General features: G+C 40.5%; 48 protein-coding genes. 41 read left to right on the forward strand and 7 right to left on the reverse strand.

Going from position 1 to position 48,821, the window contains the following annotated elements:
* Nucleotides 1-162: 162 nt before the first annotated feature.
* The gene (gene birA, locus QM460_RS08405) at nt 163-1,098 is read right to left on the reverse strand and encodes a bifunctional biotin--[acetyl-CoA-carboxylase] ligase/biotin operon repressor BirA (RefSeq protein WP_414289810.1); all 936 of its coding nucleotides are present in this window, start codon (nt 1,096-1,098) and stop codon (nt 163-165) included.
* Nucleotides 1,099-1,308: 210 nt separating this feature from the next.
* Here birA and QM460_RS08410 point away from each other — a divergent pair, with 210 nt between their 5' ends.
* On the forward strand, nt 1,309-2,499 hold the full coding sequence (locus QM460_RS08410; protein ID WP_414289811.1) for an O-antigen ligase family protein: 1,191 nt from the start codon (nt 1,309-1,311) through the stop codon (nt 2,497-2,499).
* A 49-nt stretch (nt 2,500-2,548) separates the two neighbouring features.
* On the opposite strand, the gene QM460_RS08415 is transcribed toward QM460_RS08410, so the two are convergent.
* Nucleotides 2,549-3,097 carry an NAD(P)H-dependent oxidoreductase gene (locus QM460_RS08415; RefSeq protein WP_414289812.1) on the reverse strand — a complete coding sequence of 183 codons (549 nt, stop codon included), beginning with the start codon at nt 3,095-3,097 and terminating at the stop codon, nt 2,549-2,551.
* 261 nt (nt 3,098-3,358) lie between these two features.
* On the opposite strand from QM460_RS08415, the gene QM460_RS08420 reads away from it, so the two are divergent.
* From QM460_RS08420 to QM460_RS08440, 5 genes are all read left to right on the forward strand, one after another.
* Nucleotides 3,359-3,847: a DUF5590 domain-containing protein gene (locus tag QM460_RS08420; RefSeq protein WP_414289813.1), complete on the forward strand. Its 489-nt coding sequence runs from the start codon at nt 3,359-3,361 to the stop codon at nt 3,845-3,847.
* On the forward strand, nt 3,844-5,022 hold the full coding sequence (locus QM460_RS08425) for a pyridoxal phosphate-dependent aminotransferase (protein ID WP_414289814.1): 1,179 nt from the start codon (nt 3,844-3,846) through the stop codon (nt 5,020-5,022). Before QM460_RS08420 ends, QM460_RS08425 begins: the two co-directional genes overlap by 4 nt.
* Nucleotides 5,023-5,172: 150 nt before the next feature.
* The gene (gene asnS, locus QM460_RS08430; RefSeq protein WP_414289842.1) at nt 5,173-6,516 is read left to right on the forward strand and encodes an asparagine--tRNA ligase; all 1,344 of its coding nucleotides are present in this window, start codon (nt 5,173-5,175) and stop codon (nt 6,514-6,516) included.
* 224 nt (nt 6,517-6,740) lie between these two features.
* On the forward strand, nt 6,741-7,940 hold the full coding sequence (locus QM460_RS08435) for an MFS transporter (protein WP_414289815.1): 1,200 nt from the start codon (nt 6,741-6,743) through the stop codon (nt 7,938-7,940).
* Nucleotides 7,941-8,007: 67 nt separating this feature from the next.
* Nucleotides 8,008-8,775: an epoxyqueuosine reductase QueH gene (locus tag QM460_RS08440; RefSeq protein ID WP_000567559.1), complete on the forward strand. Its 768-nt coding sequence runs from the start codon at nt 8,008-8,010 to the stop codon at nt 8,773-8,775.
* A 268-nt stretch (nt 8,776-9,043) separates the two neighbouring features.
* On the opposite strand, the gene QM460_RS08445 is transcribed toward QM460_RS08440, so the two are convergent.
* The 3 genes from QM460_RS08445 to QM460_RS08455 all read right to left on the reverse strand — a co-directional run bounded on the left by QM460_RS08445 (nt 9,044) and on the right by QM460_RS08455 (nt 11,225).
* On the reverse strand, nt 9,044-9,577 hold the full coding sequence (locus tag QM460_RS08445; protein WP_000775325.1) for a DUF402 domain-containing protein: 534 nt from the start codon (nt 9,575-9,577) through the stop codon (nt 9,044-9,046).
* 88 nt (nt 9,578-9,665) lie between these two features.
* The gene (gene recX / locus QM460_RS08450; protein WP_414289816.1) at nt 9,666-10,442 is read right to left on the reverse strand and encodes a recombination regulator RecX; all 777 of its coding nucleotides are present in this window, start codon (nt 10,440-10,442) and stop codon (nt 9,666-9,668) included.
* Between the two features lie 9 nt (nt 10,443-10,451).
* On the reverse strand, nt 10,452-11,225 hold the full coding sequence (locus QM460_RS08455) for an aminoglycoside 3'-phosphotransferase (protein WP_414289817.1): 774 nt from the start codon (nt 11,223-11,225) through the stop codon (nt 10,452-10,454).
* A gap of 55 nt (nt 11,226-11,280) precedes the next feature.
* On the opposite strand from QM460_RS08455, the gene rlmD reads away from it, so the two are divergent.
* The 12 genes from rlmD to whiA all read left to right on the forward strand — a co-directional run bounded on the left by rlmD (nt 11,281) and on the right by whiA (nt 23,722).
* Complete coding sequence (gene rlmD / locus QM460_RS08460; RefSeq protein ID WP_414289818.1) at nt 11,281-12,648, forward strand: 23S rRNA (uracil(1939)-C(5))-methyltransferase RlmD; 1,368 nt, start codon at nt 11,281-11,283, stop codon at nt 12,646-12,648.
* Between the two features lie 117 nt (nt 12,649-12,765).
* Complete coding sequence (gene tpiA / locus QM460_RS08465; protein ID WP_414289819.1) at nt 12,766-13,524, forward strand: triose-phosphate isomerase; 759 nt, start codon at nt 12,766-12,768, stop codon at nt 13,522-13,524.
* 124 nt (nt 13,525-13,648) lie between these two features.
* Entirely contained in the window at nt 13,649-15,385 is a 1,737-nt protein-coding gene (locus QM460_RS08470; protein ID WP_414289820.1) for an ABC transporter ATP-binding protein, read from the forward strand.
* Nucleotides 15,386-15,395: 10 nt separating this feature from the next.
* Nucleotides 15,396-17,177: an ABC transporter ATP-binding protein gene (locus QM460_RS08475; RefSeq protein ID WP_414289821.1), complete on the forward strand. Its 1,782-nt coding sequence runs from the start codon at nt 15,396-15,398 to the stop codon at nt 17,175-17,177.
* A gap of 148 nt (nt 17,178-17,325) precedes the next feature.
* Nucleotides 17,326-17,844: a Dps family protein gene (locus QM460_RS08480; protein WP_214262271.1), complete on the forward strand. Its 519-nt coding sequence runs from the start codon at nt 17,326-17,328 to the stop codon at nt 17,842-17,844.
* Nucleotides 17,845-17,971: 127 nt separating this feature from the next.
* Nucleotides 17,972-18,478, forward strand: coding sequence for a dihydrofolate reductase (locus QM460_RS08485; RefSeq protein ID WP_414289822.1), 507 nt, complete (start codon nt 17,972-17,974; stop codon nt 18,476-18,478).
* A 201-nt stretch (nt 18,479-18,679) separates the two neighbouring features.
* Nucleotides 18,680-19,912 (forward strand): ATP-dependent Clp protease ATP-binding subunit ClpX, encoded by a 1,233-nt coding sequence (clpX, locus tag QM460_RS08490; RefSeq protein WP_223333495.1) that lies wholly within the window; start codon nt 18,680-18,682, stop codon nt 19,910-19,912.
* Between the two features lie 8 nt (nt 19,913-19,920).
* Nucleotides 19,921-20,508, forward strand: a complete 588-nt coding sequence (gene yihA / locus QM460_RS08495; RefSeq protein WP_049494688.1) for a ribosome biogenesis GTP-binding protein YihA/YsxC — start codon at nt 19,921-19,923, stop codon at nt 20,506-20,508.
* A gap of 9 nt (nt 20,509-20,517) precedes the next feature.
* Nucleotides 20,518-20,898 carry a RidA family protein gene (locus tag QM460_RS08500; protein ID WP_001140424.1) on the forward strand — a complete coding sequence of 127 codons (381 nt, stop codon included), beginning with the start codon at nt 20,518-20,520 and terminating at the stop codon, nt 20,896-20,898.
* 51 nt (nt 20,899-20,949) lie between these two features.
* Nucleotides 20,950-21,840 carry an RNase adapter RapZ gene (gene rapZ, locus QM460_RS08505; protein WP_049527541.1) on the forward strand — a complete coding sequence of 297 codons (891 nt, stop codon included), beginning with the start codon at nt 20,950-20,952 and terminating at the stop codon, nt 21,838-21,840.
* On the forward strand, nt 21,837-22,814 hold the full coding sequence (locus tag QM460_RS08510) for a YvcK family protein (protein WP_049527543.1): 978 nt from the start codon (nt 21,837-21,839) through the stop codon (nt 22,812-22,814). Before rapZ ends, QM460_RS08510 begins: the two co-directional genes overlap by 4 nt.
* On the forward strand, nt 22,811-23,722 hold the full coding sequence (gene whiA / locus QM460_RS08515) for a DNA-binding protein WhiA (protein WP_414289823.1): 912 nt from the start codon (nt 22,811-22,813) through the stop codon (nt 23,720-23,722). Before QM460_RS08510 ends, whiA begins: the two co-directional genes overlap by 4 nt.
* Nucleotides 23,723-23,755: 33 nt before the next feature.
* Here whiA and QM460_RS08520 read toward each other — a convergent pair whose 3' ends face one another.
* Entirely contained in the window at nt 23,756-24,724 is a 969-nt protein-coding gene (locus tag QM460_RS08520; RefSeq protein ID WP_045763532.1) for an NAD(P)/FAD-dependent oxidoreductase, read from the reverse strand.
* A 134-nt stretch (nt 24,725-24,858) separates the two neighbouring features.
* On the opposite strand from QM460_RS08520, the gene cdaA reads away from it, so the two are divergent.
* The 12 genes from cdaA to QM460_RS08580 all read left to right on the forward strand — a co-directional run bounded on the left by cdaA (nt 24,859) and on the right by QM460_RS08580 (nt 36,330).
* The gene (cdaA, locus tag QM460_RS08525) at nt 24,859-25,716 is read left to right on the forward strand and encodes a diadenylate cyclase CdaA (protein ID WP_414257924.1); all 858 of its coding nucleotides are present in this window, start codon (nt 24,859-24,861) and stop codon (nt 25,714-25,716) included.
* On the forward strand, nt 25,703-26,494 hold the full coding sequence (locus QM460_RS08530; protein ID WP_414289824.1) for a YbbR-like domain-containing protein: 792 nt from the start codon (nt 25,703-25,705) through the stop codon (nt 26,492-26,494). The genes cdaA and QM460_RS08530 overlap by 14 nt, the downstream gene beginning before the upstream one ends.
* A 25-nt stretch (nt 26,495-26,519) precedes the next feature.
* On the forward strand, nt 26,520-27,869 hold the full coding sequence (gene glmM, locus QM460_RS08535; RefSeq protein ID WP_414289825.1) for a phosphoglucosamine mutase: 1,350 nt from the start codon (nt 26,520-26,522) through the stop codon (nt 27,867-27,869).
* Nucleotides 27,870-27,934: 65 nt separating this feature from the next.
* Entirely contained in the window at nt 27,935-28,309 is a 375-nt protein-coding gene (locus QM460_RS08540; RefSeq protein ID WP_153224934.1) for a DUF1149 family protein, read from the forward strand.
* 3 nt (nt 28,310-28,312) lie between these two features.
* A complete protein-coding gene (locus tag QM460_RS08545) occupies nt 28,313-29,161 on the forward strand; it encodes a DegV family protein (protein ID WP_414289826.1) in 849 nt (282 codons plus the stop codon).
* A gap of 281 nt (nt 29,162-29,442) precedes the next feature.
* Nucleotides 29,443-30,210: a 4-hydroxy-tetrahydrodipicolinate reductase gene (dapB, locus tag QM460_RS08550; RefSeq protein ID WP_414282625.1), complete on the forward strand. Its 768-nt coding sequence runs from the start codon at nt 29,443-29,445 to the stop codon at nt 30,208-30,210.
* Complete coding sequence (locus tag QM460_RS08555; protein ID WP_414289827.1) at nt 30,207-31,406, forward strand: CCA tRNA nucleotidyltransferase; 1,200 nt, start codon at nt 30,207-30,209, stop codon at nt 31,404-31,406. The genes dapB and QM460_RS08555 overlap by 4 nt, the downstream gene beginning before the upstream one ends.
* On the forward strand, nt 31,403-33,271 hold the full coding sequence (locus tag QM460_RS08560; protein ID WP_414289828.1) for an ABC-F family ATP-binding cassette domain-containing protein: 1,869 nt from the start codon (nt 31,403-31,405) through the stop codon (nt 33,269-33,271). Before QM460_RS08555 ends, QM460_RS08560 begins: the two co-directional genes overlap by 4 nt.
* Nucleotides 33,258-33,875, forward strand: a complete 618-nt coding sequence (locus QM460_RS08565) for a hypothetical protein (protein WP_414289829.1) — start codon at nt 33,258-33,260, stop codon at nt 33,873-33,875. Before QM460_RS08560 ends, QM460_RS08565 begins: the two co-directional genes overlap by 14 nt.
* 122 nt (nt 33,876-33,997) lie before the next feature.
* Nucleotides 33,998-34,510 (forward strand): adenine phosphoribosyltransferase, encoded by a 513-nt coding sequence (locus QM460_RS08570; protein ID WP_006145170.1) that lies wholly within the window; start codon nt 33,998-34,000, stop codon nt 34,508-34,510.
* Nucleotides 34,511-34,702: 192 nt separating this feature from the next.
* Entirely contained in the window at nt 34,703-35,647 is a 945-nt protein-coding gene (metA, locus tag QM460_RS08575) for a homoserine O-acetyltransferase MetA (RefSeq protein WP_001122704.1), read from the forward strand.
* Between the two features lie 8 nt (nt 35,648-35,655).
* Nucleotides 35,656-36,330, forward strand: coding sequence for a DnaD domain-containing protein (locus QM460_RS08580; protein ID WP_414289830.1), 675 nt, complete (start codon nt 35,656-35,658; stop codon nt 36,328-36,330).
* A gap of 199 nt (nt 36,331-36,529) precedes the next feature.
* Here the strand turns inward: QM460_RS08580 and QM460_RS08585 are convergent, their stop codons facing one another.
* The gene (locus QM460_RS08585) at nt 36,530-37,981 is read right to left on the reverse strand and encodes an alpha-amylase (RefSeq protein WP_414289831.1); all 1,452 of its coding nucleotides are present in this window, start codon (nt 37,979-37,981) and stop codon (nt 36,530-36,532) included.
* Nucleotides 37,982-38,227: 246 nt separating this feature from the next.
* On the opposite strand from QM460_RS08585, the gene QM460_RS08590 reads away from it, so the two are divergent.
* The 11 genes from QM460_RS08590 (at nt 38,228) to QM460_RS08640 (ending at nt 48,637) form a co-directional block, all read left to right on the forward strand.
* Nucleotides 38,228-39,391, forward strand: coding sequence for a class I SAM-dependent rRNA methyltransferase (locus QM460_RS08590; RefSeq protein WP_414289832.1), 1,164 nt, complete (start codon nt 38,228-38,230; stop codon nt 39,389-39,391).
* Nucleotides 39,388-40,065: a type I 3-dehydroquinate dehydratase gene (gene aroD, locus QM460_RS08595; protein ID WP_414289833.1), complete on the forward strand. Its 678-nt coding sequence runs from the start codon at nt 39,388-39,390 to the stop codon at nt 40,063-40,065. Before QM460_RS08590 ends, aroD begins: the two co-directional genes overlap by 4 nt.
* On the forward strand, nt 40,055-40,909 hold the full coding sequence (locus tag QM460_RS08600; protein ID WP_414289834.1) for a shikimate dehydrogenase: 855 nt from the start codon (nt 40,055-40,057) through the stop codon (nt 40,907-40,909). The genes aroD and QM460_RS08600 overlap by 11 nt, the downstream gene beginning before the upstream one ends.
* 18 nt (nt 40,910-40,927) lie before the next feature.
* Nucleotides 40,928-41,995 carry a 3-dehydroquinate synthase gene (aroB, locus tag QM460_RS08605; protein ID WP_414289835.1) on the forward strand — a complete coding sequence of 356 codons (1,068 nt, stop codon included), beginning with the start codon at nt 40,928-40,930 and terminating at the stop codon, nt 41,993-41,995.
* 9 nt (nt 41,996-42,004) lie between these two features.
* Nucleotides 42,005-43,171 carry a chorismate synthase gene (gene aroC / locus QM460_RS08610; RefSeq protein ID WP_414289836.1) on the forward strand — a complete coding sequence of 389 codons (1,167 nt, stop codon included), beginning with the start codon at nt 42,005-42,007 and terminating at the stop codon, nt 43,169-43,171.
* A gap of 9 nt (nt 43,172-43,180) precedes the next feature.
* Nucleotides 43,181-44,284: a prephenate dehydrogenase gene (locus QM460_RS08615; protein ID WP_414289837.1), complete on the forward strand. Its 1,104-nt coding sequence runs from the start codon at nt 43,181-43,183 to the stop codon at nt 44,282-44,284.
* A gap of 11 nt (nt 44,285-44,295) precedes the next feature.
* Nucleotides 44,296-44,634 carry a YlbF/YmcA family competence regulator gene (locus QM460_RS08620; protein ID WP_414289838.1) on the forward strand — a complete coding sequence of 113 codons (339 nt, stop codon included), beginning with the start codon at nt 44,296-44,298 and terminating at the stop codon, nt 44,632-44,634.
* Between the two features lie 89 nt (nt 44,635-44,723).
* Entirely contained in the window at nt 44,724-46,007 is a 1,284-nt protein-coding gene (gene aroA, locus QM460_RS08625; protein ID WP_414289839.1) for a 3-phosphoshikimate 1-carboxyvinyltransferase, read from the forward strand.
* Entirely contained in the window at nt 46,000-46,476 is a 477-nt protein-coding gene (locus QM460_RS08630; RefSeq protein ID WP_049527590.1) for a shikimate kinase, read from the forward strand. The genes aroA and QM460_RS08630 overlap by 8 nt, the downstream gene beginning before the upstream one ends.
* On the forward strand, nt 46,473-47,321 hold the full coding sequence (gene pheA, locus QM460_RS08635; RefSeq protein WP_414289840.1) for a prephenate dehydratase: 849 nt from the start codon (nt 46,473-46,475) through the stop codon (nt 47,319-47,321). Before QM460_RS08630 ends, pheA begins: the two co-directional genes overlap by 4 nt.
* Complete coding sequence (locus QM460_RS08640; protein WP_414289841.1) at nt 47,318-48,637, forward strand: LCP family protein; 1,320 nt, start codon at nt 47,318-47,320, stop codon at nt 48,635-48,637. The genes pheA and QM460_RS08640 overlap by 4 nt, the downstream gene beginning before the upstream one ends.
* The last annotated feature ends 184 nt before the right edge of the window (nt 48,638-48,821 follow it).

The following is a 48,821-nucleotide window of genomic DNA, read 5'->3' on the forward strand; positions in this document are numbered from 1 at the left end:
GTTTTAGGAACTTTGATAACTTTAAGAAACGAATTTTCATCGCTCTGAATATAAAAATGGAGAGGACAATCGTTGTCCTCTCCAGATGTTAGCTTTTTATTCAACCCACTACAGTTGACAAAGAGCCCAATAATAAAGGTCGATTTTTTTGATCTAGTAGAACTACCATTTAGTCAGCGAAACTTCGCCACTATTGAGCCAAATCTTTTCACCGTTTGCTAATTCTATCTGCAGTTGTCCTTGATCAGAGATGTCACAGGCTTTTCCTGTAATTATTTCCTGATCCTTCTTGAAAGAAATCTCTTTTCCTAAAACGATTGAGCGCTTTTTATAGAGATAGAGGAGTTCATCGGCTTCTGTTTCATAGAAACATTTCCAGATTTCAGCAATCAATTCATTGCGAGTAATGGGAGTATGTTGAGAAAATAAGCTTCCAGCTTTAGTTTGTAGATTCTTGGGAAATTCAGCGATAGAAAAGTTGATCCCGACCCCAATGATAACATCTGTAACGAGTCCAGTTTCGACGGAGGTAATGGCTTCGGTTAGAATACCAGCAATTTTTTTCTGGTTCAGATAAATATCATTGACCCACTTGATATCCACGTCGATTAAACTAAGGTTTTTGATAGCCTTGTAGATGGCTCCAGCTGTTAAGAGTGTGTAGGCAGGGAGATCCTGATAAGGGAGATTAGGCTGTAGGTGAAGGGACATGTAAATCCCCCCCTTATCTGGAGAATAATAGGGACGTTGAAAACGACCGCGTCCCATGGTTTGGCTAGTGGAAAGGTAGAGTTTATCCCCTTTGGCACCAGCTTCCATAGCCTCTTTAGCATCGGTTTGGGTAGATTTTGTTGAGGGTTTAAACTGGACAGTAATGGGACTATTCGCTTCGATTTCCTGAGGCAAGATAAGGTCTCCGTCCAGAAGTTTATACCCACGATTTTTGATACTGTCAATCTCTAGTCCCTCTTGCTGGAGACGTTGGATAGCTTTCCATACGGAAGTTCGAGATAGATTTAATCTCTCAGCTATTTTTTCTCCGCTTAGATAATCAGTCTCAGTAATTAGTATTTTATAGACTTCTTGGTAGGATTTCATGCTAGACCCTTTCTGGAATAATTAGATTTATTGTACCATATTTTTAAAAAAGGGATAGCGATTTTTAAGTAATCTTAGCTAACTATAAAATTTTACCCAGTTTTAGTTAGGAGTATAGAGGTAAAGAGGTTTTCAAATCGCTTGAAAAATGGTAAAATGTTTTAATAACTTATTTATCTGAATGTGATATTCAGAAGGAAAGGATCTGTTGTGAAATCAATAGGTGTCATTGAAAAGTTAAAAAGTTTATCAAAACAAGAAGGACTTCTTTTAGGAGTTATTCTGAGTATTTTCCTCCCTTTTTATCTTTTTGTTATTATTTTTATCTCTTACTTACTTTGGTTAGTATATACTGGGGAGATGAAGGGGATCTTGAAACGTCTGTCTCAACACCCTGTCTTGCTCTTTTTTATTGCATATAGCACTGCAATCTCTCTTCTGGCACAAAATGTGATGGGAGTAGTTTCCTCAGTTGCAATGTTTCTGTTTGCAATCTTCTTTTATTATTACCAATCTCAATTGACTCCTAAATTTTTCAGGTTGACGATTGAAGGGATTTTAGCCTCGAGTGTCTTGGCAGCAGCCTTTGCAGCCTTGGAACATTTTCAAATTGTAAAGAAATTTGATTATACCTTCCTCTCACCACGAATGCAGGTTTGGCATCAAAACCGAGCGGAGGTTGCCTTCTTTAATCCAAATTACTATGGAATTATCTGTTGTTTCTGTATCATGATTGGTTTTTATCTGATTAGCACAACGAAGTTAAGGTGGTTACGAATCTTTTCTATGATTGCCATCTTTGCTAATTTATTCGGTTTAAACTTTACGCAGAATCGTACAGCTTTTCCAGCCATTATTTTTGGAGCGATTATTTATCTCTTCACAACCATTAAGAACTGGCGTGCTTTCTGGCTTAGTATAGGAGTTTTTGGGGTTGGTTTGGCCTTTCTATTTTCTAGTGATTTAGGTGTTCGAATGGGAACCTTAGATTCATCTATGGAAGAACGTGTTTCTATCTGGAATGCTGGAATGGCCTTGTTTAAGCAAAATCCATTCTGGGGTGAAGGACCGCTAACCTACATGCACTCTTTCCCTCGTATTGGAGCACCTTATCATGAACATGCTCATAGTATTTATATAGATACGATTCTGAGTTATGGAGTTGTCGGTACCGTCCTCTTGGGGATTGCTTCTGCCACTCCAGTACGAATGTTGATTGATATGAGTCAAGTACCTAGTAAGCGTCCTATCCTTGGACTTTACCTCTCTTTCTTGACAGTAGTAGCTGTGCACGGAATTTTTGATTTGGCTCTCTTTTGGATTCAATCATCCTTTATTTTCCTTTTAGTGATGTGTAGTTTACCACTAAAACATAGTATGATTGATGAATTAGTTGATTAAGAAAAAGATAGTAGAAACTAACATTTTCTACTATCTTTTTCTTAATCAATTATTGAATAGCTTGAATCAAGTCTTCAGCTTGTTGTTTAAGTGAAGTAGCAACACTGTCTTCAAGGACTAATTTGCCATCTACCCAAGCAGAATCATTGACACGAGCTGCAGTGAATTCACCAACAACTTGTGTACGGATGAATGGCAAGAGGTCTTTGTAGATTGCAAAGAGTTGTTCATGACCTGCATTGGCTACAGATGATACTGTTACAATCTTATCTTGAAGAGCAGATGCTCCGCGTGTATCAGACAAGTCAAGAGCGCGTGAAAGCCAGTCAAGCAAGTTTTTCACTGTTCCAGGAATTGAGAAGTTGTAAACTGGAGAGAAAATCCAGATAGCATCAGCAGCTAGAACAGCTTCACGAGCTGCTGCTACAGCTGGAAGAGTTGGAACTTCAAGTTCTTGATTAAAAAGTGGGATTGCTGAGTAGTCAAGGTAGCTAACCTCAGCTTTACCTGCAAGAGCTTTTTCAGCTTCTAGTGCCATTTGGTGGTTGAAAGAACCTTCACGAAGTGAACCAACGATAAATAATACTTTTTTAGACATAGGAAGTCTCCTTTAGATTTTAATCAGAGTTATCTCTGTTGTTATAAATAATGTTACAACAAAAGGAAATCATTTGCAAGAAATCTGCTCAGAAAATAAAAATCGATGATAGTCAAGATTATTTTTAGGAGTAGAGATTATGAAAAGTCTGTGAAATCAATGATTCAAGCGTCATATACTCCTGTCATAAGAGAAATTCCGAGCCAAATCCTCCTCCTTTATTCACTTGTAATTCACTTGGATAGATGGTAAAATAGACGAGTGAAAATGAGACAGAAAAAAGAAAAAAATTCCTTATTATTTCAGTACAGCATTGGTTTGACCCTGTTGGCTCTAGTTGTGACTTCTTCCTTTCTCTATTTGGTGTGGCTTAGCATGAAGCCTTATCAGACAGCAAAGGTAGAAGGGGAAAAACTGGCTAAGCAGTATGCGAATCTAGAAACGGTCAGCCAGGTTGATATCTTTAATGGCTTAGAAAGCTATTATAGTGTTCTTGGTCAAGATAAGAATCAGAAACCAGTTGCTGTTTTAATAGAGAAAAGTAATAACAATATTTACGTATATCAACTAGAAAATGGCACTTCACAAGAAAAAGCAGAAGCAGTTGTCAGAGAAAAAGGAGCAACTGAGATTGACACGATTACCTTTGGACGGTATGCTGATAAACCCGTCTGGGAAATCAAGTCTGGTGAAGACTACTATCTAGTGGATTTTGAATCTGGTGCCCTAATCGAAAAGGAGAAACTATGAAATTATCTAAACGTGTCTTAGAAATGGAAGAAAGTGTGACTTTGGCTAGCGATGCAAGAGCAAAGAAATTAAAGGCTGAAGGAAAAGATGTTCTTTTCTTAACTTTAGGTCAGCCCGATTTTCATACTCCTGAAAATATTCAGGATGCTGCTGTTGAAGCTATTCGAGATGGACGTGCTTCTTTCTATACGGTAGCTTCAGGTTTGCCTGAATTAAAAGCAGCGGTCAATACCTATTTTGAACGTTATTATGGTTATTCTGTAGCGGCTAATGAGGTCACATTTGCTACCGGTGCCAAGTTTTCCCTTTATACTTTCTTTATGGCTGTGGTCAATCCAGGCGATGAGGTTATCATTCCAACACCTTACTGGGTTAGCTATGGAGACCAGGTTAAGATGGCTGGTGGTGTTCCAGTATTTGTCCAAGCTAAGGAAGACAATCACTTTAAAGTAACCGTGGAGCAATTAGAAGCAGCTCGCACAGATAAGACCAAGGTCTTGGTTCTGAACTCTCCATCTAATCCGACTGGGATGATCTATTCTCGTGAGGAATTATTAGCCATTGGAAACTGGGCAGTTGAGCATGACATTCTCATCCTAGCAGATGATATTTATGGACGTTTGGTCTATAACGGTAACGAATTTATTCCAATCTCTAGTCTGTCAGAAGCCATTCGCAAGCAAACCATTGTCATCAATGGTGTATCTAAAGCTTATGCTATGACTGGTTGGCGGGTAGGTTATGCAGTAGGTGATCCAGAAATCATTGCTGCTATGAGCAAATTGACTGGTCAAACGACTTCTAACCTGACTGCTGTATCTCAATACGCAACAATCGAAGCGCTAACTGGCTCACAAGACTCTGTAGAAACTATGCGTCAGGCTTTCGAGGAACGTTTAAACACCATCTATCCACTCTTGTGTCAAGTCCCTGGCTTTGAAGTAGTCAAACCTCAAGGAGCTTTCTATCTCTTCCCAAATGTTAAAAAAGCTATGGAAATGAAGGGATACACAGATGTTACGGAGTTTACAACGGCTATCCTTGAGGAAGTTGGTCTGGCCTTGATTACAGGAGCAGGATTTGGGGCGCCAGAGAATGTTCGTCTCAGCTATGCGACAGACTTGGAAACTCTTAAAGAAGCTATTCGTCGTTTGCACCTATTTATGGAAAAATAAGAAGTTAAACCTCCGTCCTCTTTGCGGAGGTTTTTGTAGCTAAAAACTTATGAATTTCTATCAAACTAGCTAGCTATCAGCCATTATTTGTGGTAAAATAGTGAGTAATAATGTCTTTGGACAAGTTAAACGAAAAAAGGAAGATAAATGATGACAAAACGTGTAACAATTATCGAAGTAAAAGATTACGTTGGTCAAGAAGTCACTATTGGTGCTTGGGTTGCCAACAAATCTGGAAAAGGGAAAATTGCCTTCTTGCAATTGCGTGACGGAACTGCCTTCTTCCAAGGTGTAGCTTTCAAACCAAACTTTATCGAGAAATTTGGTGAAGAAGTAGGTCTTGAAAAATTTGAAACTATCAAACACTTGAGCCAAGAAACTTCAGTCTTTGTAACAGGGATTGTTAAAGAAGACGAGCGCTCAAAATTTGGTTATGAGTTGGATATTACAGACATCGAAGTCATCGGTGAATCTCAAGATTACCCAATCACTCCAAAAGAACATGGAACAGATTTCTTGATGGACAACCGTCACTTGTGGCTTCGTTCTCGTAAGCAAGTTGCTGTCATGCAAATCCGTAACGCTATTATCTATGCAACTTATGAGTTCTTTGATGAGAATGGCTTCATGAAATTTGATAGCCCAATCCTTTCAGGAAATGCTGCAGAAGATTCAACAGAACTTTTCGAAACTGATTACTTTGGAACACCAGCCTACTTGAGCCAATCTGGTCAGCTTTATCTTGAAGCTGGTGCCATGGCTCTTGGTCGCGTCTTTGACTTTGGACCGGTATTCCGTGCTGAGAAATCTAAGACTCGCCGTCACTTGACTGAGTTCTGGATGATGGATGCGGAGTACTCATACTTGACACATGACGAGTCACTTGACTTGCAAGAAGCTTATGTAAAAGCATTGCTTCAAGGTGTTCTTGATCGTGCTCCTCAAGCCTTGGAAACACTGGAACGTGACACTGAGCTTTTGAAACGCTACATTGCAGAGCCATTCAAACGCATCACTTACGATCAAGCCATTGACCTCTTGCAAGAGCATGAAAATGATGAAGATGCTGATTACGAGCATCTTGAACATGGTGATGACTTTGGTTCACCACACGAAACTTGGATTTCAAACCATTTTGGTGTACCAACCTTTGTGATTAACTACCCAGCAGACATCAAGGCCTTCTACATGAAACCAGTTCCTGGTAACCCAGATCGCGTGCTTTGTGCAGACTTGCTTGCGCCAGAAGGCTACGGAGAAATCATCGGTGGTTCAATGCGTGAGGAAGACTATGATGCCCTTGTTGCGAAGATGGAATCTCTTGGCATGGATCGTACAGAGTATGAATTCTACCTTGACCTTCGTAAATACGGTACAGTACCACACGGTGGATTTGGTATCGGTATCGAGCGTATGGTGACTTTTGCAGCAGGTACAAAACACATCCGTGAAGCCATTCCATTCCCACGTATGTTGCACCGTATCAAACCTTAATAACCATAAAAACGCCGTCTGGCGTTTTTATACTCTTCGAAAATCAAATTCAAACTACGTCAGCTTCACCTTACCGTACTCAAGTACAGCCTGCGGTTAGCTTCCTAGTTTGCTCTTTGATTTTCATTGAGTATTACTTTAAATGAAAGAGGTGGAGAAAATGTAGGCAACTCTAAGTAAGTCTTTTAGAAAAACTCATATTACATATTGAAAGAGAGAAAACGATGTTTAAAAGAACTTACAAACGCAATATTCCACTCCTAGCAGGTCTGGAATTCACATCTTATTTTGGAATTACCAGTTTTTGGATTTTGTTTTTCATTCAAAATGGTCTTTCCTTACTTCAAATCGGCCTATTAGAGAGTATCTTTCATGGGACAAGTCTCTTGTGTGAAATCCCATCTGGTATGTTGGCTGATCGATTTAGTTACAAGACCAATCTCTATTTGGCTCGCTTGGCCAGTATTGTGTCCTCTATCTTGATTTTGTTTGGTCAGGGGAATTTTTGGATTTATGCGATTGCCATGATGGTTAATGCTTGGTCCTACAATTTTGACTCGGGGACCAGCACCGCTTTCTTATATGATTCAGCAGTTGAAGCGGGTCAAAAGGACCGCTATCTTCAGATTTCTAGCTTTTTGTCTGGTGTGGCAGAAGTCACCCGAACCCTAGGTACAGTTGTGGCAGGCTTCTTTATTCACGGAGCATTAGCTTGGACCTATCTGATTGCTATAGGATTTTCATTTCTTTCTATCATTTTGATTTATTTGATGAAAGAACCAATGGCTAAGAGAGAGAAAAATGAATCCTTGACCTTTAAAATGATTGTCCAACAAGTTCGTAAAGAATGGCAGGAAAAACCAGTACTTTTTTACTGGATGCTGACTTATCAGCTAGTAGGGACACTCATGTGTATGTTTTACTTTTATTATCAGCAGAAAATAAGTGACTTAGCAGGATGGCAGGTTTCACTGGTTATGCTTATTGGTAGTGGGTTAAATCTTATAGCGGTTTATGTAGCTAGTCAAATCGGTAAAAAATGGAATAGTAATCGAGTTTTTCCGATGCTTGTTGCACTGACAGGCCTAGCAATGCTATTGGTGTTTTCTGGGACATCCTTTGCCTTTCTTCTTGTATATCTTTTAACTGATACACTTTATGCAGTTTATCAGCCGATCTATTTCAATGATTTACAAGGTTATTTACCTTCCAGTGTAAGAGCAACTATGCTTAGTATCAATTCCATGCTCTTTAGTCTCTCCATGATTGTCATATTTCCACTGACAGGCTGGTTGATTGATCGTTGGGGTCTTATAGCTGTCTTTTTAGTTCTAGGTCTTATCTTGCTCTCAACCTATCCTATCTTAAGAATTGGTCTAAAAAGGATGGGCAAGCTATTAGATAAGGACTTAAAAACTGAGTAAAGCACGAAAACCTATTTGCCCAAAGGATCATCCTGTGGTACAATAGCAAGAGGAAAAGGAGAAGAGTATGATCGATGTAGAAGAAATTCTAAGTAAGATGAATCCCAATCAAAAGATCAACTATGACCGTGTCATGCAAAAGATGGTTCAAGTTTGGGAAAAAAATGAAGAAAGACCAACCATTCTCATGCACGTCTGTTGTGCTCCTTGTAGCACCTATACTTTAGAGTATTTGACCAAATATGCAGATGTAACTATTTATTTTGCTAATTCAAATATCCATCCTAAAGCTGAGTATCACAAGCGTGCCTATGTGACAAAAAAGTTTGTCAGTGATTTCAATGAACGAACTGGCAACAAGGTTCAATATCTAGAAGCCCCCTATGAACCCAACGAATACCGTCAGCTGGTCCGTGGTTTGGAAGAAGAACCTGAAGGTGGCGATCGTTGCAAGGTTTGTTTTGACTATCGTCTGGATAAGACAGCACAGGTGGCCATGGACTTAGGATTTGATTACTTCGGTTCAGCCCTAACCATCAGTCCTCACAAAAATTCACAAACCATCAATAGTATCGGGATTGATGTGCAGAAAATTTATACAACTCATTATCTTCCGAGCGACTTTAAGAAAAATCAAGGCTATAAACGCTCTGTAGAAATGTGTGAAGAGTACGATATCTATCGTCAATGCTACTGTGGCTGTGTCTATGCCGCTCAAGCACAGAATATTGACTTGGTACAGGTCAAGAAGGATGCAACCGCATTTATGGTAGATAAGGATATCGAAAAAGACTATTCGCATATCAAGTTCACTGTTACGAAGTTAGATATTTAGACGAAAACCTGCCACATTAGGCAGGTTTTTTGCTAGGAAAAGGTGATGGAGAGAAGTCGATGGACCGATCTATGAATTCCTAGCCCATGACTTGCGAGACTTCAATAAATCAGTTGAAACTTAAAACTTGTGGATGAAAAATGAAGTTTTGATCAAAGGAGTTTTTTGGAATTTAGAATGTTGATAAACAGCTCAATTAGTCGCCACTCAAAGGCTCGTTGAAAATCAAAAAACGAGGTCAGGATTTTAATCCTGACCTCTGACAACTTTACCGATTCTTTAGTTCTACGTAGCGTTTGTACCAAATGTTGACATAGGCTTCTGAGAAAGGACCTCGCTCATTGTTAATCCAATCAACAAGAATCTTAACATGCTCTTTCAGAATATAGTCTAGATCAGAAGAATACTTCATTTTTCGCTTATGTCGTTCATACTCCTCAACGTCCAAGAGGCGTTTTTCACCATCTGTAAAAACTTTAACATCCAAATCATAGTCAATGTATTTTAAAGCTTCTTCATCCAGATAGTAAGGACTTGCCATATTGCAGTAGTAGGAGATACCATTTTCACGAATCATAGCGATAATATTAAACCAATATTTCTTGTGAAAGTAAACAATAGCCGGTTCTCGAGTCACCCAACGACGACCGTCACTTTCGGTAACAAGTGTGTGGTCGTTGACGCCGATAATAGCGTTCTCTGTTGTTTTTAGTACCATGGTGTCTCGCCAAGTACGGTGAAGACTCCCATCATGCTTATAACTTTGAATTGTAATAAAGTCGCCTTCTTTTGGAAGTTTCATAACTAACCAACTTTCTACAATTTATAAGTTTATCGTTTACTATTGTATCACATTTTTGTTTAAAGTTCTTAGTTTTTTCATGAAAAAATTAAAGATATTCTCTGAGAGCGCTGGCTATATCCGAAAAATCATAACCTTTTCTAGCTAAAACTTGGGTCAAACGTTGTTTCAGTTCGTATCCTTCATACTTTCGTGAGTATTTTTGGTATTGTTTATCTAACTCTTTAAAGATCAGCTCCTGAACAGTTTCTTCATCGACTTGACTATCGAGTTGATCAAAAGCAGCCTTGGCTTCTGTGTAGGAGAAACCTTTGTTGGTTAGGCCTTGGATAATCTTATCCTGTAGAGCACGGGCAGGTAATTTCCCCTGGTATTTTTTCAATAGTTTTTCAGCTGTACGCTCTGCCACTTCCGTCATATCAAATTCTTGTAAGACTTCTTGGATGATGGATTTGGCAACTCCCTTTTGAGAAATCTTCTGCATCAGCATATAGCTTCCCTTATCTCCTGAAAGCTGATTGGAATTGATGATAGCTTGAGTGTATTGGCGATCATTGATCCAATTATCATCTTTTAAAGACTGGATAACTCTGGGGATAATTTTCTCATCAATTTCATGTTTGGCAAGATAATCTCTAACTTCTTTTTCAGTACGAACCTTGAAGGATAAGTGGTAAAGAGCTAGATTTTTACTGTAGGAAAATTGCGCAAAGGATTTAATCTCAGTTAGTTCTTCAGCTGAGATCTCTTTCCCTTTAGTCAACATAAAGCGCACAATGGTATCCTCTGTAATGTAGCAGGTTTGGTCGCTATCAAGCTCAAGTAGAAAGAGTCTTTTTTTCTTTTCAAGTTTAGTTATTTTCATATTTTCCTCTTATCCAAATGCTTCGAAGGCAGCAACGAGTCGAAGTTTGTTGCTATCAACCAGCTCTCTCCCGTAATAGTCGAGAAATAGTTCAGCATATTTGGGATCTTTTAAGTTGTAATTGAGGGACCAAACTGCCCAAAAGAGATCGATATGCCGGTCACTGAAATCAGCCAAACCAAGATCAATAAAACAAGAGAAGTGGTCAGCATCTTTGAGAATAAAGTTTGGTAGACAGGCATCCCCATGAATAAAGGCATCTGTTTCTAAAAGGTGCCCTTGTTCTTGGATGAGTTGGAAGGCCTCTTCGCGACTGTTAATCTGGAATTGGGGTAGGAGCGCCTTGGCATAGAACTCCCCTTTTTCATAGTTTTTAAAGGCTCTTTCTTTATAGGCTTTTAAATGATTTTCTGATGGAAAATTGTGTGGGTTTAAGCTGTGAAGCTTTTTAAGAGCCTCTGCCATTGTTCGGCAGATTTTTTCTGGCTGATCTAAAAAAGCGAGAGCATCACGGCCAATGGCTTCTTTTGTCAGAAGATAGTCTTTATCCGTAGATAAATAGTCGATAACAGGAGTTCCTATTCCCTCTTGTTCAAACCAACTCGCAATGCTAGCTTCTCGCTCTAATCTTCCCTTTTGATCTATTTTTAAATAGTAACCCGAGTCAAGATAAAGGACCCTTGCGCCTGAATGAGAAGAGCTGTCAGAAAGGCTTGCCCCCTCTACATAAGTTCGTAATTGATCAGGAAAATCCAATGAGGAAAAAGATATCTTTGTATTCATGGTTTTATTGTAACATATTCTTAACCATTGAGAAACTACGTGGTATAATAGACTTATGAATCTAAAAGTCAAACAAAAAATTCCATTAAAAATCAAGCGCATGGGGATTAACGGGGAAGGAATTGGTTTTTTCCAGAAAACCCTCGTTTTTGTTCCTGGTGCCCTCAAGGGAGAAGATATCTATTGTCAGGTAACTTCTGTTAAGCGTAACTATGTTGAGGCCAAACTGCTTGAGGTCAATAAAAAATCTAAGTTTCGAGTAGTTCCAGACTGTACCATTTATAATGAGTGTGGAGGCTGTCAAATCATGCACCTGCACTATGACAAGCAGTTGGAATTCAAGACAGATCTTCTCCATCAAGCACTGAAGAAATTTGCCCCTGCTGGCTACGAAAACTTTGAAATCAGACCAACCATTGGCATGCAGAAACCAAAGTATTATCGAGCTAAACTGCAATTCCAAACTCGAAAGTTCAAAGGTCAAGTCAAGGCAGGTTTGTATGCTCAGAATTCCCATTATTTGGTCGAGTTAAAGGACTGCCTGGTTCAAGATAAGGAGACACAAGCTATTGCCAATCGCATTGCTGAACTCTTGACTTACCATCAAATTCCGATTACAGATGAACGGAAAATTCTTGGAGTTCGGACCATCATGGTTCGTCGAGCACGGAAAACTGGGCAAGTTCAGATTATCATTGTGACCAATCGCCAATTGAATTTGACTCAATTTGTGAAAGACCTAGTCAAGGATTATCCTGAAGTAGTGACTGTCGCAGTCAATACCAATACTGCCAAAACTTCTGAGATTTATGGGGACAAGACAGAGATTATTTGGGGTCAAGATAGTATACGTGAGGGTGTTTTAGACTATGAGTTCTCTCTTTCACCTCGAGCTTTTTATCAGCTTAATCCTGAACAGACGGAAATCCTCTACAGTGAAGCGGTTAAGGCCTTGGACGTGACTGAGAACGACCATCTGATTGATGCTTATTGTGGTGTTGGGACCATTGGTTTTGCTTTTGCTAAAAAAGTCAGAAGTTTGAGAGGGATGGATATTATCCCAGAAGCTATTGAGGATGCCAAAGAAAATGCTAAGCGTATGGGGTATACCAATACCCACTATGAAGCAGGGACTGCAGAAGAAATTATTCCTCGTTGGTACAAGGAAGGCTATCGTGCAGATGCCTTGATTGTGGATCCGCCACGTACAGGTTTAGATGATAAGCTCTTGGATACCATTGTCAAATACGCTCCTGAAAAGATGGTTTATGTATCTTGTAATGTGTCTACCTTGGCGCGTGATTTAGTCCGTTTGGTAGAGGTCTATGACCTGCATTATATCCAGTCCGTTGACATGTTTCCACACACGGCTAGAACAGAAGCAGTGGTCAAATTAACGAGGCGCAAGCCAGCTTTCAAATAGAAATGGCAACTGGAAAGTTTTTGAAAAGAAGACTTCTAGTTACAGAGTAAGATTTGCAAGCTATCTATAAATATGATAAAATAAGTAGAAAATAAAATGAAAAAAGAGGTATGTGAAATGTCACGTAAACCATTTATCGCTGGTAACTGGAAAATGAACAAAAACCCAGAAGAAGCAAAAGCATTCGTTGAAGCTGTAGCATCAAAACTTCCTTCAGCTGATCTTGTTGAAGCAGGTATCGCAGCTCCAGCTCTTGATTTGACAACTGTTCTTGCTGCTGCTAAAGGTTCAAGCCTTAAAGTTGCTGCTCAAAACTGCTACTTTGAAAATGCTGGTGCTTTCACTGGTGAAACTAGCCCACAAGTTTTGAAAGAAATCGGTACTGACTACGTTGTTATCGGTCACTCAGAACGCCGTGACTACTTCCACGAAACAGATGAAGACATCAACAAAAAAGCAAAAGCAATCTTTGCTAACGGTATGCTTCCAATCATCTGTTGTGGTGAGTCTCTTGAAACTTACGAAGCAGGAAAAGCTGCTGAATTCGTAGGTGCTCAAGTTTCAGCTGCTCTTGCAGGATTGACTGCAGAACAAGTAGCTTCATCAGTTATCGCTTATGAGCCAATCTGGGCTATCGGTACTGGTAAATCAGCTTCACAAGACGATGCACAAAAAATGTGTAAAGTTGTTCGTGACGTTGTAGCAGCTGACTTTGGTCAAGAAGTAGCTGATAAAGTACGTGTTCAATACGGTGGTTCAGTTAAACCTGAAAACGTTGCAGAATACATGGCTTGTCCAGACGTTGACGGAGCTCTTGTTGGTGGTGCATCACTTGATCCAGAAAGCTTCTTGGCATTGCTTGACTTTGTAAAATAAGCTTCAAATATCTGAGACAGACAGTTTCCTCCCTCGTGGTTAAGACTGCCTGTCTTCTTTTTAGTAAAAAGGCGTGCGTAAGCACGCTCTTTTCTGCATTTTGAATGAAAAAGAAAGGAGAATTATGCTTTATATTTGGTCTTATCTCAAACGTTATCCCAAGTGGTTAGTGTTAGACTTCTTCGGAGCTATTTTCTTTGTTATTGTCAATCTTGGGCTACCGACTGTTCTTGCTCGCATGATTGACCAGGGGATTAATCAAGGTAATGAAGAAAAGCTATATTTTTGGGCTATCGTAATGTTGGTTATTATCGTCTTGGGGACATTTGGACGGGTTGTTCTAGCCTATGCTGCTAGTAAACTGACCACTAATATGGTTAAGGACATGCGAAATGATGTTTATGCTAAATTACAAGAGTATTCTCATCACGAATATGAACAAATTGGTGTTTCTTCATTGGTGACTCGTATTACCAGTGATGCCTTTGTCCTCATGCAGTTTGCAGAACAGACGCTTAAGCTGGGTGTTATCACTCCCATGATGATGCTGTCGAGTATTCTCATGATTTTCTTGACGAGTCCTTCACTAGCCTGGATTGTAGCTTTTTCCGTTCCTTTTCTAGCTGTAGTAGTCATTTATGTGGCGGTCAAAACGCGTCCCTTATCTGAAAAGCAACAGAAAACACTGGATAAGATTAACCAGTATGTCCGTGAAAATTTGATGGGGCTACGAGTGATTCGTGCCTTTGCTCGTGAAGACTTCCAAGAAAACCGTTTCGAAGAGAAAAATGCAATCTATGCGGATAATTCAAATCGCTTGTTCAAATTAACTGGTTTGACGGAACCACTATTTGTGCAAATCATTATCGCTATGATTGTGGCTATCGTTTGGTTTGCTTTGGATCCTCTCAAACAGGGAAGTTTGCAGATTGGGGATTTGGTAGCCTTCATCGAGTATAGTTTCCATGCTCTCTTGTCCTTCCTTTTCTTGTCAAACCTTTTTACCATGTATCCTAGAACGGCCGTATCTAGTGAGCGTTTGAAGGAAATCATGGACATGCCTATTTCCATTGATCCAAACGAGGATGGAGTTCAAGAGACAGAAACTCATGGATATCTAGAATTTGATAATGTGACCTTTGCCTATCCAGGGGAAACAGAAAGCCCTGTTTTGCATAACATTTCCTTTACTGCTAAACCGGGAGAAACCATTGCTTTTATCGGCTCAACTGGTTCAGGTAAGTCTACTCTAGTTCAATTGATTCCTCGTTTCTACGATGTTACACTAGGGAAAATTAAGGTCGATGGTGTTGATGTCCGAGATTACCGTCTCAAATCACTCCGCCAGAAGATTGGGTTTATTCCCCAAAAGGCCTTGCTCTTTACTGGGACTATCGCAGACAATCTCCGCTATGGTAAAGAGGATGCCAGTCATGAGGACTTGCACCAAGCAGCTGATGTAGCCCAAGCCAAAGACTTTATCGAAAGTCGAGAAGAAGGTTTTGCAACTCATCTGGCTGAAGGGGGAAGCAACCTATCAGGTGGTCAAAAGCAACGCTTGTCGATTGCCCGCGCAGTCATCAAGGGTCCAGATATCTATATCTTTGATGATTCCTTCTCAGCCTTGGACTACCGTACAGATGCTATCTTGCGTCGTCGTCTTAAGGAAGTCACCCAAAATGCAACCGTCCTAATCGTTGCGCAACGTGTTGGAACCATCATGGATGCTGACCAGATTATTGTGCTTGATAAAGGCGAAATCGTTGGTCGTGGCCGTCACGAGGAATTGATGGGAACCAATGACATCTATCGAGAAATTGCTGAGTCGCAGTTGAAAAATGCGTCTCTGACAGAAGAATAGGAGGTAAAGGATGAAACAACAATCTAGTCTAGCTCGTCTATGGAGCTATTTAAAAGCTTACCGTTTCTCTGTTTTCTTTGCAGTCTTCTTGAAAATAGTCAGTGTCATTATGAGTGTTATCGAGCCTTTCGTATTGGGGCTTGCTATTACAGAGTTAACCAGCAATCTTCTTGCCATGGCAAATGGTGTTGCAGGAGCAGGGATTAATACCAGCTATATCGCAGTGATACTGGTAATCTATCTCTTGCGTGGCCTTTTTTATGAGTTGGGTTCTTACTACTCAAACTATTTTATGACCAATGCTGTCCAGTCTATGATACAGGACTTGCGAAATGAAATGAGCGAAAAAATCAACCGCATCCCTGTGTCCTACTTTGATAAGCACCAATTTGGGGATTTGCTGGGACGTTTTACTAGCGATGTAGAGACCGTATCTAATGCTCTGCAGCAATCCTTCTTACAGATTGTCAATGCAGTCTTTACCATTCTTTTTGTTATGGGAATGGTCCTCTATCTAAATCTTCAGCTGGCTATCATTGTTATCTTGTCGATTCCGATTACTTATTTTGGTGCTAAAACGATTCTGAATCGTTCGCAGCCGTACTTTAAACAGCAGGCAGCTATATTGGGACGAATGAATGGATTTGTGCAAGAAAACTTGACAGGTTTTAATGTTTTGAAGCTCTATGGACGTGAAGAAAACTCGCAGCAGGAATTTGCAGCTATTACAGATGAATTGCAACAGGTTGGTTTTAAGGCTAGCTTTATCTCAGGTTTGATGATGCCTGCTCTTCACATTGTATCTGATTTAACCTACCTGATTGTTGCAGTATTAGGTGGATTGCAGGTTATCGCAGGTCGCTTGACTATTGGTAATATGCAGGCTTTCGTTCAGTATGTGTGGCAGGTCAGTCAACCAATTCAGAATATCACTCAATTAGCAGGGCAAATGCAAAGTGCCAAGTCTTCGCTTGACCGTGTCTTTGAAGTTTTGGATGAACAGGAAGAAGTCCAAGCTACAGAAGTGAAAGAACTGGCACCATTGACAGGTCAAGTTAGTTTCAAGAATGTCGATTTCCAATACGTGGAAAACAAACCATTGATTCGCAATTTCAACTTAGATGTTGAACCTGGAGAGATGGTAGCTATCGTGGGACCTACTGGAGCAGGTAAAACTACCTTGATCAACCTGCTTATGCGTTTTTACGATGTGACAGCTGGTGCAATTTTAGTGGATGGGCAAGATATTCGTGACCTGTCTCGTCAGGACTACCGTCGTCAGTTTGGGATGGTCCTACAGGATGCCTGGCTCTATGAAGGCAGTATCAAGGAAAATCTTCGCTTTGGAAATCTGGAGGCAACAGATGAAGAAATCGTTGAAGCTGCTAAGGCGACCAATGTTGACCACTTTATCCGCACCCTTCCTGGTGGTTATAACATGGAGATGAACCAAGAATCAAGTAATATTTCTCTTGGTCAGAAACAACTTTTGACCATTGCGCGTGCTCTCTTGGCGGATCCAAAAATTCTTATTCTGGATGAAGCGACTTCTTCAGTTGACACCCGTTTAGAACTCTTGATTCAAAAGGCTATGAAACGTTTGATGAAGGGGAGAACAAGTTTTGTTATTGCCCATAGACTTTCTACTATTCAGGAAGCGGACAAGATTTTAGTGCTGAAAGATGGACAGATTATCGAACAAGGAAATCATGAAAGTCTCTTAGCTGCAAAAGGATTCTATTATGACCTTTATCAAAGCCAATTCTCTCGGAAAGATACTGAAAATAACTAAAAAGATATCTGCTCATTTTCTTAAATTATCAGTCTATTACAACTTTTTTAATATGGGTTAATTTTCTTGCTTTTGTCTACTAGGTGTAGTATACTGAGGTAGTAATCAATAAATATGGTTACAAAAATAATATTATGAGGTGAGAAAAATGGTTGAATTGAAAAAAGATGCATTAAAAGATGTAACAACATTATCTAAGACAGCTCCTGAAGCGCTAGTAAAAACAAAGGAAGTCTTGAATCAAGCCGTGGCTGACTTGTACGTAGCGCATATCGCTCTTCATCAAGTTCACTGGTACATGCGTGGACGTGGTTTTATGGTATGGCATCCTAAGATGGATGAATACATGGATAGCCTTGATGGTTACCTTGATGAAATCAGCGAACGCTTGATCACTCTTGGTGGCAAACCTTACTCTACTTTGACAGAATTCCTTCAACACAGTGAAATCGAAGAAGGAGCTGGAGAGTTCCGTAACGTAGAAGAAAGTTTGGAACGTGTCCTTGAAATTTATCGTTACCTTATCACTCTTTTCCAAAAAGCATTGGATGTAACAGATGAAGAAGGTGATGATGTAACCAATGATATCTTCGTTGGTGCTAAAGCTGACCTTGAAAAAACAGTCTGGATGCTTGCAGCAGAATTAGGACAAGCACCTGGTTTGTAAGATACTGTATTTTTCTAAAAATCCGTAGAAGTTTTCTACGGATTTTTTCTATTCAGGAGGGCATTCCAAAACAGTCTTTTTTGAAGATTTTTGATAAAATAGAACTATCAATGAAAAGGATGAAAGCATGACAAAGAAAATCGTAGCCATTTGGGCTCAAGATGAAAAGGGTGTAATCGGGAAAGAGGATCGTTTACCTTGGCATTTGCCAGCAGAGTTAAAACATTTTAAAGAAACAACCTTGAATCATGCCATTTTAATGGGTCGTGTAACCTTTGATGGGATGGGTCGACGATTGCTTCCAGGACGTGAAACCTTGATTTTGACGCGTAATCCCGAAGAAACAATCGATGGTGCTCTGGTCTTCCAAAATGTTGAGGATGTTTTAGACTGGTATCATCATCAGGATAAAAATCTATACATCCTTGGTGGCAAGCAAATTTTTCAGATTTTTGAACCTTTCTTAGATGAGCTTATTGTGACACAAATTCATGCTCAAGTTGAAGGGGATACCTATTTCCCAGAAGATTTTGACTTGACTGCTTTTGAAACTATTACAAGTAAATCTTATAGCAAAGATGAAAAAAATGCCTATGATTTTACCATCGAATATAGAAAGAGAAAGGAAGTCTAATGGAGCGCAGTATTTTTGGATTTTTTACAGCTCTTTTGTGTGCTGTCTGTCTAGTAGCTGGAACACACGCTTTTCGTAAAAAGCGCTTTGGACTTGCTACTCTGCTTTGGCTTAATGCTTTTACAAACTTGGTGAATAGCATTCATGCTTTTTATATGACCTTATTTTAGATAGAAAGAATAGTTAGAACGGAAGGGAATCATGCCTACAAATAGGAAAAATGATATGATGGTTTATTGCTCATTTTGTGGCAAAAGCCAAGAAGAAGTTAAAAAAATAATTGCTGGGAACAATGCCTTTATCTGTAATGAATGTGTGGAGTTGGCCCAGGAAATTATTCGTGAGGAGTTGGCTGAGGAAGTTTTGGCGGACTTGTCTGAGGTACCAAAACCAATCGAACTCCTAAACATTTTGAACCACTATGTGATCGGTCAAGATCGTGCCAAACGGGCTCTGGCAGTGGCTGTATATAACCACTACAAACGCATCAATTTCCATGACACTCGTGAAGAGACTGAAGATGTGGATTTGCAAAAGTCAAACATTCTAATGATTGGCCCAACTGGATCAGGGAAGACCTTCCTTGCTCAGACTCTTGCTAGAAGTTTGAATGTACCTTTTGCTATTGCTGATGCAACGGCTCTTACTGAGGCTGGTTATGTAGGTGAGGACGTGGAAAACATTCTCCTCAAACTCTTGCAGGCAGCTGACTTTAACATTGAACGTGCAGAACGTGGGATTATCTACGTCGATGAGATTGATAAGATTGCTAAGAAGAGCGAAAATGTTTCCATCACACGTGATGTTTCTGGTGAAGGTGTGCAACAAGCCCTCCTTAAGATTATCGAAGGTACAGTAGCAAGTGTTCCTCCTCAAGGTGGACGCAAACATCCACAACAAGAAATGATTCAAGTAGACACCAAGAATATCCTCTTCATCGTGGGTGGTGCCTTTGATGGAATCGAAGAAATTGTCAAACAGCGTCTTGGTGAAAAAGTTATCGGTTTCGGACAAAATAGCAAGGCTATTGACGAAAACAGTTCTTACATGCAAGAAATCATTGCAGAAGATATTCAGAAATTCGGTATTATTCCTGAATTGATTGGACGCTTGCCTGTCTTTGCAGCTTTAGAACAGTTAACTGTTGATGATTTGGTTCGCATCTTGAAGGAACCAAGAAATGCCTTGGTCAAACAATACCAGACCTTGCTTTCATATGACGATGTTGAGCTTGAATTTGACGATGAAGCACTTCAGGAAATTGCGAACAAAGCCATCGAACGTAAAACTGGTGCGCGTGGTCTTCGTTCAATCATCGAAGAAACTATGCTAGACGTTATGTTTGAAGTTCCAAGTCAAGAGAATGTGAAGACAGTTCGTATCACAAAAGAAGCAGTTGATGGAACAGCTAAGCCAATCCTAGAGACAGCCTAGAGGTGACTATGGAAATCAATACACACAATGCTGAGATTTTACTGAGTGCTGCCAACAAGTCCCACTATCCGCAGGATGAACTTCCTGAAATTGCTCTTGCAGGACGCTCAAATGTTGGTAAATCGAGCTTTATCAATACCATGCTCAATCGTAAAAATCTAGCTCGTACCTCTGGAAAACCAGGGAAAACACAACTACTTAATTTCTTTAATATTGATGATAAGATGCGTTTTGTAGATGTGCCTGGTTACGGTTATGCCCGTGTGTCCAAAAAGGAACGCGAAAAATGGGGACGCATGATTGAGGAGTACTTAACCACTCGAGAAAATCTTCGAGCAGTGGTTAGTCTCGTTGACCTTCGTCATGATCCGTCAGCAGATGATGTACAGATGTACGAATTTCTTAAATATTATGAGATTCCTGTCATCATTGTGGCGACCAAGGCAGACAAGATTCCGCGTGGTAAATGGAACAAGCACGAATCAGCTATTAAAAAGAAATTAAACTTTGATCCAAGTGATGATTTCATCCTCTTTTCATCCGTTACAAAAGCAGGAATGGACCAGGCTTGGGATGCTATTTTAGAAAAATTGTGAGGAATACATATGGCAAAAACAATTCATACAGATAAAGCTCCAAAGGCAATCGGACCTTATGTTCAAGGAAAAATCGTTGGGAACCTTTTGTTTGCTAGCGGTCAAGTTCCTTTATCTCCTGAAACTGGAGAAATCGTAGGAGAAACGATCCAAGAACAGACTGAACAAGTTTTGAAAAACATTGGAGCTATTTTGGCAGAAGCAGGCACAGATTTTGACCATGTTGTTAAAACGACTTGTTTCTTGAGCGATATGAACGACTTTGTACCTTTCAATGAGGTATACCAAACAGCCTTTAACAAGGAATTTCCAGCTCGTTCAGCTGTGGAAGTGGCTCGTCTTCCTCGCGATGTAAAAGTCGAAATTGAAGTCATCGCAGAGATTGGATAAGCGAGTTGAAGTTTGGTTCTTCCAAACTTCTTTTGATATAAGGAGACAAAGATGACAAAGAAACAACTTCACCTGGTGATTGTTACAGGGATGAGTGGTGCAGGAAAAACTGTAGCTATTCAATCCTTTGAAGATTTAGGATATTTTACCATTGATAATATGCCACCTGCCCTCTTACCAAAATTTTTACAGTTAGTTGAGACCAAGGATGATGACCACAAGTTGGCCCTAGTGGTTGATATGCGTAGTCGTTCTTTCTTCTCAGAGATTCAGGCTGTCTTGGATGAATTGGAAAACCAAGATGATTTAGACTTTAAAATCCTCTTTTTGGATGCGGCAGATAAGGAATTGGTGGCACGTTATAAGGAAACTAGAAGAAGTCACCCTCTGGCAGCAGATGGTCGTATTTTGGACGGAATTAAGCTGGAACGTGAACTCTTGGCACCCTTGAAAAATATGAGTCAAAACGTGGTTGACACGACAGAGTTAACTCCACGTGAACTTCGAAAGACCATTGCAGAACAGTTTTCAGATCAAGAACAGGCTCAGTCCTTCCGTATTGAGGTTATGTCTTTCGGGTTTAAATATGGCATTCCTATTGATGCTGACTTGGTATTTGATGTTCGTTTCCTCCCAAATCCCTACTATCTACCAGAACTTCGCAATCAGACAGGTGAAGACCAGGCCGTTTATGACTATGTTATGAATCATGAGGAATCTGAGGATTTCTACCGCCATTTGTTGGCTTTGATTGAACCAATCCTACCTGGCTACAAAAAAGAAGGAAAATCTGTTTTAACCATTGCAGTAGGTTGTACAGGCGGGCAACACCGAAGCGTTGCCTTCGCCAAACGATTAGCCACTGATTTGTCTAAAAATTGGCCTGTAAATGAAAGTCATCGTGATAAAGACCGAAGAAAGGAAACGGTAAACCGTTCATGAGAAAACCAAAAATTACGGTGATTGGTGGAGGAACTGGAATCCCTGTTATTTTAAAAAGTTTGCGGGAAAGAGATGTGGACATTGCAGCCATTGTAACTGTTGCTGATGACGGAGGTTCTTCAGGTGAACTGCGTAAAAATATGCAGCAGTTGACACCACCTGGTGATTTACGCAATGTCCTTGTTGCCATGTCAGATATGCCAAAGTTCTATGAGAAGGTTTTTCAATACCGCTTTTCGGAGGATGCAGGTGCCTTTGCTGGACATCCGCTGGGGAATATTCTCATAGCAGGGCTTTCTGAAATGCAGGGTTCAACCTATAATGCCATGCAACTACTGAGTAAATTTTTCCATACGACTGGAAAGATTTATCCATCTAGTGATCACCCCTTGACCTTGCATGCAGTCTTTAAAGATGGTTCAGAAGTAGCTGGGGAAAGTCACATTGCAGACCATCCAGGCATGATTGACCATGTTTATGTCACCAATACCCTGAATGATGAAAAACCGCAGGCTAGCCGTCGAGTTGTCAATACCATTCTTGAGAGTGATATGATTGTCTTAGGACCTGGTTCACTCTTTACCTCCATTTTGCCGAATATTGTCATTGAAGAGATTGGACAAGCCCTTCTTGAAACCAAAGCAGAGGTGGCTTATGTTTGCAATATCATGACCCAACGTGGTGAGACTGAGCATTTTACAGATAGTGATCATGTGGAAGTCTTGCATCGTCATCTTGGTCGCCCCTTTATTGATACCGTACTTGTTAATATCGAAAAGGTTCCAAGAGACTATATGGACACCAACCGTTTCGATGAGTATCTAGTTCAGGTTGAGCATGATTTTGAAGGCTTACGTAAGCAAGTCCCCCGTGTCATTTCATCCAACTTCCTACGTTTGGAAAATGGTGGTGCCTTCCATGATGGGGATTTAATCGTAGATGAGCTCATGCGAATCATACAGGTGAGAAAATGAGTTTCACAGTAGCAGTAAAAGAAGAAATCCTAGGTCAACACCACCTGAGTCGCTATGAGTTATCAGCCATTATTAAGATGTCTGGAAGCGTAGGTTTGTCTAGTTCTGGCTTGACCTTATCCGTTGTTACAGAGAGTGCCAAGCTTGCCCGCCATCTTTATGAATCGTTCTTACACTTTTATGGTATTAAGTCGGAGATTCGTCATCATCAGAGAAGCAATCTTCGTAAAAATCGGGTCTATACTGTGTTTACAGATGAACAAGTCCAAGAACTTTTAGCGGATTTGCGTCTGGCTGATTCTTTCTTTGGTCTGGAGACGGGAATTGATCCAGATATTTTAGGAGATGAAGAAGCAGGTCGTGCCTATCTCTGTGGTGCTTTTTTAGCAAACGGGAGTATTCGAGATCCCGAGTCAGGCAAGTATCAGCTGGAAATTAGTTCAGTTTATCTAGATCATGCCCAAGGGATCGCTTCGCTCTTGCAGCAGTTCTTGTTAGATGCCAAGGTGATTGAACGAAAAAAAGGTGCAGTGACCTATCTCCAGCGAGCAGAAGATATTATGGATTTCCTGATTTTAGTAGGAGCTATGCAGGCACGTGATACTTTTGAAGGTGTCAAGATTCTCCGAGAAACTCGAAATGACCTCAATCGTGCCAATAATGCAGAGACGGCAAATATTTCTCGTACGGTTTCAGCGAGTATGAAAACCATTAACAATATCAGTAAAATCAAAGATAGAATTGGTTTGGATAATCTGCCAGCAGACTTGCAGGAAGTCGCCCGTCTGCGTATCCAGCATCCAGACTATTCTATTCAAAAGTTGGCAGATAGTCTGACAAATCCCTTAACCAAAAGTGGTGTCAATCATCGCTTGAGAAAGATCAACAAAATCGCAGAGGAATTGTAAAAACCACGAATCGCATGATTCGTGGTTCTTTTCTTATAGACTTGTAGAGTGTTTTGGTTGTACTTTCTGTTCTGGGTCAATGTAGTTAATGGCATTGTTGACAGCAGTTGGTGCTTCACCAAGACCTGTTGCAATCAAGTCAATCTTACCTTCGTAGTAGCAGCAGTCACCGATAGCATAAATTCCAGCTTGGCTTGACTCTTGCTTGCTATTGACGATAATCTTGTGGCGGTTCAGTTCTAATCCCCATTTTTTAAGATTACCGACAGAAGATTTAAAGCCATAGTTGACAAAGAGGTGGTCCAATTCAATGGTTTCGGTTTCATCGGATTTGACTTTTGTGATTTCAAGCTTGTCAAGAGTTTGGCCGTCACCAAGAAGTTGACTCGGCACAAATGGTGTTTTGATAGTTACAGAAGACTCTTGCAAGGCCTGTACGCTATGCTCAAGTGCACGGAAGTTATCGCGACGGTGAACAAGTGTAGTTGGAGCAATCTTTTCAAAAGCTAAAGCCCAGTCAACGGCTGAGTCACCACCACCCAGGATGGTTACCTTCTGACCAGCATATTGTTGAATATTAGAAACGTGGTAGTGGATATTGTCATAGCCTTCAACACCTTCTAATTCGAGTGGACGTGGTTTAAAAGCACCACCACCCATAGCAATAATAACGGTTTTAGAAGTATGATTTCCCTTATTGGTTGTAATCTTAAAAACATCATCCTCTTTTTCAATCTCAAGAACAGTTTCATTGAGGTGAACAGGTGTCTCAAACCCTTCAAGTTGTTCCAGAAGGCGGTTAGTCAATTCTTCCCCTGTGAGGTTTGGAAAACCTGGAACATCGAGAATTTGTTTTTCAGGATATAGGATGGCAGGTTGACCACCTAGTTGAGGAAGAGAATCGATGATTTGTACTTTGGCTTGACGAAGGTGAGCATAAAAGGCTGCGAAAAGACCGACAGGTCCACCTCCTACAATGGTAATATCATATAGTTCAGACATGGTTTCTCCTTAATTCATTTCTATCATTTTATTCTATCATATTTTCTACCAATTTAAAATGAAGTAGGGGGAAGAAAATTTTTATATAAAATGATATAATGAAGAGTAGCTTTTTTATGGAGAGGAGGCCTAGAATGAATTTTCAGCAATTATCTAATCTTCAATACTGGTCTAGTTTGTTTTCCAGTCCTTGGAGTATTCTGATAAATGTGATTGATATTCTTATCGTTGCCTATATCTTATACCAATTTACAAAATCAATTGCAGGAACCAAGATTATGATCCTGGTTCGAGGTGTTTTAGTTTTTATCTTAGCTCAGATAGCAGCAAATACCCTAGGCTTGACAACTATTTCCTGGTTGATCAATCAATTGATTACTTACGGTGTTATCGCAGCGGTAGTTATTTTCTCTCCAGAAATTCGGACAGGTTTAGAGCGCTTGGGACGTGCGACTGATTTCTTTTCAAGTACACCAATGAGTTCAGAAGAACAGATGATTCAGGCCTTTGTTAAGGCAGTTGAATATATGAGCCCTCGTAAAATTGGAGCACTGGTCTCTGTTCAGCGTGTCAGAACCTTGCAGGAATATATTTCCACGGGGATTCCTTTAGATGCTAAGATTTCTGCAGAACTCTTAATCAATATCTTCATTCCAAACACACCTTTACATGATGGTGCAGTCATTATAAAAGGTGATCGAATAGCTGTAACATCTGCTTATCTTCCACTTACTGAAAACACTGATATTTCTAAGGAGTTTGGAACGCGACACCGTGCAGCCATTGGTTTATCTGAAGTATCAGACGCCTTAACATTTGTTGTGTCAGAAGAAACTGGAGGCATTTCCATTACCTATAATGGTGTCTTTAAGCATGATTTAACGATGGAAGAATTTGAGGAAGAACTACGTCGTATACTGATTCCGGAAAATTCACAAGAGCCAAGCTTATCAGAGCGTATATTAGGAGGCTGGAAGAATGAAAAAAAATAGTTTATATATCATCTCCTCACTCCTCTTTGCTTGCGTTTTATTTATCTACGCTACCTCTATTAATTACCAAAATAATAATAATGCAAGACCGGCTCGAACAGAAACCTATACCAATACAGTCGTAAATGTACCGATTGATATTCAGTACGATAGTGAGCAGTATTTTATTAGCGGTTTTAGTTCAGAAGTAACGGTATTTTTAACTGGATCCAATCGAGTAACCTTAGCTAGTGAGATGCAAGAAAGCACTCGTAAATTTAAGGTTACTGCAGATTTAACACAGGCGACAGAAGGAACCGTTGAAGTTCCCTTGACAATTGAAAATCTTCCGAACGGTTTAACAGCCCTAGCAACACCGCAGAAAATCACCGTTAAAATTGGGAAGAAAGCAACACGGGATAATTTACCAGTCACTCCACAGATTGACTCTGGTAAGGTTGATGAACGAATTCTTATCGATAGTGTGACTGTTTCAGATGAACGCGTTTCGGTTACTAGTGATGTTGATACCTTGTCTAAGATTGATAAGATTGTGGCTGTTTTACCAACTAGTGAAAAAATTACAGGAAATTATACAGGTTCAGTTCCTCTACAAGCTATTGATAAGAATGGAACAGTTTTACCAACGGTGATTACACCGTATGAAACAACCATGAAGATAACAACGAAACAAGTTCGATCAGCTAGTAGTTCAAGCTCTTCAACTACTAGCTCATCTTCGGGCAGTTCGTCTTCAACTGGTTCTGAAACCAAGCCAGACTCTTCAAAAAAAGATTAATAAAACAATAGAAAAGGATAAAAAAATGGGTAAATATTTTGGAACGGACGGAGTCCGTGGAGAAGCAAACGTAGAATTAACTCCAGAATTAGCTTTTAAATTGGGACGTTTTGGAGGTTATGTCCTCAGTCAACATACGACTGAAGCACCAAAAGTTTTTGTAGGACGTGACACTCGTATCTCAGGTCAAATGCTTGAATCTGCCTTGATTGCTGGTCTCCTTTCAGTCGGAATTCACGTTTATAAGCTTGGAGTTCTTGCAACACCAGCAGTAGCTTACTTGGTGAAAACTGAGGGAGCGAGTGCAGGTGTCATGATTTCAGCAAGTCACAATCCAGCTCTTGATAACGGAATTAAATTCTTTGGTGGTGACGGCTTTAAACTAGACGATGACAAAGAAGCAGAAATCGAAGCCTTGCTTGATGCAAGTGAAGATACTCTTCCACGTCCAAGTGCAGAGGGCTTAGGTACGGTTGTAGACTACCCAGAAGGTTTGCGTAAATATGAAGCCTACCTCGTTTCAACTGGAACTCCTCTTGAAGGGATGAAGGTTGCCTTGGACACTGCTAACGGAGCAGCTGCAACAAGTGCTCGTCAAATTTTTGCAGACCTAGGTGCTCAATTAACAGTTATTGGTGAAACACCAGATGGTCTTAACATCAACTTGAACGTTGGTTCAACTCATCCAGAAGCCTTACAAGAACTTGTGAAAGAAAGCCAGTCTGCCATTGGTTTAGCCTTTGATGGTGATAGCGACCGTTTGATTGCAGTTGATGAAAACGGAGAAATTGTCGATGGTGACAAGATTATGTACATTATTGGTAAATACCTTTCTGAAAAAGGTCAGTTGGCCCAAAACACGATCGTAACAACAGTTATGTCCAACCTTGGTTTCCATAAGGCCTTGGATCGTGAGGGTATCAATAAAGCAGTCACTGCTGTTGGAGACCGCTATGTCGTTGAAGAAATGAGAAAATCTGGCTACAATCTCGGTGGTGAGCAGTCAGGTCACGTTATCTTGATGGACTATAATACTACTGGTGATGGTCAGCTTTCAGCAGTTCAATTGACGAAGATCATGCAAGAAACAGGTAAGAGTTTGTCTCAATTGGCCTCAGAAGTGACCATTTACCCACAAAAATTGGTCAATATCCGTGTGGAAAATGCCATGAAAGAAAAAGCTATGGAAGTGCCAGCTATCAAGGATATTATCGAGAAGATGGAAGCAGAAATGGCAGGCAATGGCCGCATCCTCGTTCGCCCAAGTGGAACGGAGCCACTCTTGCGTGTCATGGCTGAAGCCCCAACCACTGAGGAAGTAGACTACTATGTAGACACTATTGCTGAAGTTGTTAAAACTGAGATTGGTATTTAGTAAATCTAGCAGAAAATAAAAAAATATGGTACAATGGCAACTATATTGTACCAATGGAGATGAAAATGAATTTAAAACGTGAACAAGAATTTGTTAGTCAGTATCACTTCGATGCGCGTAACTTTGAATGGGAAAATGAAAATGGAGCACCTGAAACTAAGGTAGATGTAAACTTCCAGTTGCTTCAGCATGATCAAGAAAATCAAGTGACCTCTTTAGTAGTTGTTTTGAGCTTTATGATTGTCTTTGATAGATTTGTCATTAGTGGAACGATTTCTCAAGTCAATCATGTTGAAGGTCGTATTATCGATCAACCAAGTGATTTCAGCCAAGAAGAGGTTGAGACACTAGCTCGTCCATGTTTGGATATGCTTAATCGTTTGACTTATGAAGTAACAGAAATTGCCCTTGATATACCGGGAATTAATTTGGAGTTTTAAGAAATGAAATTAGCGGTCATAACAGACTCATCTGCTTTTCTACAAGCGGAAACCTTGCGGAAAGAAGATTTATTTGTGCTAGACATTCCTGTGAATATCGATGGACAGGAGTATGTTGAAGGTGTAAATCTAACCGCTCAAGAATTTTATGAAAAAATGGCTTCAGCAAGCGAATTGCCAAAAACGAGCCAACCAAGTATTGCCAAGTTGGATGAAATTTTATCATCTTTAAAAGATAAAGGCTACACACATGCCTTGGGCCTTTTCTTATCTTCTGGAATTTCAGGATTTCACCAAAATATCCAGTATATGAAGGATGAATATGAAGGGTTAACCATTGCCTTTCCTGATACCCGTACTACAAGCGCTCCTCTAGGCTATATGGTTGAGAGTGTCTTTAGATGGGCTGAGCAAGGCGAAGAGTTTACTACCATTTTAGATCAGTTGGAAAATCAAATCCAGAAAACTTCAGCCTTTATCATGGTGGATGATCTTGACCATCTAGTTAAGGGGGGACGACTCTCTAATGGTGCAGCCATTTTGGGGAATCTCCTTAGTATCAAGCCAATCCTATATTTCAATGACCAAGGTGTGATAGAAGTATATGAAAAGGTTCGTACAGAGAAAAAGGCTACAAAACGCTTAGTTGAAATTGTTAAAGAAGCAACAGCTAATGGGAATTACCAGATTACTGTCATTCACGGGAATGCTCCTCAAAAAGCAGCAGATTTGCGCCAGTTTTTGATAGATGGTGGAGTGGCTACAGATGTTTCAATTGCAACCTTCGGTAGTGTTATTGGGACTCACCTGGGAGAAGGAAGTATTGCTCTGGGCTATACACCCATAATCTAGACTATTTTTCATGGACAGTTAAGGTCCTTTGTATCTTAGAATTGAACACGCCTGGAACTCTGTGTGAAAAAGATAGTTCTTCCAAGGAGTAGATACTCCTTGATCAGAACTCCTATTTTCACTTTGTGTTCTTACAGGCTTTGTATCTTAGAAACTGAACACGGACTACCTACCTCTTGAAAAAAGATGCCTGTCTTTCCTTTCGTGGAAAGTCAGCGCCATTCCCTATTTTTCATGGGCAGCTAAGGTCCTTTGTATCTTAAACAGGAGTAGAGATTGAGATGAGTATTCGAGTAATTATTGCTGGTTTTAAGGGGAGAATGGGACAATCTGCTTGTCAGATGGTTTTGTCTGATCCTGAACTTGAACTAGTAGCAGTATTGGATCCTTTCGAAACTGCAACAGAATGGCAGGGAATTCCAGTATTCAATGATAAGAATGACTTGGCAGGCTTTGAAGCAGATGTCTGGGTGGACTTTACAACACCAGCTGTTGCCTATGAGAATACCCGTTTTGCGCTTGAAAATGGCTTTGCACCTGTCGTTGGAACAACAGGTTTTACTAGTCAAGAGATTGAAGAACTAAAAGAATTTTCTCGTTCTAAAAACTTGGGTGGCTTGATTGCTCCTAACTTTGCCTTGGGTGCTGTCTTACTCATGCAATTTGCGGCACAAGCTGCAAAATACTTCCCAAATGTAGAGATTATTGAGCTTCACCATGACAAGAAAAAAGATGCCCCTAGCGGAACAGCTATCAAAACAGCGGAATTGATGGCAGAGGTTCGTGAGTCTATCCAACAAGGTGCGAGTGATGAGGAAGAAATCATCTCAGGTGCACGTGGTGCTAACTTTGATGGTATGCGAATCCACTCAGTCCGTTTGCCAGGTTTGGTAGCTCATCAGGAAGTTATATTTGGAAATCAAGGAGAAGGATTGACCCTACGTCATGACTCCTATGATCGTAGCTCCTTCATGACAGGGGTGAATTTGGGAATCAAAGAAGTTGTCAAGCGTCATGAGCTTGTCTATGGATTAGAACACTTATTATGAGATTAACACAAATGCCTTCTGAATTTCAGAAGGCTTTACCAGTATTAGAAAAAATTAAAGAAGCAGGATTTGAAGCCTATTTTGTTGGAGGCTCTGTTAGGGATGCCCTACTCAATCGTCCCATCCATGATGTGGATATTGCGACTTCATCTTATCCAGAAGAGACCAAGCAGATTTTTCCACGGACAGCTGATATTGGCATTGAGCATGGAACCGTCTTGGTTTTAGATGGAGATGAAGAGTACGAAGTAACCACATTCAGAACGGAAGATGTCTATGTAGACTACCGTAGACCAAGTTCAGTTTCTTTTGTTCGTTCGTTAGAAGAGGACCTCAAACGACGTGATTTCACAGTCAATGCCTTTGCCTTGGATGAGACAGGGGAAATCGTTGATTTATTTGATGGTTTACAAGATTTAGAAAATCAAGTTCTACGTGCAGTTGGTGTAGCTAGTGAACGTTTTAATGAAGATGCTCTACGCATCATGCGTGGATTTCGTTTTCAAGCCAGTCTTGGTTTTGAACTCGAGCAAGAAACCTTTGAAGCGATGAAGACCTTAACGCCACTCTTAGAGAAAATTTCTGTGGAACGTACTTTTGTTGAATTTGATAAACTTCTACTAGCTCCTCATTGGCGAGTAGGTCTGTCTTCTATGATTGCAAGTAAAGCTTATGATTATCTTCCAGATATGGCTGGTAGTCAGGACAAACTCCAATCTTTGTTTGACTTAGAGACTGATTTTACCTTTGAATCTTCTGAGCAAGCCTGGGCTGCACTTTTATGGGTTTTAGAAGTGGAAGATGCTCAACAATTTTTGAAACATTGGAAAACTTCGCGTCAATTCGCTAAGCAAGTTCAAGATTTGCTAACAATCTTAGAACTTCGTGAAGAAGGGGAACTAAGCAAGCGCGATTGTTACCGCTTTGATCTAGATTTGCTTTTACAGGCTGAAAATCTTCGTCAGGCTCAAGGAAAAGAAGTCAATCCACAGGTCATCACAGAGACTTATCACAGCCTAACTATCCATGATAAGAAAGAAATTCAAATCAATGGTGGGATTTTGATCAAGGAATACGGCTATCAACCTGGACCAGAAATGGGAGAAATTTTAGCAGAGATTGAGTATGCTATTGTGGATGGAGATTTGGAAAATAACTTGGAAGCTATTCATGCCTACTTGAGGGAGAAAAAATGAGTGATTTTATTGTTGAAAAACTAAGTAAATCCGTTGGGGACAAGACCGTCTTTAAGGATATTTCCTTTATCATTCATGACTTGGACAGAATCGGTCTTATCGGTGTCAACGGAACTGGAAAAACAACCCTTTTAGATGTGCTTTCTGGAGTTTCAGGTTTTGATGGTGACGTAAGCCCTTTTTCGGCAAAAAATGATTACAAGATTGGCTATTTGACTCAGGACCCAGATTTTGATGATAACAAGACTGTCTTGGATACTGTTCTATCGAGTGATTTGAAAGAAATCCAGTTGATCCGTGAGTATGAATTGCTCATGCTCAACTACAGTGAGGATAAGCAGGCACGTTTGGAAAGGGTTATGGCAGAGATGGATTCCCTCCAAGCTTGGGAAATTGAGAGTCAGGTCAAGACCGTTCTCAGCAAGTTGGGAATTCAGGATTTATCAACTCCCGTTGGAGCCCTGTCAGGTGGTTTGCGAAGACGGGTTCAGTTGGCCCAAGTACTTTTGGGCAACCATGACCTCTTGTTACTAGATGAACCAACCAACCACTTGGATATTGCGACCATTGAGTGGCTAACCCTCTTCTTGAAAAATTCTAAGAAGACGGTTCTCTTTATCACCCACGACCGTTACTTCCTAGATGCTCTTTCAACGAGAATTTTCGAGTTGGACCGAGCTGGTTTGACAGAATATCAAGGAAATTACCAAGACTATGTTCGTCTCAAGGCGGAACAGGATGAGCGCGACGCAGCTCTTCTTCACAAAAAGGAACAGCTTTACAAGCAAGAATTGGCCTGGATGAGACGACAACCACAGGCTCGTGCAACCAAGCAACAAGCACGCATCAATCGATTCCATGACTTGAAAAAGGAGGTTTCTGATACTAGTGTTGAAACAGACTTGAGCATGAATTTTGAAACTAGCCGTATCGGTAAAAAGGTCATCGAGTTCAAGGATGTTTCCTTTGCCTATGACGACAAACAGATTCTGCAACATTTTAACCTTTTGGTTCAAGCTAAAGACCGTATCGGAATCGTTGGTGACAATGGTGTTGGTAAGTCAACTCTTCTCAATCTCATTGCGGGAAGTCTTGAGCCAACGGAAGGAGAGGTTATTATCGGTGAGACAGTTCGCATCGCCTATTTCTCTCAACAAATCGAAGGCTTGGATGAGAGTAAGCGAGTTATCAATTACCTACAAGAAGTGGCAGAAGAGGTTAAGACCAGTGGTGGCTCTACGACCTCTATCGCTGAGTTGCTAGAACAGTTCCTTTTCCCTCGTTCAACGCACGGTACTTTGATTGAGAAGCTGTCAGGTGGAGAGAAGAAACGTCTGTACCTCCTTAAACTTCTTTTGGAAAAACCCAATGTTTTACTTTTGGACGAGCCAACCAATGACCTTGACATTGCGACCTTAACAGTTCTAGAAAATTTCTTGCAAGGCTTTGCAGGTCCAGTTTTGACAGTTAGTCACGACCGCTATTTCCTTGATAAGGTTGCGACTAAGATTCTTGCTTTTGAGAATGGTAGCATTCGTCCTTTCTTTGGGCATTACACCGACTACCTAGATGAAAAAGCCTTCGAAGCAGAAGCAACAAGTCAAGTTCAAAAGGCTGAGAAGGAAAAGGTAGTCAAGGTCCGTGAAGAAAAGAAACGCATGACCTACCAAGAAAAGCAAGAGTGGGCAAGTATTGAAGGTGACATCGAAGCCTTGGAAAACCGTATCTCTGTCATTGAAGAGGAAATGCAGGCCAATGGCTCTGACTTTGGCAAACTAGCTACTCTTCAAAAAGAGTTAGATGAGAAGAATGAAGCCTTGCTTGAAAAATATGAACGCTATGAATATTTAAGTGAGTTGGCGTAATGGAAGAAAAATTATCAAATGGAGCAGTAAGAAAATCATTTGGACTATTGTTCTCTGCTTCCTTGAGTTAGCTTTTCTTCTTTGGATCCTATCTTTTATGATGACCTATCCCAAGGAGGCACCTGTGGGATTGGTGGCATTAAGACTCTTTGTCTTATTCTTAATCATCATTGTTGGATGGATTTTGTATGAACGTTTGCGACTTCTTTTTTCAGATAAAGAGTATTTGAAATGTACGGCCCAAGGTTTTTCCTATAAGCCACATCCTAAAAAAGATTGGCAGTTTTATTCCTGGGGGCAAGTAGAAACATTTTCTCTAATGAGAATCAAGGGTGGTAGAAGTTCAAGGGATTTTTATACTATTGAAGTTCATTTTAATGATAAAGATCTTTTGAAAACCAACTCTTTATGGAATCGTCTACGAAGTAGATTTTCGACTGCAAAGCAATCAAATGTTTTGAAAATCCCAATCTATTTGCTGGACGTCGGTTTACCGCGAAGAGTATTTGAAACCATGTCCTACTTTGAGCGAGAGTGGCGTATCGAACAAAATCGTCAACTCAATCAAAAATCTAAAAGCAAAAAGAAGGAAAGATTTCATTAAACGTGCAATAGTTACAGATTTGATTAGAAGCCTTGGACTCAGTTTCCAGGGTTTCTTTCTATTTCTCTTTTCTAAGATTTATGGTATAATAGGGAGTAAAAACTTAAAAAGAAAGAAATGCTATGAACTTAAAAGATTACATTGCAAGTATTGAAAATTATCCACAAGAAGGAATTACATTCCGTGATATCAGCCCTTTGATGGCTAACGGCAATGCCTACAGCTACGCTGTTCGTGAAATTGTTCAATATGCTACTGACAAAAAGATTGATATGATCGTAGGACCAGAAGCGCGTGGATTTATCGTTGGATGTCCAGTTGCTTTTGAGTTGGGAATTGGTTTTGCTCCTGTGCGTAAACCTGGGAAATTGCCACGCGAGGTCATTTCAGCTGATTACGAAAAAGAATATGGTGTTGATACTTTGACTATGCACGCAGATGCTATCAAACCAGGTCAACGTGTTCTGATCGTAGATGACCTTTTGGCAACAGGTGGTACTGTGAAAGCAACCATCGAAATGATTGAAAAACTTGGTGGTATCGTAGCTGGTTGTGCCTTCTTGATTGAGCTTGATGAGCTTAAGGGTCGTGAAGCTATCGGAGATTACGATTATAAAGTGCTTATGCATTATTAATGAAAAACAGTCCCTAGGGCTGTTTTCTCTTCATCTGATATAAAAAAAGGCTATATCTAGTTAGAGAAAAACTATAATTGAAAACTATATCTTCTTACAGTATAATAAAGGGAAGAACTTTCGTCAGCTGATTTTTCATTTGACGACTGTATGTTCGTTTGAGCCTAGAATTGATACAGTAAGGAGATTTCCATGCCGATTCGAATTGATAAAAAATTACCAGCAGTTGAGATTTTACGAACGGAAAATATTTTCGTCATGGATGACCAGCGGGCGGCTCATCAGGATATTCGACCACTGAAAATCCTGATTTTAAACTTGATGCCACAGAAGATGGTTACAGAGACTCAGCTTTTACGACATTTAGCTAATACTCCTTTGCAGTTAGATATTGATTTCTTATATATGGAAAGTCATCAGTCGAAAACAACTCGTTCTGAGCATATGGAGACTTTTTATAAGACCTTCTCGGAAGTTCAAGACCAGTATTTTGATGGCTTGATTATCACAGGAGCGCCGGTTGAGCATCTTCCTTTTGAAGAAGTGGACTATTGGGAGGAATTTACTCAGGTCATCGATTGGTCAAAGACACATGTCTTTTCAACCCTGCATATTTGCTGGGGAGCACAGGCTGGCCTCTACTATCGTTACGGCGTAGATAAACACCAGATGGCTCAAAAGCTTTCGGGAATTTATCCTCAGGATGTTTTAAAAGAAGGTCATCTTTTGCTGAGAGGTTTTGATGATTTGTATGTGTCTCCTCATTCTCGTCATACAGAAATTCTCAAAGAAGACATTGTAAATAAAACCAATCTAGAGATTTTAGCATCTGGAAAAGAAGTGGGAATCTCTATCCTTGCAAGCCGAGATTTAAGAGAAGTTTATAGCTTTGGGCATTTGGAGTATGATCGTGATACGCTAGCCAAGGAATATTTTAGAGATCTAGATGCTGGTTTAGATCCCCATATACCAGAAAATTATTTCAAAAATGATGACATCCATGAACTTCCCTGTATGCGTTGGAGTTCCTCAGCAGCTCTCTTTTTCAGTAACTGGGTAAATTATGCAGTTTACCAAGAAACGCCTTTTGAGTGGAAGAGTGCAGAAGAAGATGTATCTCATTTTGGATATTTATAAGAGGAATTATGACATATTTAGATGCTTTCAAATCAGGCAACTTGGTATTACCAAGTGCTCTGCTCTTAAACTACAATCAACTTTTCTCATCAAGCGATGATTTCTTAGTTTGGCAATTCTTTTACCTACAAAATACAACAGCCTTAGGGGAATTGTCCCCAAGTCAAATCGCAGAGAAAATTGGAAAGCAAGTCTTTGAAGTTAATCAAGCTATTTCGCGCTTGACAGAAAAAGGCTTACTTCAATACCGAACCATTGAACTCAATGGTGAGATAGAAGTGATTTTTGATGCGACTTTAGCTTTAGAGCGCTTAGACCAACTTTTTGAACAGCAAGAGCCTAGCCAAGCGCTACCCGCTAAAAATGATTTGAAAGACTTGGTGGAAACCTTCCAACAAGAGCTAGGTCGTCTCCTAAGTCCTTTTGAGATCGAAGATTTGGAAAAGAGTTTGAAAGAAGACGGAACCAGTGCGAACCTGATCAAAGAGGCCCTACGTGAGGCCGTTTTGAATGGAAAACCAAATTGGAAGTACATCCAAGCTATCCTAAGAAACTGGCGTCATGAAGGCATTAAGAGTGTAGTCCAGGTAGAGGCTAAGCGTCAGGAGAGAGAAGCGACTAATCCTCAAAATGTTCAAGTTTCTGCAGATTTTCAAAATGCTATGGATCTTTGGAAAGACTAGTTTTAAGTATTGATAATAGAAAAAAATGCCTACAGGCTAGAAAGAAAATCTAGCTTGTGGGCATTTTTTGTGTGTTTTATACTCAATGAAAATCAAAGAGCAAACTAGGAAGCGAGCCGCAGGTTGCTCAAAGCACTGCTTTGAGGTTGTAGATGGAAGCTGACGTGGTTTGAAGAGATTTTCGAAGAGTATTAATTGATTAGTTAGCCAGTCCCCATACACTAAGCGAGCGTTCTGTAGCTGGGAAATCTCCATAACCTTCAGCATTAATAGTTACTTGGTCAGGATGATTTCCTAGTAAATCAACAAAGGTTTGGTCAGTCCATTCTTGACCGACGAACATGGTTTTAGAGTTTGCTTGGGCATTAGAAATCACGATGGCAAGTGGTGATTGATTTTCAGCTCCTGAACGGACCCAACCGATACAATTAGGGTCATCAAAGTAGTCCGTTTGCTCTCCGTAAGCCAACTCTTTTCGAATAGCTAGCAAACGGTCAAGAACATCTTTGAAATCTTGCTGAGCATATTGACCAGAAATACCGTAGTAGTCTCCGTAAAATACACATGGAAGCCCTTCTTGACGTAGGAGAATAAGAGCGTAGGCTGCTGGTTTAAACCATTCTTCAACAGTGGATTCAAGAGCTTGGCCACGTTGAGTATCATGGTTATCGACAAAGGTTACAGCTCGGTCTGGATTGAGTTGTACTAGACTATCCTCAAAGATGGTTGTTAAATCATAGTCTTCTCCAGTCTTGCTTGCTTCAAAGAGATTTTGGTGAAGGCGAACATCGACAAGATCAAAGCGCTCTTCAATCTTTTCAAGGTAATCCAGATTTGCTTCCTTGTCTGGATTCCAGAATTCTCCAAAGACATAGAAATCTTGACCATATTTTTCTTTGATATCGCGAATGAAGTTGCGCATAAAGAAAGAGTCAATGTGTTTAACTGCATCCAAACGGAAACCAGCTACACCAGTCGTTTCCATAAACCAATTTGCCCAATCGTAGATATTTTGTATGACTTCTGGATGCTTGAAATCTAGGTCTGCATACATGAGATAGTCATAGTTGCCATTTTCGTTATCAACTAATTCCTCGTTAGCCCAGCCTTTATTATCACCTTGAATCAAATAGATGCCAGACTTACGACGCTTGGCATCATAGTCAGTTCCAGTAAAGTGGTACCAGTGCCAGTGGAAGTCATTGTAGGTATTTTGTCGTCCATCAAAGGTAAAGCCTGTCCAGCCATTGATGGTAAAAGGTTCTCCTAGTTCCACAGTTCGATCTTCTGGATCCACTTCGATAACTTGAAAGGATTCTAAATGATCGGCAGCTGCCTTATGATTTAAGACGATATCAGCCATTGGTTGAATCCCATGAGATTTTAAAGTTTGGATGGCATGAAGATAGTCTTCTTTAAAGCCATACTTGGTACGTACAGTACCCTTCTGATTAAATTCGCCAAGGTCGAATAGATCATATACTCCATAACCAACGTCTTTTTCATTTGTTGCTTTAAAAGCAGGTGGCATCCAGATGTGACTAATTCCCAAGTTAGCTAAGTGTTCAGCGTCGTCAGCTAGGCGTGTCCAGTGCTGACCGTCGTGGGGCAAATACCACTCAAAATATTGCATTAGGGTTTGATTTTTCATAGTTGATCCTCTTACTTACAGTGATGAGAATTATTGTAGCATAAAGCCAAAGAATATGCAAACGTTTGCGTTATAATTAAACTCTTTGAATTTTATGTCTATTTTTCAACTGGAAGTGTTGAAAAACTATAAAAGAAAAATAGTAGGATTGATGGGAGGAAAAATTCTCTCAGCTAGGGTAGGATGATGGATGAATCAATAGTTTCTATTTTGTGAATTGTCACAAAATTTGTTATAATAGTATTTATGAATAAAGTATTCGTCAGTAGACGTGTTGAAAAAAAACTAAACCAAGGTCTGGTACTTTTGGAGGAAATTGATTTTCCAGAGCTATCTGAAACTGATCAAGAAGTTGAGTTATTTAGTCAAAACAAGCAGTTTTTGGGCAAGGCCTATTTATCTCGTCAAAATAAGGGGATTGGTTGGTTTGTAACGAACCAGAAGCTTTCTTTTGACCAATCCTTCTTTGAAAGTTTGTTTGAAAAAGCCAAACAAAAACGTTCTTCTTACTATCAAGATGAGTTGACAACTGCCTTTCGTTTGTTTAATCAAGAAGGCGATGGCTTTGGTGGAATGACTTTGGATCTCTATGGAGATTATGTTGTTTTCTCCTGGTATAACTCCTATGTCTATGGGCTTCGCCAAGAGATCTTAGCAGCCTTTGTTCAGGTTTTCCCTGAAGTCTTAGGTGCCTATGAAAAGATTCGTTTTAAAGGTCTAGACTATGAGTCTGCCCATATCTATGGTCAAGAAGCACCAGAAAATTTTACAGTTCTTGAGAATGGAGTTCTCTATCAAGTCTTTATGAATGACGGTCTTATGACAGGCATCTTCTTGGACCAACATGAAGTGCGTGGTAGCTTGGTTGATGGTTTAGCTATGGGAAAATCCTTGCTTAATATGTTTTCCTACACAGCAGCTTTCTCAGTTGCTGCAGCAATGGGAGGAGCTAGTGAAACAACCTCTGTAGACCTAGCCAAACGTTCCAGAGAACTGTCAGAAGCTCATTTTCATGCCAATGGACTCAGTCTTGACAGTCATCGTTTCATTGTTATGGATGTCTTTGAATACTTTAAATACGCTAAACGTAAGGGCTTGTCTTATGATGTGATCGTTCTTGATCCACCTAGCTTTGCCCGTAATAAAAAGCAAACTTTCTCTGTAGCTAAGGACTATCACAAGTTGATTTCCCAGAGTTTGGAGATTTTAAATCCGGGAGGTATGATCATTGCTAGCACCAATGCTGCCAATGTTTCCCGTCAAAAATTTATAGAACAAATCGACAAAGGATTTGCAGGAAGAAAGTACCAGGTTCTTAATAAATATGGACTTCCAGCAGACTTTGTCTACAATGAAAAAGATGAAAGTAGTAATTACCTTAAGGTGATTAGCATGAAGGTAACTAAATGAAATTAGTCGTTTCAGTAATGCCAAAGAGTTTAGAAGAGGCGCAAGAAATCGATGCCATGCGGTATATCGATGCTGATATCATTGAGTGGCGTGCCGACTTCCTACCAAAGGAAGCTATTTTACAGGTAGCTCCAGCTATTTTTGAAAAATTTGCAGGTCGCGAACTCCTCTTTACCCTACGAACTCGTGCTGAGGGAGGCGAGATCGATTTGGATTCGGCAGAGTATGTACAAATTATCAAAGATGTAGCTCAACTCTATCAACCAGAATACATTGATTTTGAGTATTTTTCTCATAAGGATGTTTTCGAAGAAATGCTTGATTTTCCAAATCTAGTCTTGAGTTATCATAATTTCCAAGAAACTCCAGAGAATATGATGGAAATCTTATCCGAGCTAACCAGCCTAACGCCAAAAGTGGTTAAAGTATCGGTTATGGCTCATACAGAACAAGATGTATTGGACCTTATGAACTTTACGCGTGGCTTTAAAACACTGAACCCAGAACAAGAATATGTGACGATTTCTATGGGGAAAATGGGTAAGGTTTCTCGTATCACTTCAGATGTGACGGGTTCTGGCTGGTCTTTTGCAAGTCTGGACGAAGCCAGTGCTCCAGGACAGATTTCACTTTCTAGCATGAAAAAAATTAGGGAGATACTAAATGAAGATTGATGGCTACACACGTTTAGCAGCTGTAGTCGCCAATCCTATCAAACACTCCATTTCACCTTTCATTCACAACAGAGCTTTTGAGGCAACTCATACCAATGGGGTTTATCTTGCTTGGGAGATAGAAGGAACAGACTTGGCAGAAACAGTTGCCAACATTCGTCGTTACCAGATGTTTGGAATCAATCTTTCTATGCCCTACAAGGAGCAGGTGATTCCTTACTTAGATCAATTGAGTGAAGAAGCTCGTTTGATTGGTGCTATCAATACAGTGGTGAATCGAGATGGAACTTTAATCGGATATAACACAGATGGCAAGGGATTCTTTAAGAGCTTGCCTTCTTTTAAAATATCTGGGAAAAGAATGGTATTGTTAGGAGCAGGCGGTGCAGCCAAGGCAATTTTGGCACAGGCAATCTTGGATGGAGTCAGTCAGGTTTCTGTCTTTGTTCGTTCGGGTTCAATAGAAAAAACAAGACCTTACTTAGAAAAATTACAAAATGAAACGGGGTTTAAAGTAGATTTATTTGCTTTAGAAGATGTTTCTGAACTGCAAGCAAGGATAACTGATTCGGATTTACTGGTAAATGCGACTAGTGTTGGTATGGATGGAGCATCTCAGCCAATCCCAACAAGTATTGTTTTACCAGAGAAGCTATTTGTAGCAGATGTGATTTATCAACCCTTTGAAACACCATTTCTAAAGTGGGCAAGGAGCCAGGGAAATCACGCTGTTAATGGCCTAGGCATGTTGCTTTACCAAGCAGCTGAAGCTTTTCAGTTATGGACTGACAAGGAAATGCCAACTGATCAAATCTGGGAATTATTAAAACAAAAGTATCAATAAAGAAAAAGGAGAACTGCTATGAAAATCGAAATAGACCTTCCCCAACATCCCTATGATATTCAGATTGAAAAAGGATGCTTGTCTCAAGCAGGAAAATGGTTGCGGGAACTTTGGCAACCGCAAAAAGTTGTTATCATTACCGATAACCATGTGGCTTCTCTCTACGCAGAAAAAGTAAAATTGAGCCTAGAGGATGCTGGTTTTCAAGTGGCAGTTTTTGACTTTCTAGAGGGTGAAGAGCGAAAAAATCTAACCACAGTTCAAAAGGCTTATGAATTTCTAGTTAAGCAAGACTTGACTCGCAGTGACGGCATCGTAGCTTTAGGTGGTGGTGTCGTTGGTGATTTGGCTGGCTTTGTAGCCTCAACTTACATGCGAGGTATTCACTTTGTTCAAATTCCGACCAGTTTGACTGCCCAGGTGGACTCGTCTATTGGTGGTAAGACAGGAGTGAATACACCTTTTGCCAAGAATATGGTGGGAACTTTTGCCCAACCAGACGGCGTTTTGATTGATCCAACCGTTCTTGAAACCTTAGGTAAGAGAGAGTTGATTGAAGGAATGGGTGAAGTCATCAAGTATGGCTTAATTGAAGATCCAGAACTCTGGGACCTATTATCCGATATGGATGGTTCTGTCGAAAGCATATTGGAACATTCAGAAAGTTTGATTGAGCACTCTTGTCAGGTCAAGCGCAAGATGGTAGTTGAGGATGAATTGGACAATGGCATTCGTCTGTATCTCAACTTTGGTCATACAATCGGCCATGCTATTGAAGCAACTGCTGGTTATGGACGTGTCATGCATGGTGAGGCAGTAGCGATGGGAATGGTTCAGGTCTCTAAAGTAGCCGAACAAAAAGGCCTTATGCCAGATGGAATCACTCAGTCTATCCGAGAAATGTGTCAGAAATTTGGTCTTCCTGTGGATTATGAAAACTGGGATGTTGATAAGCTTTATCAGGCTTTGACTCACGATAAAAAAGCGCGTGGCAACACTATGAAATTAGTCTTGGTACCAGAACTTGGTTCAGCAATGATTCACCGAGTTTCTCTCGAAGAAATGAAAGATTACTTGGTAAAATAAGGAGAATGTATGAGATATTTAACAGCAGGAGAATCACACGGTCCTCGTCTGACAGCAATTATTGAAGGAATCCCAGCAGGCCTTCCTTTGACTGCCGAGGATATCAATGAGGATCTCAAACGTCGTCAAGGTGGCTACGGCCGTGGTGGTCGCATGAAGATTGAGAGTGATCAGGTTGTCTTTACTTCTGGTGTTCGCCACGGGAAGACGACAGGGGCTCCCATTACCATGGATGTCATTAACAAAGACCACCAAAAATGGTTGGATATCATGTCTGCAGAGGATATTGAAGACAAACTTAAAAGTAAACGAAAAATCACTCATCCTCGCCCAGGTCACGCTGACTTGGTAGGAGGTATCAAATACCGCTTTGATGATTTGAGAAATTCCCTGGAACGTTCATCTGCCCGTGAAACGACTATGCGAGTAGCAGTCGGGGCTGTGGCTAAACGACTATTGGCTGAGCTTGATATTGAAATTGCTAACCATGTTGTTGTTTTTGGTGGCAAAGAAATCGATGTTCCAGACAACTTAACAGTCGCAGAGATTAAGAAACTAGCTGCTCAGTCAGAAGTTTCTATTGTCAACCAAGAACGTGAGCAGGAAATCAAGGACTATATTGACCAAATCAAACGTGACGGAGATACCATTGGTGGTGTTGTTGAAACAGTTGTCGGTGGTGTTCCGGTTGGTCTGGGTTCTTATGTTCAATGGGATCGCAAACTAGATGCTAAATTAGCTCAAGCGGTTGTATCCATCAATGCCTTTAAGGGTGTGGAGTTTGGTCTTGGTTTTAAAGCAGGTTATCTCAAGGGTAGCCAAGTCATGGATGAAATCCTCTGGTCACCAGAAGCTGGCTATACTCGTCGTACTAATAATCTTGGAGGTTTCGAAGGTGGTATGACCAATGGTCAACCGATTATTGTTCGTGGGGTCATGAAACCAATTCCGACTCTCTATAAGCCATTAATGAGTGTCGATATTGAAACCCATGAGCCTTATAAGGCAACGGTGGAGAGAAGTGATCCAACCGCTCTTCCAGCAGCAGGTGTTGTTATGGAAGCAGTCGTAGCAACAGTTTTGGCCCAAGAAATTCTAGAGAAATTCTCTTCTGATAATCTGGAGGAATTAAAAGAAGCTGTTGCTAAACATCGGGAGTATACAAAGAATTATTAAGGAGTTCTTATGGTAAAAACCATCTATATCGCAGGATTGGGTTTGATTGGTGCTTCCATGGCACTCGGAATCAAGCGAGATCATCCTGATTATGAAATTTTAGGATACAATCGCAGTCAGGCATCTAGAGATATTGCCTTGGAGCGAGGAATGATTGATCGTGCGACGGATGATTTTGCCAGTTTTGCTCCACTAGCAGATGTCATCATTCTTACCTTGCCAATCAAGCAAACCATTGCTTTTTTACAAAAATTGGCAACTTTGGAACTAAAAGAAGGCGTCATTATTTCTGATGCTGGATCGACCAAGTCAGCTATTGTGGCTACAGCAGAGAAGTATTTTGCAGATAAGCCCGTTCGCTTTGTTGGAGCGCATCCTATGGCAGGTAGTCATAAGAGAGGCGCAACCTCTGCCGATGTTAATCTTTTTGAAAATGCCTACTATATTTTCACACCTTCGAGCCTAACGACTCCAGATACGCTTGAAGAAATGAAAGACTTGCTGTCGGGACTTCATGCACGTTTTATTGAAATCGATGCTGAAGAACATGACCGAGTGACTTCTCAGATTAGTCATTTTCCTCATATCTTAGCATCAGGATTGATGGGACAAACTGCAAGTTATGCTGAAGAGCATGAAATGGCTCGACGCTTTGCGGCAGGTGGTTTCCGTGATATGACTCGGATTGCTGAAAGCGAGCCAGGTATGTGGACTTCTATCCTCTTATCCAATCGAGAGACCATTATTGAACGCATTGAGGATTTCAAGGGGCGTTTGGACGAGGTAGGTCATGCAATCAGTGTAGGTGACGAAAACCAAATCTGGAATTTTTTCAACCAAGCGCGTGAACAACGTCAAGCTATGGAAATCCATAAACGTGGCGGAGTAGATAGCTCATTTGACCTCTATGTAGATGTTCCCGATGAAGAAGATGTTATCTTGCGCATCTTGGAATTGCTAAGAGGAACTTCCTTGGTCAATATCCATATCAACGAGGAAAATCGAGAAGATATTCACGGGATTCTGCAAATTTCCTTTAAGAATGCTCAGGATTTAAAACGTGCTGAGCAAGTCATTACAGAAAATACTGACTATACAGTCGTTATCAAATAAGGAGGACAATTATGTCAAATATTTATGATAGTGCAAATGCACTAAGTCGTGGACTACGCGAATTGCCTGAATACAAGGCGGTTAAGGAAGCTAGAGATGCTATCCAAGCTGATGCAGAAGCTAGTAAAATCTTTGCAGATTATATTGCTTTTCAACATGAAATCCAAGTCATGGCACAAACTGGTCAAATGCCCGACGCTTCTTTCCAAGAAAAAATGGAAAGCTTTGGTAAGCAGATTCAAGGTAACGCTCTTTTATCAGCTTTCTTTGCCAAACAGCAACAACTTTCTATTTATCTATCTGATATTGAAAAAATCGTATTTGAACCAATTTCAGAACTTTTAAAATAAGAATTTACCTCATAAAGTCAGGAATTTTTAAGAAATTTCTGACTTTTTATGATAAAATAAGAAAAAGTATTGTCAGTATGAGGTCTAGTATGAAGTTAAAAACAAACGTTAACCATTTGAATGGTAGCATTCGCGTACCAGGTGATAAATCCATCAGTCATCGCTCTATTATTTTTGGAAGCTTGGCTGAAGGTGAGACTAAAGTTTATGATATCTTGCGTGGTGAAGATGTCCTATCAACCATGCAAGTATTTCGGGACCTCGGCGTAGAGATTGAGGACAAAGACGGTGTCGTTACCATACAAGGTGTTGGCTTGGATGGATTGAAAGCTCCTCAGAATGCTCTCGATATGGGGAATTCTGGGACCTCTATTCGTTTGATTTCAGGCGTCCTTGCTGGTGCAGATTTTGAAGTGGAGATGTTTGGAGATGACAGTCTTTCCAAACGCCCTATGGACCGCGTGACTCTTCCTTTGAAAAAAATGGGAGTTAGTATTTCAGGTCAAACAGAGCGAGACTTGCCACCATTGCACTTAAAAGGTACAAAAAATTTAACACCTATTCATTATGAATTGCCAATCGCCTCTGCTCAGGTCAAGTCTGCCTTGATTTTTGCAGCCTTGCAGGCTCAAGGACAGTCAGTCATTATCGAGAAGGAGTGCACTCGTAACCACACAGAAGATATGTTGCGTCAATTTGGTGGGGAGTTAAGTGTCGATGGTAAGAAAATCACTGTCCAAGGACCACAGAAACTAAATGGACAAACGGTTGTCGTACCTGGAGATATTTCTAGTGCAGCCTTTTGGTTGGTGGCAGGTCTGATTGTTCCAAATTCTCGTGTGGTGCTTAAGAATGTAGGTATTAATGAAACTCGTACAGGGATTATTGATGTTATCCGTGCTATGGGTGGGAAACTAGAACTTACTGATATTGATCCAATTGCCAAGTCTGCAACTTTGACTGTTGAAACTTCAGATTTGAAGGGAACAGAGATTGGCGGAGCCTTGATTCCACGTTTAATTGATGAATTGCCGATTATCGCTCTCCTTGCTACCCAAGCTCAAGGTCAAACGGTCATCAAAGATGCAGAGGAACTCAAGGTTAAAGAAACCGACCGCATTCAAGTTGTTGCTGATGCCTTAAATAGCATGGGAGCAACTATCACCCCTACAGCAGACGGAATGATTATCAAGGGGAAATCTGCCCTCCATGGAGCCAGAGTCAATACCTTTGGTGACCACCGTATCGGCATGATGACAGCCATTGCAGCGCTTTTTGTGGCAGATGGAGAGGTTGAATTGGATCGTGCAGAAGCTATTAATACTAGCTACCCAAGCTTCTTTGATGATTTGGAGACCTTGATTCATGGCTAAGGTTTTACTAGGTTTTATGGGTGCAGGAAAATCTACTATTGCTAGAGGATTAGATTCTGACTTTGTAGACATGGATGCCTTGCTTGAAGAACGCTTGGGGATGCCGATTGCTCGTTTCTTTGAAGAAAAAGGAGAAGCAGCCTTCCGTCAGATAGAAGAAGAAGTTTTGGCTGACCTACTAAAAACGGACCAAGTCGTGTCTACTGGTGGTGGAGTAGTTATTTCTCCTCGTAATCGTGACTTGCTCAAGCAAAATCCAGAGAACATCTATCTTAAAGCAGATTTTGAGACCCTTTACCAACGAATTTCAGCTGATAAGGACAATCAACGCCCACTATTTCTGAACAATAGCAAGGAAAATTTGGCTGTAATTTTTAATGAAAGACAGGCTTGGTATGAGGAAGTGGCTAGTAAGGTTATCGATGTGTCCAAGCTAAGCCCAGAGGAAATTATAGAGGAATTGACATGAAAATTGCCTATCTAGGTCCCAAAGGATCTTTTTCGCACCATGTGGTGCAAACGGCTTTTCCTCATGAGGAACTGGAGCCATTTTCAAATATTACAGACGTTATCAAGGCCTATGAACAGGGATTGGTAGACTATTCAGTAGTGCCGGTTGAAAATTCCATTGAAGGTAGTGTTCATGAGACTCTGGACTATCTTTTCCATCAAGCTCGCATTCAAGCTGTGGCAGAGATTGTTCAGCCAATCCACCAACAATTGATGGCAGTACCAGGACAGTCTAAAATAGAGAAAATCTTTTCTCACCCACAAGCATTGGCACAGGGGAAGAAATTTATTGACGAGCATTATCCAGATGCGCAACTGGAAGTCACTGCCAGTACAGCCTACGCTGCGCGCTATGTTTCTGAACATCCTGATCAACCATTTGCGGCGATTGCCCCAAGAAGTTCTGCAGAGGAATATGGTTTAGAACTCATCGCTCAAGATATTCAAGAAATGGAAGCCAATTTTACTCGTTTTTGGGTTTTGGGACCTAACTTACCACAAATTCCCTTGAGTCCAGGTTCTGAAAAGATGAGTCTAGCTTTGACTTTGCCAGATAATCTTCCAGGTGCATTATATAAGGCACTTTCTACCTTTGCTTGGCGAGGAATCGACTTGACTAAAATTGAGAGTCGTCCCCTAAAAACAGCCTTGGGAGAATACTTTTTTATCATTGATGTGGACTATGCTGATAAAGAACTGGTCCATTTTGCTCAAAAAGAATTAGAAACGATTGGAATCCAGTATAAAGTACTAGGTGCTTATCCTATCTATACCATACAGGATAAAGGAAAGGAGAAGGAATGACTAGAGAGAATCCTTTGACACACCATGAAAAACTGAGATATGACTATCTTTTGAAAAATATTCATTATTTGAATGAAAAAGAAAAGAGAGAATTTGACTTTTTACATGCTAAGTTAGAAGGTCAAAAAGGTTCAGCTGAAGTTTTCAATCCAGAAGCCAAAGAACAACTTCTTTCAGATTCTGGTATCGACCTACCAACCTATGCTAATCGTAGCCGTTCTAGTCGCCGTAGTGGCGGGGCTCAACTGGAAACGAAGGTTCCAAAAGCTAAGAAGCAAAAGAAAAAAAGAGGTTTTCGTTTTAAACGCTTATTTGCTTGGTTAGGGATGTTATTACTTTGTGTAGCAGTTGGAATGATCGTCATGTTCTTAAAGGGATTCCAATCGGCGAATCCTAATAGCTCAAATGGGCCCAAAGATGCCAAAGCTGCTCAGGTTGAAGTCTTCAATGGACAAGATACGCGTGATGGGGTTAATATTCTTATTTTGGGTACGGATGGACGTATCGGACAGAATAGTGCAGAAACACGGACAGATTCCATTATGGTTCTGAATGTAAGTGGCAAAGATAAAAAATTGAAGCTCGTTAGCTTTATGCGTGATAACTTGGTCTATATTGATGGATATAGCCAAGTCATCAATGGTCAAAAACAGACCGACCATAAATTAAACTTAGCCTACGAATTAGGGGAACAAGAAGGTAAACAAGGAGCTGAAATGGTCCGCAAGGTCCTCAAGGATAATTTTGATCTAGACATCAAATATTATGCCCTTGTCGATTTCCAAGCCTTTGCGACAGCCATTGATACGCTTTTCCCTGATGGTGTGACCATTGATGCTCAGTTTTCAACTCTAAACGGGGTCCCAGTTACAGAAGCGACTGTAGGAGATGACTTGCACGCAACGGAAACTGAGTCACCGACTCAAACCATTCGAGCTGGGAAACAACAGATGAATGGTTCGACTCTTCTCAACTATGCACGTTTCCGTGATGATGATGAAGGGGACTATGGCCGTACTCGTAGACAGCAACAAGTCATGACTGCTGTTTTACAACAAATTAAAGATCCGACAAAACTTTTCACTGGTTCGGAAGCTCTTGGTAAAGTCTTCGCCATGACCTCTACAAACCTTCCATATACTTTCTTATTGACCAATGGCTTATCAGTCCTTGAAGGTGCGCAGAATGGTATTGAAAGATTGACAGTTCCAGAACTTGGAGACTGGGTAGATGACTTTGACGTATACGGCGGTCAATCCCTTCGAGTGGACCAAAAAGCTTATCAAAATAAACTGGCGCAGATGGGATTTAGATAATATGTAACAATCGTTCAAAGCTTGAAACATCTAATAATATAGATGTTTCGGGCTTTTATTATGTGACTTTCAGTCCGTCTCGCTCCGTTAGGTGCGAGACAAATAAACCACCCGCTATGCGGGTGCGCGTCGAAGGTTATACCAAAAAAACTCCAAACGCGATACAATAAAGGTGTTCAAGCCA

Origin of the sequence: Streptococcus infantis, assembly GCF_047464415.1 — a bacterium.
Lineage (GTDB): Bacteria > Bacillota > Bacilli > Lactobacillales > Streptococcaceae > Streptococcus > Streptococcus infantis_AE.

Excerpts from the sequence above, each read along its gene's own strand:
- QM460_RS08455 (WP_414289817.1), bottom strand. The coding sequence starts at position 11,225 with ATGAATACAAAGATATCTTTTTCCTCATTGGATTTTCCTGATCAATTA.
- asnS (WP_414289842.1), top strand. The coding sequence starts at position 5,173 with ATGACAAAACGTGTAACAATTATCGAAGTAAAAGATTACGTTGGTCAA.
- aroC (WP_414289836.1), top strand. The coding sequence starts at position 42,005 with ATGAGATATTTAACAGCAGGAGAATCACACGGTCCTCGTCTGACAGCA.
- QM460_RS08560 (WP_414289828.1), top strand. The coding sequence starts at position 31,403 with ATGAGTGATTTTATTGTTGAAAAACTAAGTAAATCCGTTGGGGACAAG.
- aroB (WP_414289835.1), top strand. The coding sequence starts at position 40,928 with ATGAAAATCGAAATAGACCTTCCCCAACATCCCTATGATATTCAGATT.
- rapZ (WP_049527541.1), top strand. The coding sequence starts at position 20,950 with ATGACAAAGAAACAACTTCACCTGGTGATTGTTACAGGGATGAGTGGT.
- QM460_RS08630 (WP_049527590.1), top strand. The coding sequence starts at position 46,000 with ATGGCTAAGGTTTTACTAGGTTTTATGGGTGCAGGAAAATCTACTATT.
- QM460_RS08425 (WP_414289814.1), top strand. The coding sequence starts at position 3,844 with ATGAAATTATCTAAACGTGTCTTAGAAATGGAAGAAAGTGTGACTTTG.
- QM460_RS08600 (WP_414289834.1), top strand. The coding sequence starts at position 40,055 with ATGAAGATTGATGGCTACACACGTTTAGCAGCTGTAGTCGCCAATCCT.
- dapB (WP_414282625.1), top strand. The coding sequence starts at position 29,443 with ATGAGTATTCGAGTAATTATTGCTGGTTTTAAGGGGAGAATGGGACAA.
- QM460_RS08640 (WP_414289841.1), top strand. The coding sequence starts at position 47,318 with ATGACTAGAGAGAATCCTTTGACACACCATGAAAAACTGAGATATGAC.
- QM460_RS08580 (WP_414289830.1), top strand. The coding sequence starts at position 35,656 with ATGACATATTTAGATGCTTTCAAATCAGGCAACTTGGTATTACCAAGT.
- QM460_RS08615 (WP_414289837.1), top strand. The coding sequence starts at position 43,181 with ATGGTAAAAACCATCTATATCGCAGGATTGGGTTTGATTGGTGCTTCC.
- QM460_RS08545 (WP_414289826.1), top strand. The coding sequence starts at position 28,313 with ATGAAATTAGCGGTCATAACAGACTCATCTGCTTTTCTACAAGCGGAA.
- recX (WP_414289816.1), bottom strand. The coding sequence starts at position 10,442 with ATGAAAATAACTAAACTTGAAAAGAAAAAAAGACTCTTTCTACTTGAG.
- QM460_RS08570 (WP_006145170.1), top strand. The coding sequence starts at position 33,998 with ATGAACTTAAAAGATTACATTGCAAGTATTGAAAATTATCCACAAGAA.
- QM460_RS08470 (WP_414289820.1), top strand. The coding sequence starts at position 13,649 with ATGCTTTATATTTGGTCTTATCTCAAACGTTATCCCAAGTGGTTAGTG.
- pheA (WP_414289840.1), top strand. The coding sequence starts at position 46,473 with ATGAAAATTGCCTATCTAGGTCCCAAAGGATCTTTTTCGCACCATGTG.
- QM460_RS08475 (WP_414289821.1), top strand. The coding sequence starts at position 15,396 with ATGAAACAACAATCTAGTCTAGCTCGTCTATGGAGCTATTTAAAAGCT.
- QM460_RS08480 (WP_214262271.1), top strand. The coding sequence starts at position 17,326 with ATGGTTGAATTGAAAAAAGATGCATTAAAAGATGTAACAACATTATCT.
- glmM (WP_414289825.1), top strand. The coding sequence starts at position 26,520 with ATGGGTAAATATTTTGGAACGGACGGAGTCCGTGGAGAAGCAAACGTA.
- QM460_RS08440 (WP_000567559.1), top strand. The coding sequence starts at position 8,008 with ATGATCGATGTAGAAGAAATTCTAAGTAAGATGAATCCCAATCAAAAG.
- QM460_RS08590 (WP_414289832.1), top strand. The coding sequence starts at position 38,228 with ATGAATAAAGTATTCGTCAGTAGACGTGTTGAAAAAAAACTAAACCAA.
- QM460_RS08520 (WP_045763532.1), bottom strand. The coding sequence starts at position 24,724 with ATGTCTGAACTATATGATATTACCATTGTAGGAGGTGGACCTGTCGGT.
- whiA (WP_414289823.1), top strand. The coding sequence starts at position 22,811 with ATGAGTTTCACAGTAGCAGTAAAAGAAGAAATCCTAGGTCAACACCAC.
- yihA (WP_049494688.1), top strand. The coding sequence starts at position 19,921 with ATGGAAATCAATACACACAATGCTGAGATTTTACTGAGTGCTGCCAAC.
- QM460_RS08445 (WP_000775325.1), bottom strand. The coding sequence starts at position 9,577 with ATGAAACTTCCAAAAGAAGGCGACTTTATTACAATTCAAAGTTATAAG.
- QM460_RS08500 (WP_001140424.1), top strand. The coding sequence starts at position 20,518 with ATGGCAAAAACAATTCATACAGATAAAGCTCCAAAGGCAATCGGACCT.
- QM460_RS08510 (WP_049527543.1), top strand. The coding sequence starts at position 21,837 with ATGAGAAAACCAAAAATTACGGTGATTGGTGGAGGAACTGGAATCCCT.
- QM460_RS08540 (WP_153224934.1), top strand. The coding sequence starts at position 27,935 with ATGAATTTAAAACGTGAACAAGAATTTGTTAGTCAGTATCACTTCGAT.
- cdaA (WP_414257924.1), top strand. The coding sequence starts at position 24,859 with ATGAATTTTCAGCAATTATCTAATCTTCAATACTGGTCTAGTTTGTTT.
- clpX (WP_223333495.1), top strand. The coding sequence starts at position 18,680 with ATGCCTACAAATAGGAAAAATGATATGATGGTTTATTGCTCATTTTGT.
- QM460_RS08585 (WP_414289831.1), bottom strand. The coding sequence starts at position 37,981 with ATGAAAAATCAAACCCTAATGCAATATTTTGAGTGGTATTTGCCCCAC.
- birA (WP_414289810.1), bottom strand. The coding sequence starts at position 1,098 with ATGAAATCCTACCAAGAAGTCTATAAAATACTAATTACTGAGACTGAT.
- QM460_RS08435 (WP_414289815.1), top strand. The coding sequence starts at position 6,741 with ATGTTTAAAAGAACTTACAAACGCAATATTCCACTCCTAGCAGGTCTG.
- aroA (WP_414289839.1), top strand. The coding sequence starts at position 44,724 with ATGAAGTTAAAAACAAACGTTAACCATTTGAATGGTAGCATTCGCGTA.
- tpiA (WP_414289819.1), top strand. The coding sequence starts at position 12,766 with ATGTCACGTAAACCATTTATCGCTGGTAACTGGAAAATGAACAAAAAC.
- QM460_RS08555 (WP_414289827.1), top strand. The coding sequence starts at position 30,207 with ATGAGATTAACACAAATGCCTTCTGAATTTCAGAAGGCTTTACCAGTA.
- metA (WP_001122704.1), top strand. The coding sequence starts at position 34,703 with ATGCCGATTCGAATTGATAAAAAATTACCAGCAGTTGAGATTTTACGA.
- QM460_RS08530 (WP_414289824.1), top strand. The coding sequence starts at position 25,703 with ATGAAAAAAAATAGTTTATATATCATCTCCTCACTCCTCTTTGCTTGC.
- aroD (WP_414289833.1), top strand. The coding sequence starts at position 39,388 with ATGAAATTAGTCGTTTCAGTAATGCCAAAGAGTTTAGAAGAGGCGCAA.
- QM460_RS08485 (WP_414289822.1), top strand. The coding sequence starts at position 17,972 with ATGACAAAGAAAATCGTAGCCATTTGGGCTCAAGATGAAAAGGGTGTA.
- QM460_RS08415 (WP_414289812.1), bottom strand. The coding sequence starts at position 3,097 with ATGTCTAAAAAAGTATTATTTATCGTTGGTTCACTTCGTGAAGGTTCT.
- QM460_RS08620 (WP_414289838.1), top strand. The coding sequence starts at position 44,296 with ATGTCAAATATTTATGATAGTGCAAATGCACTAAGTCGTGGACTACGC.
- rlmD (WP_414289818.1), top strand. The coding sequence starts at position 11,281 with ATGAATCTAAAAGTCAAACAAAAAATTCCATTAAAAATCAAGCGCATG.